Raw genomic sequence first — 50,013 nt, 5'->3', positions numbered from 1 at the left:
ATTCTCGTCACCCGCTTTAGCTTTTATTTTTTGGGGCCTATAGCTCAGCTGGTTAGAGCGCACGCCTGATAAGCGTGAGGTCGATGGTTCGAGTCCATTTAGGCCCATCAAAATGTAGTCATACATTTGGGGAAGTACTCAAGTGGCTGAAGAGGCGCCCCTGCTAAGGGTGTAGGTCGGGAAACCGGCGCGAGGGTTCAAATCCCTCCTTCTCCGTTTTTTATTGGTCCGTTGGTCAAGTGGTTAAGACACCGCCCTTTCACGGCGGTAACACGGGTTCGAATCCCGTACGGATCATTTTTTACTTTTGGAGGATTACCCAAGTCCGGCTGAAGGGAACGGTCTTGAAAACCGTCAGGCGGGTAAAACCGTGCAAGGGTTCGAATCCCTTATCCTCCTTAACTGTCTCTTTTGTTGCGAGCAAAAGAATCACAGTCCTTTAATTACTGTAAAGTAATTACTTATCGCGGGATGGAGCAGTCTGGTAGCTCGTCGGGCTCATAACCCGAAGGTCGTAGGTTCAAATCCTGCTCCCGCAATTGCTTTGTTTAATGGCAAAGCAGCAATACAAAGCTTCTGGTTTGGTAGTTCAGTTGGTTAGAATGCCTGCCTGTCACGCAGGAGGTCGCGGGTTCGAGTCCCGTCCAGACCGTTGTTTTTGGCTCGGTAGCTCAGTTGGTAGAGCAATGGATTGAAGCTCCATGTGTCGGCAGTTCGATTCTGTCCCGCGCCATAGGAATGCGGGTGTAGTTTAGTGGTAAAACTACAGCCTTCCAAGCTGTTGTCGCGAGTTCGATTCTCGTCACCCGCTTTGCATTTTTTATTTGGGGCCTATAGCTCAGCTGGTTAGAGCGCACGCCTGATAAGCGTGAGGTCGATGGTTCGAGTCCATTTAGGCCCATTACATTTTTAAACTGGTCCGTTGGTCAAGCGGTTAAGACACCGCCCTTTCACGGCGGTAACACGGGTTCGAATCCCGTACGGATCATGCAAACACTCTTGAGAGTGTTTTTTTATTGCCCAAAAATGATCTTTTTATCATTTTTTCAAGCATGAGCAGTCAAAATTTGTTATAATCAGTCCGTTGCAAGTTCCCGAAAGGATTCGCAGCTGCGAAGATGCCTTGTAACCGAAACATATATTAGGGGGAATACAAAAATGACAGAGAAACACTTATTTACATCAGAGTCCGTTTCAGAAGGACACCCAGACAAAGTAGCCGACCAAATCAGTGATGCCATCTTAGATGCGTTGCTTGCCGAAGATCCAATGGCACGGGTCGCTTGCGAAACGTCAGTTACTACCGGATTGGTTTTAGTCTTTGGAGAAATTTCTACTTCTGCTTATGTAGATATTCAAAAAGTCGTCCGAGAAACCATCAAAGAAATCGGCTATACACGAGCAAAATTCGGCTTTGACGGCGATACGGTTGCTGTTTTGGTAGCGATCGATGAGCAATCACCAGATATCGCTCAAGGCGTTGACGATGCTTTAGAAAGTCGTGGAGAAACGGATAAAGAAGATATCGGTGCCGGCGACCAAGGCTTGATGTTTGGTTTTGCCGTTGATGAAACACCTGAATTGATGCCTTTACCGATCGCGTTGAGCCATCGGCTGGTACGTCGCTTAGCAGAGTTGCGTAAAAACAACGAACTAAGCTATTTGCGTCCAGATGCAAAATCACAAGTAACCGTTGAATATGATGATAACGATCAACCACAAAGAGTGGACACCGTCGTTATTAGTACCCAGCATGATGATGCGGCTGATAATGAAACGATCCACCGTGATGTCATCGAAAAAGTGATCAAAGAAGTGATCCCTGCCGATCTTTTAGACGAGCAGACAAAATATTATATCAATCCTACTGGTCGTTTTGTGATCGGCGGTCCTCAAGGGGATGCCGGTTTGACTGGCAGAAAAATCATCGTTGATACTTATGGCGGCTATGCACGTCATGGCGGCGGTGCGTTTTCTGGAAAAGATGCAACCAAAGTTGACCGTTCAGCCAGCTATGCGGCTCGCTACATTGCCAAAAACATCGTAGCAGCAAAGCTAGCCAAAAAAGTGGAAGTACAATTAGCCTATGCGATCGGTGTGGCACAGCCCGTTTCGATCAGCATCAACACTTTTGGTACAGGAACCGTCAGCAACGAGCGCTTGATCCAAGCGGTACGGGAAAACTTTGATTTGCGACCAGCAGGAATTATTGAAATGTTAGATTTGCGCCGTCCGATTTATCGTCAGACTGCCGCTTACGGACATTTCGGTCGTACAGATATCGATTTGCCATGGGAACGCACCGACAAGGTGTCGGCACTTTTGGCAAGTGTGAAGGATTAAAAGAGGCGACCTCTATTGATGACTATCAATAGAGGTTCTTTTTTTTGGAGTAAAAGGAGGAGTTATATGCGAACCAATGTAAAATTAGTCACCATTGCGGTCTTTGTCGCAACGTTTATGACCGCAATCGAAGGAACGATCATTACGACAGCGATGCCTACCATCGTCAGTTCATTGAAAGGGATCGAGATCATGAACTGGGTCTTCTCGATCTATCTTTTGACCAGTGCGATGTTGACCCCGATCTACGGCAAGTTTGCCGATAATATCGGCCGCAAACCAGTCTTTTTATTTGGGACGTTGCTGTTTATTATCGGGTCGGCGTTTTGTGGGATGGCCAACACGATGTTGACGTTGATCATTGCCAGAGCGTTGCAAGGATTAGGCGCAGGTGCCATGATGCCCGTTGCCCTAACGATCATTGCGGACCTGTATCCCGTTGAAAAGCGGGCGAAAGTCTTAGGGCTCAATAGTACGGCTTGGGGGATCGCCAGTGTCGTTGGTCCCTTAGCCGGTGGCTTGATCGTAGATACGATCGGGTGGCATTGGATCTTTTTTATCAACGTACCCATTGGATTAGGGCTGATTGCCTTGATTTGGTTTTATTTTCATGAAGAAAAAAAGGCCTTTGCTGCAGTCAACATTGATTATGCAGGCAGTCTCTTGTTGATGTTGACGCTAGTAGGGCTCCTGCTAGGCTTCCAGTTGCTGGGAGATTATGGTGTGAGTTTGCCTGTCCTCAGTCTGTTCGTTTTTTCTGTCCTTATGTTCATCGGCTTCGTTCGGGTGGAGAAAAAAGCAGCAGATCCGATTATTGATCTGAAGCTGTTTCATTCAAAATTATTTGTGGTGGTCAATATCGTAGCAGCTTTGGCTAGCGGCTTCTTGATGGGGATCGATGTTTATATCCCAATGTGGATGCAAGGGGTCTTAGGCATGAGTGCGGGGATTGGCGGGCTTGTGTTGGCACCGTTATCGATTTTATGGATGATTGGTTCCTTCTTAGCCAGCCGTTGGTTGACACAGCACAGTGTCAGCTGGGTCTTGACGGTTAGCTTGTTGATCACGGCTACCGGTGCTTTGTGGCTGTTTTTGACACCGGCACAGACCTCATTCTGGTTGTTCTTGGTCATTTCTTCTATTACTGGCGTCGGGTTAGGGGCAACGATGGTGGTTTGTACGGTTACTGCCCAAACCAGCGTTGGCCCCACACAAGTCGGCGTGGCGACTTCTTTCAATACTCTGTTGCGAACGATCGGGCAAACCATCATGGTAGCGGTCTTCGGTATCGTTTTAAACACCAGTAATAGCGTAGGCTTAGCACAGGCACAAGTCAATGATAGCAGTGTCATGAATAAGCTAGTAGATCCAGCCGCTGCGCGCCAGCTGCCAACCGCATTATTAGGGCAATTACGGGAGATTCTTTATAGCGGTCTACACTGGGTTTTTGGGATCGGTGTTTTACTTATTGTGCTAGCGATTGGTTTGACCCGCACGATTTCGCGAGAATCTGGTACAATATAAAAAAAGGATCGCAGGTGATTGTATGGCTTTTTTACAAGCAAATATCTATTCAAATGTTCTTGAAATGGAGGTAATGATCGATGTGATCTTGTCTCAAAGTACCAAGAAAAAAATCGGCACGCAAAGCCAATCGACAGGCACAGATCTCCCGGTGCTTTATTTATTGCATGGGATGAACGGAAATCATAGTGTCTGGCAGCGACGGACGTCGATCGAGCGGTATGCCGCAGAGTATCAACTAGCGGTCATCATGCCGTCTACTGATCTGGGGTGGTATACCGATACGACCTATGAGATGAAGTATTGGACTTTTATCGCCGAAGAATTACCACAGATTTGCCATGAGCTGTTTCCTCAGCTGACGCAAAAACGAGAAAAAACTTTTGCGGCTGGGCTTTCGATGGGGGGCTATGGGGCAGTAAAACTCGGGCTGAGAAAGCCTGACCAGTTTGCGGCGGTAGCGTCTTTGTCTGGGGCATTAGCGCTGGCTGAAAGCATGGATTCCTTGCTGCAGCTGCGAAGCCAAGCTTATTGGGAAGGAATTTTTGGACCATTAGAGCAATTCAAAGGGTCAGAAAATGATTTGATCCATCTGATTGAGACCATCGATCCAAGCACAGCGCCGCGCTTTTTTATTAGTTGCGGAACCGAGGATCAGCTGTATCCGGCAAGTGAATATGCGGTGGATAAGCTGCAAAAACGCAAACTAGCCGTAACGTTTGAATCGGGAACTGGGGATCATGATTGGAATTTCTGGGATCAATGGATCCAACGAGTCCTGCAATGGCTTTTTAGTGAATAAAAAAACCATCAGTCGATCGACACCTTAACGTGCCGAGGACTGATGGTTTTTTCGTTCGATACAAAATAAGATCGGCGGTTGGTTGCGCTGATTGATAAATTGATAGGAAAGGACATTGAATGCCTCTTGCGGCAGCTGCTGACAAAAGGAGTGGACTTCTTTCAGCTCTGCTTCGCCGCCAGCGTGTCCATAATAGCAGACGAGGATGATTCTACCTTTCGGGGCTAAACGTGTCAGTAAAGCTTCTAAAGCCGTTTTCGTTGTATCAGGCAGCGTGATGATCGCTTTGTCCCCTTTCGGCAAGTAGCCTAAATTGAAAATGGCGGCGTGAACCGGACCACTCACAACCTCTGCCAACGTCTCATGGCCTTGATGGATCAGCTGGACTTGCGCCAACAGCTCTTTTTCAGCCAAACGCTTTTTGGTAGCTTGCAGGGCTTGTTCTTGAATATCAAACGCAAACACCTGACCAGTCGGGCCAACTAAGGAAGCCAATAATTCCGTGTCGAAGCCGTTGCCCATCGTGGCATCAACGGCGGTTTGTCCCGGCTGCAGAACTTCTTTTAAAAGGGTGTGGCTATAGCGCATGGCGGTCGGCAGCATTGACAGGCTCCTTTCGCACGTTGAATTTTCCTTGATAGGAGTTGCGGCGCAGCATTTCTTGATCGATCTCATTCAAGACTTCCCATTTTTTCAAACTCCACATGGGACCTACCAGAGAATCCCATGGTGCATCGCCTGTCAGGCGATGAATGATGATCTCTGGGGGGATCATTTCTAACTGATCGCAGATCAATGACACATAGGTATCGCGCCGCATCAATTGCAAACGTCCTTCATGATAATCCCGCAGCATCCGAGTATTGCGCATCAAATGCAGCAGGTGCAGTTTGATGCCTTGGATATCAGAATCTTGAATGGTGCGGCGGACATTTTCTTGCATCATCTCGATCGTCTCGCCTGGCAGGCCATTGATCAAATGGGTACAGACACGAATATTGTGTTTGCGCAGGCTGGCGACGCCGTCTAAGTAAGTTTGATAATCATGGGCGCGGTTGATGGCATTGCTCGTGGTTTCAAACGTCGTTTGCAGTCCTAATTCGACCCATAAATAAAAGCGTTGATTGAGCTCTGCTAGATAGTCAACGACATCTTCTGGTAAGCAGTCTGGTCGGGTCCCAATGGAGATCCCGACAACACCAGGTAGTGTCAGCACTTGCTCGAAGCGTTCGCGGATCACTGCCACCGGTGCGTGGGTGTTCGTAAAGTTTTGAAAATAGACAATGTATTTGTCCACTTGCGGCCACTTTTTGTGCATCATGGCGATCTCTTTTTCAAACTGCTCTGGCAGTGGGGCTTCAGGAGCTACGATCATATCGCCAGAACCGGACACACTGCAAAATGTACAGCCGCCTTTGGCAACGGTGCCGTCACGATTGGGGCAGTCGAAGCCCGCATCGATGGGGACTTTAAAGATTTTTTCGCCAAATTCTTGCCGCAAAGCAAAGTTCCACGAATGGTATCGTTTGTTTTTATCTTCTGCATAAGGAAATGGATTCATCATTTTTACCTTCTTTTATAATTGTTTACGCGTGAAGCGCCAGACAAAGCGTTTTTGCAAGTAGTACGGATAGGTCAACAGCAGCCAAGACAGGCCAACACAAAAACCGCCTAACACATCACTGGGGAAATGCACACCAACATAAATACGGCTGATGCCGATGCAGCCAATCAAAAGGCCCAGCAAAAGGCGGATGCCCCATTGCCAAAAAGGCTGCTTAAAGAAAACTGGGACCAAGAAGAGCAAGGTTCCATAAAAAATCATACTGCCCGTCGAGTGTCCACTGGGGAAACTGAAACTTGATTCCGTGACTAAGTGTTCAAGAGTTGGGCGCTCCCGTAAAAAGACCAGTTTGATCAATGGATTAAAGAGCCCAGCAATCCCGATGGTACCAATACTGAGCCATAGGGCTTCAGCATAATACTTGTTGATCACTAAGACAGCTAAAACAGCGAGAAAGAGCAAGATGATCGTGGTAGGATTCGCAAATTTTGTGACCCATAGAAAAAACGGTGTCCAAAACGGGTAGCCGCTGCGGATGATGCGAGTCAAGGTTTCGTCAAAGGAGACCAACCAAGTAGGGTAAAATTTCACGACATAGCCGAGAAAAACGAACAGCAGTAAAAAGCAACTGCCCGCAAATTGAAAATAAAGTTTTTTATGCATGGATAAGCCTCGTTTCTAGAGAATTTCTGTCAATTATTGTCATTAAGTCAAAGAGACATCTAGAAGGTATTATAGCATTTATCACAAGTCGGAAAAAGCGCGGAACGAGCAGGGGGTTACTCGTCTGAGCAAGCGATACGTTTATCGGGAGCAGGCCAATTGCTTCATTGCAATAAATGTTCGTTTGATTACAAAGAGTTTACAGTTTCTGAAATCGGCTCAAATACCTTTTATAAATTCTTAAGAAATTGTATACTAAACCTACGTTCACTATAAGGAAAAAACGGAGGAATAACGGACATGAACACGAGTCAATCAAGAAAAGTACATCGTCAAGCAGACCAATCGGGCGATAAGTATCGAGTGATCAAAAAAAGTGCAGTTGTTTTAGGAACAACACTGACTGCTTGCTCTGTTGTAGCTCCATTGGTGTCATCGGTTCAAGCAGAAGCCGTAGAGACCTCGATCGCCCAAGTTTCTACTAGCAATTTTGCCGCGCCGAATACTTCCGCGTTTATTGCTGAAATCGCTACGTACGCCCAACCTGTGGCAAACGCCAACGATCTATATGCTTCTGTGATGATCGCGCAAGCCATTTTAGAAAGTGGTTGGGGCCGAAGCAGCTTATCAAAAGCACCGAATTACAATCTTTTCGGAATCAAAGGCAGCTATAACGGTCAAACCGTTTATATGAGTACCTTAGAATATTTGAACAACCAATGGTTGACTATGAATGAACCCTTTAAGCGTTACCCATCTTACACGCAATCATTTGAAGATAACGCACGTACTTTACGCTCAACTTCTTTACAAAGCGGTGTCGCGTATTATTCTGGCGCTTGGAAAAGCAATACGACTTCATATCTTGATGCAACCGCATGGCTAGCAGGCCGTTATGCGACTGCACCAAACTATGCCTCTTCACTGAATGCCGTGATCCAGCAATTTGGGTTGACGAAATATGACACGCCAGCTTCTGGCAATGCCGGTGGTGGCGCCACAGCCAGTGCTTCAACGAGTACGACGACCACGACATCAGCTGTCAGCACGAGCGGCAGTCAAACCTATACAGTCGCTTCGGGGGACTCAGTCTGGTCGATCGCCAACAAACATGGCATCTCCATGGATCAGCTGCGCAGTTTGAACAATATCAAAAACGATTTTGTTTATCCAGGACAAACCTTGAAAGTCAACGGCAGCGCCCAAAGTACTTCGGCAACTTCAACGGTATCGATCGTCAATCGCAATGCTTCAGCAACTACATCAGGTAATACCTACACCGTAGTTTCTGGCGATTCCGTTTGGTCGATCGCCAATAAGCATGGCATTTCGATGGATCAATTTCGCAGTTTGAACAACATCAAAAATGATTTTGTCTATCCAGGGCAAAAAGTTGTCGTTAGCGGTGGTTCGTCTACGAATACCAGCAGTACTACGACCGTCAGCACGGCATCAACGGCTAGCCAAAGCAGTGGCGGCGCCTACACGGTGGCAGCTGGCGATTCAGTCTGGTCGATCGCTAACAAGCATGGCATCTCGATGGATCAGTTCCGCAGCTTGAACAATATTAAAAACGACTATGTTTATCCAGGTCAAAAGGTGGTTGTCAGCGGTAGTTCTACCCGTACAAGTACAACGACGAGCACGACCGTCAGCAGCCAAACCAGCAGCAGTGCTGCAGGCAACACCTATACGGTGGCTTCTGGTGATTCAGTCTGGTCAGTTGCCAATAAACACGGGATTTCGATGGACCAATTCCGCAGCTGGAACAACATCAAAAATGATTTTATCTATCCAGGCCAAAAGGTGGTCGTCAAGCAAGGCGGCACGGCAGCTACTACCAGCACTTCAGCGACAAATGGTACGTACAAGGTCGCATCGGGGGATTCTGTTTGGGGGATCGCAGATAAGTTCGGCATCACGACGGATCAATTTATCCAATGGAACAATATTCAAAATAACTTTATTTACCCAGGACAAACAGTTAGGGTAAAATAGATTGCTATTCCTAATGATTTTTGTTAGGATAAGTGCAAAGAAACTTTCACGTTTGAGAAGGAATAGTAGAAGTACGGTGGGACTTTTAGAGAGTGCATGGTTGGTGGAAATGCACAGCACACCTTTCGAACTCGTCTTCGAGTGATATCTGACTGAACCTGATTTGGCTAGGCAGATACGGCGATGGCCGTTAAAACATCGAGGTCTGCTTTTTTGAGGAGCAGATAAACTTAGGTGGTACCACGTTGATAACGTCCTATAAAAATCATAGCGATTTTTATAGGACTTTTTTTAAGTTTTGCTGGTTGATTTGACGAGCAAAACACCAATTTTTTAGGAGGAGTCCATCGTGAATTACAATCACAAAGAAATCGAAAAAAAATGGCAAAAATATTGGGCAAAGAAAAATGAATTCAACACCCATGATGAGCCGGACAAACCAAAATTTTATGCGCTAGATATGTTCCCATATCCATCTGGACAAGGATTACATGTCGGACATCCAGAAGGCTATACAGCTACGGATATCTTGAGCCGCTTCAAACGCAGCCAAGGGTACAATGTACTGCACCCAATGGGCTGGGATGCCTTTGGTCTGCCTGCCGAACAATATGCACTAGACACTGGAAATGATCCAGCGGAATTCACGAAGAAAAATATTGAGACCTTCCGCCGTCAAATCAATGCGCTAGGATTCAGCTATGACTGGAATCGTGAAATCAATACGACAGATCCCGAGTACTACAAGTGGACACAATGGATCTTTACCAAGCTTTATGAAAAAGGGTTAGCTTATGAAGCCGAAGTTCCAGTAAACTGGGTACCAGAGCTTGGGACCGTGATCGCCAATGAAGAAGTCATTGACGGCAAAAGCGAACGGGGCGGCTACGATGTGATCCGCAAACCGATGCGCCAATGGATGCTGAAAATCACGGCGTATGCTGATCGTTTGTTGGACGATTTAGAAGAAGTTGATTGGCCAGAAAGCATCAAAGAAATGCAGCGCAATTGGATCGGACGTTCGGTCGGAGCCAACGTAACGTTTAAAGTGGCAGGGATGGAAAAAGACTTTACCGTCTTTACGACTCGCCCAGATACCTTGTTTGGTGCGACCTACGCCGTATTGGCGCCAGAACATGAGCTAGTGGCCCAAATCACTACACCAGAACAAAAAGCAGCCATTGATGCCTATGTAGAAGAAGCGTCGAAAAAATCTGATTTGAACCGAACAGATTTGGCCAAAGAAAAAACTGGTGTCTTCACAGGTGCCTATGCCATCAATCCCGTGAATGGTAAAGAGATCCCGATTTGGATCGCCGATTATGTTTTGGCTTCTTATGGAACAGGTGCGATCATGGCGGTTCCTGCCCATGACGAACGTGACCACGAATTTGCCAAAACATTTGGCTTAGAGATCATTCCTGTATTGGCAGGGGGCAACGTGGAAGAATCTGCCTATACCGAAGATGGACTGCATATCAATTCAGACTTTTTGGATGGGCTAGACAAAGAGACAGCCATCGAAAAAATGGTCGCATGGTTGGAAGAAAACCACGTTGGGAAAAAAGAAGTCAGCTATCGTCTTCGCGATTGGTTGTTCTCTCGCCAACGGTATTGGGGAGAGCCAATCCCAATCATCCATTGGGAAGATGGTACGACTACGACGCTTCCTGAAGATCAGCTGCCGTTGCGTTTGCCAAAAACCGACAATATCAAACCAAGCGGTACTGGTGAATCGCCATTAGCCAATGTCACAGATTGGGTCAATGTCACCGACCCTGAAACTGGAAAAAAAGGACGTCGTGAAACCAATACGATGCCGCAATGGGCTGGAAGTTCATGGTATTTCTTGCGCTTTATCGATCCTCATAATAAGTCTGTTTTGGCAGACTACGACAAATTGAAACGCTGGATGCCAGTCGATATTTATATCGGTGGCGCAGAGCACGCTGTCTTGCACTTGCTTTATGCTCGCTTCTGGCATAAATTCTTGTATGATATCGGTGTCGTGCCAACGAAAGAACCATTTGAAAAATTGTTCAACCAAGGGATGATCCTTGGGGAAAACAATGAAAAAATGTCAAAATCCCGCGGCAACGTCGTCAATCCAGATGATGTCATCAATCAATACGGTGCGGATACTTTGCGTCTATATGAAATGTTTATGGGACCATTGGATGCATCGATCGCTTGGAATGAGAATGGTCTTGAAGGCAGTCGTAAATTCTTGGATCGTGTGTGGCGCTTGATCGTCGATGAAAATGGCAAAATACGTGACCGCATCACGACATTCAACGATGGCAAATTATCGAAAGTTTACCATCAAACCGTTAAGAAAGTGACGGAAGATTTTGAGCAGCTGCATTTCAATACGGCGATTTCCCAATTGATGGTCTTTGTCAATGAAGCGTACAAAGCCGATGCCTTGCCTTACGAATATGTCGAAGGATTTGTGCAGCTATTGGCTCCGATCGCACCGCATATCGGGGAAGAGCTATGGTCGATCCTCGGGAATGACCATGGGATCTCTTATGTGCCATGGCCAACCTATGACGAAAGTGCCCTAGTGGAAGACGAGATCGAAGTCGTCTTTCAAGTCAACGGCAAAGTTCGCGCCAAAGCAATGGTGCCAGCGGATGCCGAAAAAGCAGTGCTTGAACAATTGGCGCAAGAAAACGAACTTGTCCAAGAACAGCTCCAAGGAAAAACGATCCGTAAAGTGATCGTCGTACCGAACAAATTGGTCAATATCGTTGCAAACTAAACGCTAAAAAATAGCTGCCTAGCAGATCGAGGGTCTGTTAGGCAGCTTTTTGGTGACGACAAAGAAAAAAAGTGTTACTGAGTAGTTCTCAGCAACACTTTTTTGTTATTTTTTGCGAATGATCCCATAGAACAAAGCGGCTGTTGCGACCAATGGAATCAAGATCACTAGTAGAAAGCCGTTTGGATACGTAGCGCGAGTGAAAATTTCTGATGAAGCATCACTTCCGCCAAATAGATGATTGGAAATCATGAACTGAGCCATCATAGCAACGATTGCGACAAAACCAATTGCAGCACCAGTACCGACGAAAATTTTTTTCTTTGCGTTGTTCATTACATTTGCCCCTTTTATAGTCTCTATGTATCATTATACAAAATTTGGATGCGTGTTCAATCTGATTTTGTCAAATAATTGATTCGTAATACACTTGAAATGTTTCTGACATATTTAAGCACCAGAAGAGTAAAAATTCCCCCGTAGACCGATCATATTATTCGCTGATCCTCACGGACTCTCGTATAATAAAGTAAGAGAAAAGAAAGAGGGGACTTACATGGAGTATCAATCATTTGAAGGCCAGTCGGCTTTTTTTGAAGATTATGCACGGATTGCCAAACCTGGCTATGAGGAAGAGGCAGTCACTGCCGATGTCTTGGAACAGTTGAATCAACAATTAACAGAAGAAGAGCTGTTTTACCGTTTAGCAGCCAAAGATGCCAAAGAAGGGCAAGTCTTTTTGTTTCCTTTCAGCAAACGAATGTTTACCGAAGACCTTGACGCGGCCATTTCAACAGAATTCCGTTATGATGGCGCACCCTATGTCTATGAGACTTACGAAGACGAACAACCTTAGTCACGCAGAAAAAAAGCTTTCAGATGATCTGTTAAATCATCTGAAAGTTTTTTTGTTGAGGCAACTTGTTGCTATTGGTGTTTGGCTTGCTGCTGCGCTAAGGTCAAGTCACCGATGTAAGGGACTTTTTTTCCAGCGACTTTCAAGTATTGTTCGGCGCCTTTGCCCGCAATAATCACGATATCCTTACTGTCTGCTTCAGCAATCGCTGATTTGACGGCTTGAGCCCGATCCATCTCATGAATGATGGCAACTTCAGGATTGGTGATCGCAGCTGCGATTTCTTTTGCGATCGCAGCTGCTTCTTCAAAATCAGGATCATCGCTGGTCAGGTAGACTTTGTCCGCATATTCTCCTAGCGCTCGTCCCATATCTGCTCGGCGAGATTGGGCTTTGCCGCCAGCACTGCCAGTGACAAAAAGCAGGCGGCCTTCTGGGCGCAATTGGCGGGCAAGTTCACTTAATGATTGGAAGCTAAGGTAATTGTGGGCATAGTCAACGATCATGACTGCGCCATTTTCTTTTTCTAAAACGATCATTCGTCCAGGGATGATCACTGTCGGCAGGACTTTCTGAGCGTCCTCACGAGAGGCACCCGCTAAGCAGGCAGCTAAAATCGCCGCTGCAGCATTCTCATGGTTGAAAGAACCTAAGATCCCCAGTTGATATTCCCCAGAGACTTGCAAGACATCAGAAGCAGCTGACAGCGCAAAGCCTTTTAGATCCGTCCCTTCTTGGACGACATAATCGGCGTCTGAACGTCCGTAGGTGATATAAGGAACTTGATGGACTTCACAAGTTTCTCGCAGCAAGTGGTAGTGATCGCTTTGGCGATTTAAAATCATCTGTTTGCTGTTGCGGATCAGTTCCCGTTTGCAGTAAAGGTAATCGTCATAAGTTGGATGTTCCACTGGTCCAATGTGATCAGGCGAAATATTTAAGAACGCGCCAATATCAAAGGTAATACCGGCGACCCGTTTGGTTTTATAGGCTTGGGAAGAAACCTCCATCACAAGATGGGTCATGCCGTTTGCGACAGCCTCGGCCATCATCTTATAAAGATCCAGTGTTTCGGGGGTCGTCAACACTGCTTCATTAAAGGTTTTTCCGTCGACTGAGTTTTCCTCAGATGAAAAGAATGCTACTTTTTGACCCGTCGATTCTGCTAAAATCGCCCGAGCAAAATAGGCGCAGCTGGTTTTGCCTTTTGTTCCAGTGATGCCGATGGTCACCAGCTGTTCTTGAGGATGGCCATAAAACGCTTGAGCGATCACTGCCATCGTTTCTCGAATGTCGGTGACGATGATTCCATAAGTTGCAAAGTTGTCATAGGGCGTTTCTGAAATGTAGCACTGAATCCCTTGGTCAATGGCGGCAGCCAGGTAGCTTTCTTTAAAAGAAGCCCCTTTACAGAAAAAAAGCGCCGCCGCATCGGCTGTTCGCGAGTCGTAGCTTAATGAGGTAAAGGCAAGATCAGTCATTTCTTGCGGCACGGTATAAACCCAATCAGTGGGGGTGATGATTTCTTTCAATAGGTTTTCCTGCAATAAGAGCTTGCGGATCTGTGGCACGGTAATGAGTTCCTTTTGCATCGTTGTTCTCCTTCATTCCTCTAAAGATTTCTCTTATTATAGCATAACTCCTAAAAACCGCCGTTTGGGAGGGAAAAGTTTTCTTTTTTTTCTCCTTATTTTGAAGAAACTTTAAGATGTTGCAAAAATAGATTGCGACCAACCCTTTTTCGAATTAAAATGGAAGGGATATGTTTGTAGAAAGTTGGAGATAATGGCGATGGATAAACACATGCGTTCAGTGTCAAAAGAATTAACTACACAAGAAAAAATGGCTCAAGGATCTGCTTGGATGACGATGGGAAATATCGGCTCACGCTTGCTTGGCGCTATTTACATTTTACCCTGGTATTATTGGATGGGCGCAAATGCGGATAAAGCAAATGCGTTGTTTGGAATGGGCTATAATGTTTACGCCTTATTTTTAATGATCTCCACTGCGGGGATCCCTTCAGCAATTGCCAAACAGATTTCTTTTTACAATTCTCGCCAAGAATACCGCACGAGCCAGAAGCTCTTTTTAAGAGCGTTTCAATTGATGGCAGGTTTTGGCGTGGTGACCGCTGGAATCATGTATTTGGCAGCCCCATGGTTGGCAACGGCTTCAGGCGGAGGCGCAGAATTGATTCCTGCGATGCGCTCATTGAGTATTGCTTTATTGGTTTTTCCTTGTATGAGTGTCATGCGAGGGTATTTCCAAGGAAACCAAGACATGAAACCTTTTGCGATCTCGCAAGTCGTTGAACAAATCGCTCGTGTCTGTTATATGCTTTTAGCGACCTTCATCATTATGCGGGTCATCGAAGGCGAATACACGGCAGCCGTGACGCAATCGACCTTTGCCGCCTTTATCGGTGTCTTAGCCAGCATTTTGGTATTAGGCTATTACTTCCAAAAGCAGCGGGTGCGGATGGATGTTTTAGTCGATATGAGCAAAGAAGAAACGGTGCTGCAAACCAAAGAATTGGTTTTAGCGACCATCAAAGAAGCGATCCCTTTTATTATCGTAGGCTCAGGGATCACGATTTTAAAATTGGTGGATCAGTACACCTTTGTTCGAATGATGAGCAGTTTTACCGAATTTTCAAATGATCAGCTCTTAGAACTAATGGCGATTTTCGGCAGCAACCCTGATAAGCTGACGATGGTGGTTATCGGATTAGCTACTTCCATGGCTTCAACGGGACTGCCTTTGATCAGTGAAGCAGTCGCCAAAAAAGACAAAAAGAACTTAGCCAAATTGATCAGCAACAACTTGCAATTGTATTCCTTTGTAATGTTTCCAGCGACTTTTGGGATGATCGTACTGTCTTATCCTCTATACACCTTGTTTTATCGTCCAGATGCGTTAGGGGCGAGCGTCTTAGTCGCTGCTTGTCTGTCGGGTCTGGTCTTGGGCTTGTTTATGCTTAGTTCGAGTATGCTGCAAGGGATGTACCACAACAAAGAAGCCGTTGTTTTCTTCTTTGTAGGGTTACTGGTGAAAGTGATCTTGCAGTATCCAGCGATTCGTTTGTTCCAAGTCTACGGTCCATTGGTTTCTACCACGATTGCCTTAGGGATCGTCTGCTGGTTAAATATTCGCAAAATGATTCGCAAAGGCCATTTCAATGTAAACTTAACGTTGCGACGGACATTATTGATTGGCGCGATGACGATCATTATGGTGGTCGCAGCGTTGATCGCTCGCCAACTCTTTGGGCTTGTCTTGAGCTCTGAAAGAAAAGTCCAAGCCTTTATCTTGAGCTTGCTAGTAGCAGGAGTCGGCGGCAGTGTATACATCTACATTGCGCTGAAATTGCGTTTAGCTGAAAAATTACTCGGCTCATCAATGGTTCGTTTACGCCAGAAATTACACATCAAATAAAACTAGAAGCAGCCGCTGAGCCTCCTTTGTGAGACCTTGGCGGCTGTTTTATATGAAAGGAAGAGACCGATGCGTTTAGACAAATTTTTAGCGGATATGGGCTATGGCTCCCGCAAAGAAGTGAAACAGTTGATCAAAAAAGGGCTCGTGACCGTCAATGGACAAGTCATCAAAAGTGACAAAGCACAAGTACAAGAAACACAAGATACCGTTTGTTTTGAGGGGGACCCCATCGCCTATCAAAGCCAGTTTTATTATTTGCTGAATAAACCCGCCGGCGTGATTTCGGCAACCGTCGATTCCTATGAAGAGACGGTCTTAGATTTGTTTTCTGAAGAAGCGTTTCGCGAAGATTTGTTTCCAGTAGGACGGTTGGATAAAGACACCGAAGGCTTTTTGCTGATTACGAACGATGGCGGATTGGCGCATCAATTATTGTCGCCTAAAAAGCATGTGGAAAAAGAATATTATGCCCAAGTTGAGGGAATCATGACAGCGGAGGATCAAAAAATCTTTGCCAAAGGCATCAAATTAGACGGCGAGTGGACTTTGCCGGCTGAGCTGCAGATCCTCAACGTCGATGAAGACGAAATGCGCAGCGAGATCAAACTGATCCTCCATGAAGGCAAGTTTCATCAAGTCAAACGGATGGTCCATGCAGTAGGAAAAGAAGTCGTTTATTTGAAACGGATTCGCATGGGAGGCCTGTCCTTGCCAGATGATTTGGCATTAGGCGAGTATCGGGAATTAACGTCTGAGGAATTGGCGAAGCTGCAAGAGCGAGGATAAGGCGGTTGGCGAGCTAAAGAAATTCTTATAAAAGTTGTTATTCGGCTGCAATATTTGTAAAAAAAGCCCGTTTTATAGGTAATTTACATGAAAATTTGCAACAATAGACTTTAAACTGTTGGAAAAACCCTCTTTTTTTTCATGAATAAGCATGTTAAAGTAGCCAAGCTACTAAAAAAAAGAAGGAGTTGCCTCATTGAAGAAAAAGATTTTTTTATTGCTCGCCCTTACGTTGCCGCTTTTCCAGCCAGCTGTCAGTTATGCTGCTGAAACGAAGAGCACCGAGGAACTGACGGTTTTGACTGCAGAACTTGCAACGTATGAAGAGGAAGTCACCACTAGCCAACAGAAAGTCACAGCGCTGGAAAGTCAATTAGCGGATTATCAGGAAGAATTAAGCCAATTAGCACAAGAAAGCCAGGAAGTTCAAACGCAGATCGCTGCTCTGAATGACCAAAAAGCCCAGCATCAAGAAAGCCAAGCGCCAAGCAGCCCGGTAGTCGACGGACCACAAGCCACGATCCAACAACTACGCAAGTTTAGTGAACAACAAGCGGCTTTACGGGAAGTGAACCAACAATTGGTGGAAAAAGAAGCCCAACAGCAACGAATCACTTCGTACCAAACCTTGACGCAAGCCCAATTAGTACATAGTAAAGAACAACTAGCAACAGCAAAAGAAGAATTGCAGAGCCAACAAGAGCAGCTGCAGCAAACGCAAGCGCAAGTACAAGACTTGCAAGAAAAAGTGGACAAAGAAGCAAAAGCCGCTGAAGAAGCAAAACAAAAAGCCAAAGAAGCAGCAGAGAAAGCAGCAGCCAGTGAATTTTCACTGCCAATCACGGGCGCCGTGTCGATCTCCAGCGGTTTTGGTACTCGAACTGACCCAACTGGTTTTTCTGGGACGCAGCATGACGGGATCGACTTTACAGGTCAAGCGGGGGAGAAGATCGTCGCCGCTCGTGATGGTCAGGTAGAAGATGCTGGTTATGGTCCAAGCACGGGGAATTACGTGATTTTGGCTCATGATGACGGCTTTTACTCGTATTATTTTCACTTAACAGCTGTCAGTGTCTCGAAGGGGGCAAACGTTGCTGTTGGCGAGCAAGTCGGTACGATGGGGACGACTGGAAACTCGACTGGCGTCCATTTGCACTTTGGATTGAGTAAGACGTTGTGGTCAGATTTCGTTGATCCAGCAGCTTACTTACCGCTATAAGCCGAAGGAAGCACCGAGTAGAAACATTGAAAAAAACATCTGAAACCAAAAAGCATGACTGACAAGAGGGGGTCCTCAAGTCGTCATGCTTTTTTTGTTTACCACAAGCCCGGTTGAGCGATGATCACTAACTGTTCTTTGGTAAAGGGATGCTCCAGATGCAATTCATAGCCATGCAGCAGCAAACGCGGCGCTGGTTTGTTTTGGTAAAGCGGGTCACCGACGACTGGATGACCGATACTGGCAAGGTGGACGCGAATTTGGTGGGTCCTCCCCGTATCTAACACACAATACACATCGGTCGTCTTTTGTTGGGTGTGGGCGATGGTTACATGGGTGACGGCTGACTGACCGTTGCGGGGGTCAATGATCCGCTTGCGACGATCGTGACGGTCACGACCGATTTTTTTGGCGATCGTTTGATCTTGCGTAAGTTTGCCCCAAACTGTGGCTTGATAGCGGCGGAAAATCTGTTTGTTTTCCAACATTCGACCCAAGATCGGCAACACCAAAGGATTTTTTGCGAATAAAACGACACCGCTGGTTTCTTTGTCTAGACGATGGACCACATAAGGCTGCTGCTGTTTCGGCGCAAGGTAAGCAGCTGCATCATTCAATAGGGTATCTGCTTCTAATGGCTGATTGGGGTGCGTCTTGACCCCCGCAGGCTTGTTCAGCACCAATAAGTGCTCATCTTCAAAAAGTACGTCGACTTTGTCTGCTTGGCCTAACTGGATCGGCTGATAGCTGTAATCACTGTCTTCAATGATCAAAGTGATTTGATCGCCGCCACGAACTTCTTGATGAAACATCGCGGGCTGCTGATTGACGATTACATTTTTCCGTGTGCGCAGAAAATGGCGCACTTTTCGTGGGACGAGCCACTCCCGTTCCAACAAATCGCGAAGCGGCATGGGCGGGTGATTTTCGGGTAAAGTCATGGTGTATTCCATAAAAACGTCCTTTCTTTGCTGTTCGCTACCGACTATTATAGCATCTTTAAGCTTTTCTTATAAAAAAAACAATAAAAAACAGAGCATTCAATGCTAGAATAATAAAGCATTCTTTTCGAATGAAATTACGTCTAGAGCCGTATAACAAAGAAAGTCATTTATGCTACACTTAACCAAAGGAGCGTGAAGTAATGGATTGGAAACACATCCTTCACAAAATAAAGACCGGTTGGCTGACCTTTTGGCGCTGGTTAAAACCGTATTTGCAGCAATTTCATCAATGGCGCAAGCGGGTTTGGAAAAAATACCACGTAAATAAAATTTTTATTTTACTTAGTTTAGTTGCTATCTTAATCATGAGCGGGTATTTGTTTTATATCGCCAAAAATACGAAAGTCAGTGAATTAGAGTCAGGTCTGAAAGAATCGACGGTGATTTTTGATGCCAATGGCGATGAAGCAGGGCAGTTGTACTCGCAAAAAGGCACGTACGTTTCTCTTGATGCCATTTCCAGTGATGTGGTCAACGCCTTGATCTCAACCGAAGACCGCAACTTCTATAATCACCACGGGTTTGATATCAAGGGGATCGCTCGAGCAGCCCTGCGCATGCTGGTCAACCGCAGTGCCGAAGGCGGTGGGGGAAGTACCATCACCCAGCAGCTTGCCAAAAATGCCTATCTGTCCTTGGATCAAACCTTTAGTCGAAAAGCCAAGGAGCTTTTCTTAGCGATCGAGATCGAGAAGAAATATTCTAAAGATGAGATTTTGGAAATGTATTTGAACAGTTCCTATTTTGGTAACGGGGTTTGGGGCATTCAAGATGCCTCGCTAAAATATTTCGGTGTCAATGCTTCTGAACTAAGCGTGGGAGAAGCTGCGACGTTGGTGGGGATGCTCAAAGGTCCTTCGATCTATAACCCGATCGACAATCTGGAAAACGCCACGAACCGTCGCGATACCGTCTTGAGTTTGATGGTGGATAACGGCAAGTTGGACCAGTCCGTTGCTGACCAAGAATCACAAGTTGCCTTAGCTAATTTACTGTATGATGGATTTGGCAATTCAGAATCTGGCTATAAGTATCCTTATTATTTCGATGCGGTCATCGATGAAGCCGAATCCTATGGGTTGGACGCCGATGATGTCATGAATCGCGGCTACAAGATCTATACAGCACTGGATCAAAACTACCAAGCGCAAATGGAAGCTGCCTATAAAAACGATGCCTTGTTCCCTGAAAATGCCGCTGATGGCACGATGGTGCAATCAGGCTCTGTCGCACTTGATCCGAATACCGGTGGGGTGCAAGCGGTGGTGGGTCGTCGTGGCGAGCACGTCTTTAGAGGCTTTAATTTTGCCACGCAAATGAAACGTTCACCAGGCTCCACGATCAAACCGATCAGCGTCTTCGCCCCTGCCCTAGAAGCTGGGTTTGAACCCGATAGTATCCTGAAAGACGAGCCCCTCGATTTTTATGATGCTCAAAACTTTGATGGGACCTATGCTGGCGAAGCAGTCATGTATCAAGCCCTCGCCCAAAGCCTGAATCTGCCAGCAGTTTGGCTGTTGCATGAGATCGGCTTAGATCGTGGGTACAGCAAAGCACAAGAGTTTGGACTTTCCTTGACCGAATCCGACAAATATTATGGCTTAGCATTAGGTGGTTTGGAAAAAGGGGAATCACCCATGACGATGGCAGCAGCGTATGGCGTTTTCGCAAATGGCGGGTATTACTACAAACCGCATTTGATCACCAAAATCGTTGATTCAACTGGTGCCGTGATCGTTGACAATACGTCTGTGCAAGGCAAACGGGTGATTTCTAAAGAGACCGCTGATAAAATGACGAGCATGATGCTGGGCACCTTTTCTAACGGGACGGGTGTTAGTGCCAGTCCGTACGGCTTTACGATCGCCGGTAAGACGGGTACGACAGAGACCAACTTTGATGCTTCTAAGGTCAATGACCAATGGATCGTCGGCTATACCCCTGATATGGTTCTTTCAACCTGGCTAGGATTTGAACATGTGAGTGAAGATCATTACTTAACGGGAACTAGCGGACAAGTCGTTGGGAAAATATTCAAAGCAGAGGCCGAAAGCTTACTGCCTTATAGTCAAGGCACCCAATTCCAAGTTGCAGACGCTTATTGGACAGGTGGAAAATTGATGGCAGCCGATGAAGTACCAGATCCTGAGAGCAGTACGTCACAAAATGGCAATGATTGGCAGAAAACCATCGATGACTTTGCCGAAAGCGCCAAAGAAGGTATGAAGGAATTCGGCAGCAAGATCAAAGAAGGAACGAAAGAACTGTTTGGCGGCTTGTGGAATTCCATCAGCGGAAATTAAAGGAATTAGGCAACTGCTAGTCTAGAACCTGAGAAGAATGGTATACTAGAAAAAAAGAGGAGGCGTCAAAATGGCAAATATTTATGATACAGCAAACCAATTAGAACGTGAATTACGCGAGTCAGAACAGTTTCAAGATTTGAAAGGTTCTTTCGACCGCTTGAAAGCAAATGAAGAAGCGTATGCGTTATTCAAAGAGTTTCAAGAGTTGCAACAAAGCCTGCAACAAAAAATGATGGCTGGCGAAGAAATGACAGAAGAAGAAGCGCAAAAAGCCCAAGAATTATCGCAAAAAATTCAACAAGACGGCATTGTTTCTGACTTGATGCAAAAAGAGCAAGCCTTCAGCTTAGTAGCCAATGACTTGAACCGCATCATCATGGGTCCTGTAAGAGATCTATACGAAGCGTAATCGCCAACAAACAAAGACCAAAGAAGCAAGTGAATCTTCAGAGCAATCGGCTGCAACTGCAAGAGCCTTTTCCAAAGAAGTTTCAAAATCGCTTCTTTGGTTTTTTTTATGAAAAAGGCGAACAAATTTTCGTATTTTGCTGACGGAATGCCTGAGAAATGTTATGATAGAAGCATTAAGGAGGGAGAAAGAAATGCGATTTTTACATAGTGCAGACCTGCATATCGACCGGTCATTTGAAGGGGTTCATTTGTTATCTGAAAAAGTGAAGACCCAACTCCCTGCCATCAATCAAAAAATCATCCGTAATTTGGTGGATGTTGCCTTAGAAAAAGCGGTCGATTTTGTTTTGCTGGCTGGGGATACATTCCATCAAGCACGGCCGAGTCTAAAAGTGCAGCATGACTTTTTTGCCCAACTGCAACGACTAGGGGAAGCACAGATCCCTGTCTATATGATTTTCGGCAACCATGATTATTATGATCCGCAACGGTATTGGTTTGCTTTTCCAGAAAACGTCATTCTCTTTTCATCAGAAGAAGTTCAAACGGTTCAAGGAACAACGAAAAACGGTGAAACCTATGCAATCAGTGGATTTAGCTACCAACATCCTTGGATCACTGAAAATAAAGTAACAGAATTTCCTGCAAGAGCAGCGGTGGATTACCATATCGGGCTTTACCACGGGGACCAAGCTGGTGAACGGTATGCCCCCTTTTCAATCAGTGAAATGAAGCAAAAAGGCTATGATTATTGGGGCTTGGGGCACATCCATGTACCTAAGACGCTCTCAGAGCAGCCACCGATTCTCTATCCAGGTACACCTCAAGGAAAGACCAAGAAAGAACAGGCGACTGGGGTGATTTTGGCAGACTTATCACCGCAGGGACCAACGATCGAGCGCTTGGAGATCGCAGAGATCGCTTGGCAAAAGCAAGTGGTCTCCTTAGCGGATGTGACTGCCTCGAATGCCGTATTGCCAGCGATCATCGAGCGCTTAAAAAGTCCTCGTTCGCGCTTGCTGCATCTGGTGTTGACCGATGTGCAGCAGCTGCCGCCAGATTGGTTTCCAGCTGCGGAAAAAAATGAATGGCTGACCTACCTCAATGAACGGTTGGCACAAACAGAGCCGCTGCAAGTGATCTATGCCCTTGAAGTCGAGCAAGCCAATGAAGACAAGATCGCATTGGCGGTATCAGAAGATTATATGCTGCAGTTTTTAGCGATGTATGAGTCGCCAGAGATGTTTGCGGATCGATTGTCGGATCTATTGCAGCATCCACTGATCCAGCGGGGGATCACCCATGAATCATTTCAAGAAGAAGTCTTGCAGCAAGCCAAGCAATTGTTGAAAGACGACTTTCAATGGGAGGAGCAGTCATGAGAATTTTAAAAGCAGAGATTACCGGTTTTGGGAAATACCATGAACAAAGCTTTGCCTTTCATCCGCAAAATCAGCTGCTCTTTGGGCACAACGAGATCGGAAAATCGACGTTGTATCAATTTATTGCCGCCATCTTGTTTGGCTTTCCGAAAAAGACAGCCAAGAAAAAAGACTATACCCCCAAAAACGGTGCTGCTTACGGTGGCAAGTTATGGTTGGCGTTGGAACCCTTCGGCGAAGTGATCGTGGAACGCTATCGGCAAGTGGACCGTGGTCGTGCCAAAGTCCATGTCGCTGGCCAGACGGTCGATGAGCAATGGCTGGCACAACACCTGCAGCCCCTCAATCGAGCATTGTTCTTCGATGTCTTTACTTTTCAGCAAGAGCAATTGACCCAGATCGATAAGCTAGAAGAAAATGAGCTGCACCAAGCGTTGATTTCTCTAGGGATCAGCGGCAGTCAAAAAATGCTGCAGCAAGTGGCGCAATATGAAACCACCAATCAGCAGCAATACAAGCCACGAGGGCAAAAGCTGCCTTTGAACCAAGCGTTAAAACAATTAGAAAAACTGCAAAAAACGATTGCGGAAAAAGAAAGCGAAGAAAGCCGCATCCAACAGCAGTATCAACAGATCGCCCAGCTGCAAGAACAGATCCAAGACTTGCGGCACCAGTATCAAGCATTGAATGACGCTTATCAGGAAAATCAGCAACAGCTGAGTCACTGGGGCCTTTATGAAGAGTGGCAGCAAATGGCACCAGCAGATACGCTAGCCGATCCTCAGCAAGTCCAAGCCATCAAACAGTTTTATCAGCAGTATCAGCAGCTGACGGAAGAAATTCGCAAAAAAGAAGCCGAATTAGATCAGTTGGAGCAAGGAAAAGAATCAGACAAGTATTTCTTTTACCTTGATCACGAGCATCAGATCAATCACTTGCTGCAGCAGCAAGTGACGATGGCGCGTTTGGCAGATCGTGAAGCAGCAGCCAATCAACAAGAAACTGTCGCCATCACAGAGTTGAATCGCTTGATTGAAAAGCGCCAGTGGAGCAGAGAATCGCCGCCGCTAGTAACGGCTTCGATCCATGAACAAACCACACGTTTACTGCAAGAACGTGTGCAGTTAGAAGAGCTCGAAAAGCGCATGAGGCATTTAGAAGAAAAAGCGCAACCTTTGCAAGTCACCGCGGCCCGCTTAGAACAGCAGCATCCTCAATTGATTGGACGCAAGCCCGTTTCTCGCCCACTATGGCCGCTGGGGATCGTCGGTGGGCTAGGCGCAGTGATCGGTATCTTTTTGCCAAGTCCCTGGCGCTGGCTTGCATTAGGTGCGGGGATCGCAGCGATCATCGGCAGTATTTTGCCGCTGATGAAAGCAGCACCAAACAAGCAGCAAGGCATCAAGCAAGAATGGCAGACGGTCCTCATGCAGTTGGATCTACTGGGCGAAGAGTTGGCACAGCTGGAAAATGAACAGCAGCAAAAGCAACAGCAGATCAGCCGTGCCCACCAAGCGTTGACACCCTTTTTTGGTGATTTGCCGGTAGAAAACTGGCAGTCGTATCTATTCGCCTATGATGAAGATGTTGCTAGCTATCAAGCCTACTCGCAGCAGCGCAAGCAAGCCTATCAAGAACGGCAAGCGGTCACGGAAGAATTGGCCCCCTTTGAGGAGCAATTCCGCCCGTATGCGGAGTGGCTGCCGCTGCAAAACAAAACCTTGTTAGAAAAAGCGGCGATGTTGCAGAAGTTTCATGAAGAGATGCAAACGATCAAGCTTTCGCGGTTGCAACAACCTAGCACGTTACTGGCCCAACAATTGACCCGTACCCGCAACGAACGCGACCAGCTGTTTGCCCAAGCCAGTGCGCTCTTGCAGCAGCAAGGGTTAGATCACCCTGCAGAAATCAGCCTCTGGTTGAAGCAATGGGAAGCAGCGCAGCGCACGCAGCAGCGAGCAGAAGAATTGGCGGGGATGTTAACACCGATCTATCCCAAACCAGTCACACAAGCAGAATTGCTGCAGCAAAAAGACCAGATCAAGCAGCAGCAAACACAGCTTCAGGCACAAATGCAGCAGTTGACGGAGCACAAACAGCGCTTGGAACTAGAAGCAGCAGCCAGTCAAAAAAACGGCACCTTGAATCAGCTTTATCAAGAAGAAAGTGAGCTGAAGGCGGTCATTGAAGAACTCGCTGTGGCATGGGGCAGTCGTCAGTTGGCGGCTTCAATTTTGACGGATGTCACGACTGAATTGTCAGAACAACAATTGCCGCAGCTATTGTCAGCCGCTTCGACTTATTTTGAACAGCTTTCAAACGGACGTTATCAAAAGATTCTTCTGGAAAATGGTCTGTTAGTAGCGGCAAATGCCAGCGAGACCTTTTCGATCATTGACTTGTCCACAGGAACGAAGGATCAGTTGATCATGGCGTTACGTTTCGGTTATCTAGCGCTGCAAAAAAATCACCCGTTGTGCCCGATCATTATTGATGATGGTTGGTTGCATTATGACAGTGTTCGTAAGGAACGCTTCGCAGCACTATTAAAAGAGTTTGGACAAAGTTATCAAGTAATTTGTTTGTCTTCTGACCAAGAAATGGTAAGCTATTATCAGAAGTACCAGCAGCCTATCCAGGATCTGAGTAAAGGAAGTGAAAGATTTGGCTGATCGGCCAAATAAGCCCATGAAAAAAATTCGTGAATTAACTGTTGATGAAACGTTTCAACTTTTCTTACTGATCAAAAATGCCGATGTACGGATCGCGAAAAACGGCAAAAAGTTTATTGCCTTCACGTTTCAGGATACATCTGGCACGATCGATGGAAAGTTTTGGGATGCATCAGATGAAGAAATCGCCCGTTTTGAACCCGGGAAAGTGGTACTACTAGATGGGAAACGAGAAGTTTACCAAGGCAATCCGCAAGTCAAAATCATGCATTTGCGTTTAGCGAAGCCGGAAGAACCCCACGAACCAAGCCAATACATGGAAAAAGCGCCCTTGCGAAAAGAAGAGATGGAAGAAGAAATCAGTCAAACCTTGTTTGAGATCACAAATCCTCACTGGAATCGCATCGTCCGTTTCTTGTTGAACAAGTATAAAAAGGAATTCTTTGATTTTCCAGCTGCGAAGCGCAATCACCATGCCTTCGCCAGTGGATTGGCGTATCATACGACAACTATGCTGCGCTTAGGAAAAGCGATCGTCAAAGAATACCCTGAATTAAATGCGTCACTGCTGTATGCGGGCATTATTTTACATGATTTAGGAAAAGTGATCGAGTTGACAGGTCCCATGACGACAGAGTATACCTTAGCGGGGAATCTAGTAGGGCATTTGGTCTTAGTGGATGAAGAAATCACGCAAGCCTGTATTGCTTTGAAATTTGATGACAAACAAGAAGACATCGTTGTTTTGCGGCATATGGTCTTAGCCCACCATGGCTTGTTAGAATATGGGTCACCTGTTCGGCCCCGCATAATGGAAGCGGAGATCCTCCATCAGATCGATAATTTGGATGCTTCCATGCAAATGATGCTGACCTCGATCCGCCTGACAGAACCTGGTCAATACACAGACCGAATTTTTGGCATGGACAATCGGAGTTTTTATGTACCGAAAGAAGTGTAGCAGTGATGTTGCAGCTTGATCGATCAAAGTGAATGATAGAAAGAACAAAAACCACGCTAGGCTTGCTTAGCGTGGTTTTTTTAGCTGCTGGAAAAAGCAGTTGAATCGTAGATAGAAATCTAAGCGGCACAAAAAAAGAAGCACCGCTATGACGGCACTTCTTTTTTCGTTTATTCAGCAGAAGAATCTGTAGCACTTTCACTTGTTGCAGTAGAATCATCGGTTGCCTCAGTAGCAGAAGAATCTGCTGCAGAGCTGTCTGTTGCATCCGTTGCAGAAGAGTCAGCAGTTGAATCTTCTGTTTCGGCAGCTGTGATGTAATCAGAAAGCAAATCTGCTAAGTCAGAGTCTTTCATTTTCACGTTGGCTGCTTGCAATTCTTGACCGATCGTTGCTGCCATAAAGGTTGAATCATTCAACAACGTGTTTTGAGCAATTTCAGTCAATTCATCTTTGTATTTATCCATATCGTTGCCTTTGTCTTGGTTTTTCACCATTTTCACGATATAGTATTCCGTCGTATAAGTCGACGTGTTGGTTGCAGAGATCACTTCAGAGATTTCACCATCTTTTAAATCAAAAGCGGCTGTTTTCACTTCGTTTGGCACAGCAGTTGACGTAGAATCGAATTTGATCGTTCCGCCATCTTCTTTTGTTGCTGCATCCGTTGATTTTTCTTTAGCGATTTCGCCAAAGTCAGCATCATCTTTTTTCGCTTCTTCTAAGACATCTTTGGCATCATCTTCACTTGCTACTTTGATGATTTGTGCTTCTACTTCTGGGTGGAAAGAATCCCAAGCAGTTTTCATTTCTTCATCAGTAATATCCATGTTGGCTTTTAAGCCTTCACGTAACGCAAGCTGTTCTTTCAATTCTGCACGGTAAGATTTCACCGTATAACCAGAAGCAGTCAAGGTTGATTCAAAAGAATCACTACCGCCGTATTGTTCAGCCACGTTGTTGAATTGTTCGTCGATCATTTCTTCAGTCACGTCATCGCCGTATTTTTCATTAAAGACTTTTAAGACGATCATTTGACGCAACGCTTGTTGGTTTTCTGAACTTGTTTTTGCTTTATCATAAAAATCTTGAACAGTGATTTTACCGCCCTTCATTGTTGCGATTTCCTCACTTGAGTTTCCACAAGCCGCTAATGCAAAAAGACTCATTGCACTGACTGCTACTAAAAGTAATTTTTTCTTCATTCGTTTAAGCACTCCTAATTCTAAAAAGATTCATAATAATCACTGCACCTACTATACCACTTCTAGAAATGGTTGGGAAGAAAACAGTGGATGTTTCAAACAAAATTCATAAAAACTACAAATTTTCGATTTGTTTGTCATCCGCTGCGCTTTGGGCTTGAATCGTCGTAATGTGTTGATTCAATTGCTCCATTTGGGTCTTGATCCGAGCAAGGCGCGGTTGGGCTTGGAATTTGAAGGCTTCCAAATCTTTCGTGAAAGACTCCGTAACAACAGGGATCGTTTCGTCGATCGTTTTGCGGGTCACCATTACGGCATCTTTTAGCTGTTTGACGCTGTCATTGAATTCTAAGGTCGCTTCTGTCGTGTCATCTAAATAGCGAATCAATTCTTCACGGGTTTCATTGCCGCTCTTCGGTGCAAAAAGCAAACCGCCTAAGCCGCCGGCGATGGACCCGAATAATAGTCCTTTAAGAAAATTGCCGATCATTTAGTCCACCTGCTTTCCAATTTTTTCGGCGATTGCCGCTAGTTCTTCCCCCGTGTAATTGTCTGCGTGATTGCCAAAATGGATCTTGAAATCATCGTCTTTGCTGTAACGAGGAATCAAATGGACATGGGAATGGAAGACCGATTGGTACGCCAATTCTTTATTGTTGTTGATGATATTTAAGCCTTCGATCTCAGGGAATGCTTTTTCGATCGCCCGAGCAATCTTAGGGATGCGGGCAAAAACCGCTGCTGCCAACGTTTCATCGTACTCAAAAATATCCGTCACATGGGTTTTGGGAATCACCAATGTATGACCAGGGGTGACTTGGGAAATATCTAAAAAGGCATAAACTTGCTCATCCTCGTAGACTTTGTAGCTAGGGATCTCACGATTGTTGATTTTACAAAAAATACAATTTTCCATTGTAAAAAAACCTCCTTGATCTATTACCTCTACTTTACCATATTTTGCTTTTTTTCGTCTGGTTTCCTCTTTGAAAAAGTCGGAACAAGGCAACTGTTCCTTCAACAAAGGCGCTTTTTTAAAGAAATGCGAAAAGCGAGCGAGAAACGCTTGCATTTAGATTCCAACAACCCTAGACTTAATATCAGAAATCAATTGGAAAGAAGGAACCTATGAAACCGATCATCAAAGAAACCTTACAGAAAAAAACAACGACTTCAGCGAAGCTCCGCTACTTGGCTTATGCCTATAAAGAATGGTTGATTGCGATCACGCTTTTTGTGGTGTTCGCAGGTTCGATCACCTATTCGCTAACGCGCCCAAAAGAAGAAGTAGTCAATGCCGCCATCGTCACTGAAACAGCGATGGACCCTACGGTGCAAAGTGAATTGGAGACAGCCATTGAGACCTGGGCGATCGACCAAGGGTATCAAAAAGAAGAGTTGAGGATCAGTCTGGTTTCCTATGCTGAACCTGCTGCTGTTCAAGCCTTTACCACCCGTCTTGCCGCCGGTGCGATCCAAATGGTCATTTTTCCAGCGAGTGATGCACAACTGTGGCAAGAACGCTTTGGCAGCCAAGAATTGCCGCAAGAAACCATTACAGTGGGAGAAAACGAATTTATCTTACAAGTCACGAATAAAGAAAAATAAGCAACGATTTTGCTAGCGGATTGAAAAAAAGAGCCTACGTTGACAGAAAGCCGTAATTAGGCGAATCGGAGGAAAAGAATGACTTTACAAGTAGCGAATGTGACAGGCGGTTATAACCAGCTGCCAGTCTTAAAAAATATTGATTTTACGATCGGCGATGGTGAGCTCGTTGGTCTGATTGGCTTGAATGGGGCGGGGAAGAGTACGACGATCAAAGAAATCATCGGGTTACTGCAACCTCACAGCGGGACGATCACGATCGACGGCTTGACCTTAAAGGAAAACCCAGAGCAATACCGCAAACAAATCGGGTATATTCCCGAAACCCCATCTTTATATGAAGAATTGACCTTAAGAGAGCACATTGAAGTGACAGCGATGGCCTATGACCTTCCGCAAGAAGAAGCCATGAAGCGAGCGGAGCGTTTGTTAAAAACCTTTCGCTTAGAAAACAAACTCGATTGGTTCCCAGCAAACTTCTCAAAAGGAATGAAACAAAAAGTCATGGTGCTGTGTGCCTTTTTGATTGAGCCAAGCGTCTACATCATTGATGAACCTTTTCTAGGATTAGATCCTTTAGCGATCAATGCGTTATTGGAACTGATGAATGAGATGAAACAAACCGGGGCATCAATTTTGATGTCCACCCATATTTTAGCAACCGCAGAGAAGTATTGTGACAAATTCATCCTACTGCATAACGGTGAGATCCGCGCACAAGGGACATTGGCGCAGCTAAGAAGCCAATTTCAAGCACCAGAAGCCTCCCTTGATGATCTGTACCTCGCACTGACAAAGGAGAGTCAAGCATGAAGCAGTTTTTCTCGCAACGCTTACAGCGGCATCAAAAACAGATGACACGCTATTTGCGCTATGTCTTCAATGATCATTTTGCTTTGATCAGCACCTTCTTAGTGGGAGGTCTGGGGCTGTATTATTCAGAATTGCTAAAAACATTGCCGCGGCCGTTTCCATTAGGCGGCATCATCGTGGTCGCTGTTTGGCTCTTCGTTTTACCGCTGGGACGCTTAGCGACACTGACGAAATCGGCAGATTTGATTTTTCTGTTAGCCAAAGAAGGGCAAATGAGAAGTTACCTCAGTCAAGCCCTGCGTTATTCCCTCTGGCTGCCCTTTGGGGTCTTATTTTTAGCCGTAGGAGCAACGATGCCTTTAGTCGTGGTCACCGCAAACAGTACATTTGCTTCCTTTCCCTTCTTTTTAGGAATGATGTGGCTGTTAAAACTGGGGGATCTTTCACTGCAGCGGATTCGGTTGTATCAAGAAACACAGCAGCAAGTCAAACAGCAGCGAGGAATCTGGTTCGCCAGTGCGTTAGCTGCCACACTTGCCAGTATTTATGTAGCACCTTGGCTAGGGTTGGTGATCAGCATCCTCCAAGCAATCTGGTTCCTCTTTGGCGTGAAATCTAATCGTCAGCTCTTGGATTGGGACTATATGATCCAAGCCGAGCAATCGCGCTTATTACGGATCTATCGGTTTATCAACTTGTTTACAGATGTTCCCCAAATCACGACGGAAGCCAAACGACGCAAATACCTCGACTGGTTGCTGGCAAAGATCAAACCAGCCCAAAGCAATACGTATCTTTATCTTTACTTGCGCCGAGTGATTCGTGGTGGGCAATACGGCGGTCTTTATGTCCGTTTATCCTTGATTGGTGGCTTCGTCTTATTCTTTGTCGATGAGCTTTGGATCAGTCTGCTGATCGGCTGCTTGTTTCTTTATCTGATCGGTTTCCAACTGATCCCTTTGATCAATGAATTTCAATACATGGTTTTGACCCATTTGTATCCCGTGCCAGAAAAACAAAAAGCCGCAGCAATCAAAAAAATTATCGGGTCACTTTTGCTTGTGACGACTGTTTTTTTCGGCGTGATCTGTTGCTTGCGCTTGTCCGTTGTTTGGCAAGGGGGCATCGCTTTTGTGGGCTTCTTCCTCTTTGCGGGTCTTTTTTTAGGCATCTACTTGCCAGGGCGATTAAAGAAAATGCACGCCTGATCCTCAGGAAACCTCTCTTACAAAAAGCGAACGCATATGCGCTTGACGGCGACCCTTTAGGAAGCTAGAATAAGAGGTACTGCGAAATAAGGAGAGAAGCTAGGATGGATATTCGCTTGGATCAAGATTGGCGTATGCGGCCGATCAAAGGCGACACCGGGAAAGCCTATATCGGGCTCAAGGACAACGACAAAGTCTTTATCAAACGAAATACGACCCCGATGCTTGCGGCACTCTCTAAAGAGGGCATTGCACCCAAACTCGTCTGGACGAAACGGACGGGAAATGGGGATACGCTCTCCGCACAAGAATGGCTGGATGGACGGGTCTTAGATCCCGATGAGATCGGCCAAAGAAATGACGTCATTGATGTGTTGTATCACTTGCATCATTCAAAAACGCTGGCACAGATGTTAAGCAAAATCGGCGGACAAGTCAGATCGCCTGAACAAATGCTGATGGATTATCAAGATCAGCTGCCTTCTGCGGTGGCTCAAAACCGTTTTATTCATTTGGTCACCGAGTATTTAAAAGCCAATATTCCAGCTTTTGACGAGCAAAAAGCCGCGGTCGTCCATGGCGATGTCAACTATCGAAATTGGCTGGTTTGTCAAAACTATTTGTATTTAGTCGATTGGGATTCCGTGATGTTTGCAGATCCAGCAATCGATATCGGGACTATTTTAGGTCACTATGTGCCGCTATCCAGCTGGTCCCATTGGCTGGTGCGCTACGGTATCCATAGCAGCAGCGAAGTGATCGAAAAAAATTATTGGTATGCATTGTTGAGTATGCTGCAAGAGGTCAAAAAATATTATCTGCGGGGCGATTACAAAGCCATGAATGCAGAGATTTTACAATTAAAACGAATTTATAGTGAATGAAGAGAAGATGGAGCGAGGCAATTTGGTTCCATCTTGTTTTTTCGGAAAGGAAGAAACATGAGAGTAAGAAAACGTGCAGGTGCAAAAGAGCTGATTGAAGCTCATCCACAATACGTCGTTGCAGAGCCTACCGAATGGAAAGGGCGTTGGCATGAACGCTTTGGCAATGATCATCCGCTACACATCGAGATCGGCATGGGAAAAGGTCAATTTATTACGGAAATGGCGAAAGCTCATCCCGAAATCAATTATATTGGGGTAGAGATGCAGATCAGTGTCGTTTCGATCGCATTGGATAAAATGATCGAGCAGGAGATCCCAAACTTGCAGCTGCTGCATGTGGATGGTTCGGCTTTGACCAACTATTTTGAAGACAATGAAGTAGACCAGATCTATTTGAATTTTTCTGATCCATGGCCTAAGAAGAAGCATGAGAAGCGCCGTTTGACTTCTAAAGCCTTTTTAGCGGTGGACGAGCAAATTTTACGACCTAATGGCGAAATCCATTTCAAAACGGACAACCAAGGATTGTTTGAGTATTCCTTAGCGAGCTTTTCTCAATATGGCATGATCATCAAACAAGTTTGGTTGGACCTGCATAACAGTACCTTTGAGAACAATATCATGACGGAATATGAAGAAAAATTCTCAAGCCGCGGGCAGCGAATCTATCGGGTGGAAGCCCAATTTGTGGCAAAAGACCCGCAGGAATAAAGAAGTGACGAAAGACGAAGCAAATTTGCTTCGTCTTTTTTTTCTATTCTCAAAAGGCTTGCGTATTTCTTTTTAGGAGGGATAAGTCGTGGATATTCAAGCATTCTCAGATGAGTTGATTCACTATGGCAGACAAGAACGCATGCAGGATCTGGCCATTTTGCCGAGCGGTACACAGATGGAGGTGATTTTCAGTAAAAGCTATCTCAGAAAGACCTATCAAGTACTGACCAACGAAGAAGCCCAGCAGCTGATCACTCGCTTCAAATTTTTAGGAGGAATGGAGGTGGGAGAACGACGCAAAGCTCAGTTAGGAGCAGTCAGTTATCCGTTAGGCGATCAGCTGCAGCGGCTGCGCATCTCCGCAGTCGGTGATTACCAAGGGCGTGAAAGTCTCGTGATGCGGTTTCTTTATCCTTTGACTCAGGAGCACCTGCGCTATTTTTTTGCAGAAGACGTCCAGCAGATCCAACAGGCAACCAAACAAAGAGGGCTGTATTTGTTTTCTGGTCCCACTGGCTCAGGGAAATCGACCCTCATGTATCAATTAGCTCGGGCAACCAAGGGGCAAATCATTACCATCGAAGATCCTGTGGAGATCGAGGAGCCGCGCTTTTTACAGCTGCAAACCAATTTGAAGATCGAACAAGACTATGATGAATTGATTCGCTTGTCCTTGCGGCATCGTCCAGACCTGCTTTTGATCGGCGAGATTCGTAACAAAGAAACGGCGCAAGCCGCTGTACGAGCCGCTCTGACAGGTCACCGAGTATTTGCCACGATCCATGCCCGAGGTGTAGCAGAAACCAAGACGCGGCTGCTGGAATTGCTCGGGACAGACGATCGTCTGGCACATGCGCTGCAAGGGATCATTTATCAGCGATTGTTGCCAAATGAAGCGAATGAACCTCATGGATTGCTGGCATATCACTTTTATGAGGGGCAAGTGGAAAAACAGTGGCAGCACGTATTAAAACAAGTGAAAGAAAGTGGGTGGATCAGCGATGAAGTTTATGAAAAAGAAGCTCCAGCTACCACGCCGTGCAACTGAAGCCCTCTTAGTCACCTTCACGGTGTTATTGGAGAGTGGCTTTTCCCTACAAGAAAGCCTCCAAGTGCTGCTGCGCAGCCGCCAGTTTTCTGAACCTGTGATCGAACAGCTAATTGTCCATCTCGCCCAAGGGCAAAGCTTTGCAGCAGCGGTAGCGCCGTTGTCGTTATCGGCTACTGAAAAAAGTCAGCTTCATTTAGCAGAAAGTCATGGGGATCTCACGGCGACCTTGCGGCGGATGGTCGACTACCATAAATTGGTCAACAAGCAAAAACAGCTGCTGTACAAAGTAGCTGCCTATCCGCTTTTGTTACTGGTCTTTTTAATAGCTGCGCTTTTTGGGATGCACCGCTTTTTATTGCCCCAATTGCTAGCCTCTGGCATGATCGACGAAGGTCATTGGGGCATTCGCGCCATCACTTGGGCACCAGCAGTACTTATCCTCTTCTTGTTGTTAAGTGTGCTGCTTTTTGTGATCAGCCGCTGGGTGTTTGCCCGCCGCACTGCCTTGCAAAAAGCTGTGTTTTTCAGCCACCTGCCATTGTTCGGAGCATTTTACACGAGTTATCACACGAGTTTTTTCGCATTGGAATGGGGCAAGTTGTTTCAGCAAGGGTTAGATATCCAACAGATCATTGAGTGTATGGAGCACACCAATAAAGCTACCTTGATCCAAGAATTAGCACGAGAACTGCGAGTGACCTTGACACTTGGGGGCGAACTCCCAGAAAAACTTCGTCATTTCTCGTTTCTCACACCCGAATTTTCTTTGATCGTCTTTCAAGGAGAAGTACGAGGAAAGTTAGGAGAAGAGCTTTTTTTATACAGTCAATTATTGATGGAACGCTTGTTTCAACGAATCGAAAAAGCCATTCACTGGGTCCAGCCTCTGATTTTTTTGTTGGTTGCTTTAATGATCGTTGGGATCTATGCCGCTATGTTTTTACCAATCTATGGAAATATCCAAGGAGTGATCGAATGATAGAAAAGAAAGTAGCATCTCCTCGCAAGCAGGGGATTTGGCGTGTCAAAAAAGGCTTTACATTGGTTGAAATGCTAGTCGTTTTATTAGTGATCAGTATTTTGGTTTTGTTGTTTGTCCCAAATCTTGCCAATCAAAGAGGAATCATTGATGAGAAAGGAAATGCGGCGATCGTGAAAGTAGTGGAAACCCAGATCGAACTCTTTCGTCTAAATGAAGATCGGGTGCCTTCGAAAGAAGAATTGATTGCAGAAGGGTATGTATCTGAGGAACAATATGCGATTTATGAGCAGGGAAAGTGAGAACAATGGCACTAGGGGATTTTCTGGGTTTACCTTGATGGAAAGTCTCTTGGTACTCTTGGTCAGTAGTCTCTTTCTCTTTTTCCCCGTCGTGGCTATCGAGTACTATCAACGCTCTGCGGAAGTTTTCGGCTTTTGTGCTCGCTTAGAAAAAGGACTCTATACCTTGCAGCAATCGGCCATCATCGATAACACACAAACCCGAGCAATCTATCAAGCAGAGCCAACACCAACTGTTTCATTTTACGGCGCTGCAACTGAGCCAGTCACCAAGATCGACGTTCCTCCTCAACTAGCGATGCAGGCGTTTCCCGATATTCTTTTTAGTAGTCAATCCGGCAACAACAGCAGTCTGCGAAGGATCATTTTCTATTGGCAGGAGAAAAAGCAAACCATCAGCTATAAGTTTTTATTTGGGAGTGGCCGTTATGAAAAAATCGTTGAATAGTGGGTTCATCTTAGCAGAAAGCCTGATTGGCTTTGGGGTCTTGGCAACTTGTGTGTTACTGTTTTTAGCAATGCAGACCGCTTCACTGACGCAAAGTGCGGCATTGCAAGAAAAAGCCCAAATGCTGCGGGTGCTGTATGAAGAAGTCCAGAACCACTCCTTTGATGCGTCAACCATTACCTACACGACGCAGCGTCAGGCAGTCTATCAAGTTCGCTTTTGGCAAGCAGCGCAGCATCAACAAGCACGCATCCAAAGTTGCGAGCAGCTCTGGGAGATCGTGTATGAAGAGTAAAGGCTTTACTTTGTTGGAGTGTCTGTTGTCTTTATGGGTATTGGCGATCTGCTTATTGCTGATCAGCGGGATCGTTAAGCACCTCGCACCCGTCAATCAGCAGATCATGGCTCGCAAAGATCAAGAATGGCATGTGTTTTTGTTTCAGCTGGAACGGGAATTAAGTACCTGTACCTATCTATCGGTCAGTGAGACCACACTGTATTTGCGAAGCAGTCAAAACAATTCGGTCACCATCGATCGCATCAATCGCGTGCTGCGAAAGCGGGACAACAATGGGTATCAACCACTATTGACAGAAGTAACGGATGTGTCTTTTGAGAAAATTGGCGCAGCGATCCGCTTTACCGTTTCCTTTGAGAATGGAGAGCAGAAAATTGGACAATGGAAAATTCACACACAAGAGGCGGCATAAAGGCGGTATTTTACTCACAGCATTGTTGTTTGTGCAGCTGTTGAGCTTGATGTTATTGCTAGTGTTAGAAAACAGCCGCACAACAGCCCTTTTTTATACAAAAACCATTGAAACCTATGAAGCCCGCATCATGAGCGAACTGTTTCATGCGGAATTCTTGCAAAACGAATTGGCAGATCAAGGGTCACGACTTTATAATGTAGGAAAGTTGACCTATGAACGGCAAGGACAACTCTTACAGATCGAGTGCCATGTCAAAAGCCGCCGCTTTACATTTACCTTTTTGTTACCTGAAGAAGAGCCTGAAATAGACACAGATGACCAAGAAGAATAGTACAGGAAAAGGATGGTTGTTTCGACCATCCTTTTTCATACAGAAATAGAAAAAGAATGTTTACAGCTTCACAAATTATTCTAAACGAAAGCGATTGATTATTTTGGATGAATCGGCTAAAATTAAACAGGTATATATGTTGTTATAGTTTTGAAAAGAGGTGCAAGATGTCCGCAGAAAAAATGGAAACGTCTTTTCATTTGACCGTTGAAGCGATCCAACTGCTTCAAAACGCATTGGAAACGTCTTTTTTTGATGCTTACGTAGAGACGATCGAAAATTTTGTTGATCAATACCAAGTTCGCGTGATCGATGGGGTACCAGATGAAGCAACTGCTGCTCGTTTAGAAACCATCTATCAAGAAATTCGAGCAATGGAACTATCGGCAGAAGAAAAACGCAAGCTTGCGCAGTTGGTTTTGTTGAAAGGCAGCCAAACGGAACGCCTGCAGGCCAATCACCAACTGACACCAGATAGTCTTGGGTTTTTATTCGTCTATTTGATCGAGCAGTTGAGTAGTGCCGACCAACCAGTGAAACTTCTTGATTTATCGGTAGGCATGGGGAATCTCTTATTGACAGTCTTGCTGAATCTGCAATTAGCGAAGCGTCCAGTAGAAGGAACCGGTGTGGATATTGACGAAACCTTGTTGGCGATCGCAGCTGCGACTGGCGAATGGACCAAAGCGCCCTTGCATTTGTTCCATCAAGATGGCTTGCAAGAGCTTTTGATCGAACCGATGGATCTGGCGATCAGCGATCTACCGGTGGGCTATTACCCACAAGATGACAAAGCCCGCAGCTTCATTACGGCGGCTCCAGAAGGGCACAGTTACGCCCATCATTTGTTGATGGAACAAGCGATGAACTATGTCAAAGCTGGCGGTTACGGTTTGTTCTTAGTACCAAGCAACTTCTTGGAAACGGAACAGAGTGAATTTTTGAAAAAATGGCTGAAAGAAAAGGTTTATTTGCAAGGAATGATTCAGCTTCCTGAAGAACTCTTTAAAAATGAACATTCACGTAAAAGTATTTTGCTTTTACAAAACCATGGAGGGACAAGCAAACAAGCAGACGAAGTCTTGCTGGTCAAGCTAGCCTCACTGAAAGAACCAAAGAACATCACAAAACTTTTTGAACAATTTGCGGCTTGGAAAGCAGCAAATCTGTAATATAATTCGGATAAGGAGATCATCATGTCAAAAACAATCGCAATCAATGCTGGAAGTTCAAGTTTAAAATGGCAATTATATCAAATGCCAGAGGAAACAGTTGTCGCTAAAGGAATCGTTGAACGAATCGGTTTGAAAGATTCTATCTTTACCATCAAATATGGGGAAGATCAAAAATTCGAACAAATCATCGACATCAACGATCACGAAGTAGCTGTAAAAATGTTATTGGATCAACTGATCGAATTAAACATTTTAGGTGCCTATGATGAAATCACTGGCGTCGGTCACCGCGTCGTTCACGGCGGAGAAGATTTCCCTGATTCAGTTGTGATCACAGACGAAGTGATGGAACGCATCCAAGCATTGGCTGAATTTGCGCCATTACACAACCCAGCAAACTTGATGGGGATCACTGCTTTCAAAAAAATCTTGCCAGAAATCATCAGTGTCGCTGTTTTTGATACTTCTTTCCATGCAACGATGCCAAAACACAATTACCTATACAGCTTGCCATTAGAGTACTATAACGAATTTAAAGTACGTAAATACGGCTTCCACGGTACAAGCCACCGTTATGTTTCTGAGCGTGCAGCAGAAATGTTAGGCAAACCAATCGAAGAATTAAAAATCATCACTTGCCATCTAGGGAACGGTGCGTCGATCACTGCGGTTGACGGCGGAAAATCAGTAGATACATCAATGGGCTTCACGCCATTAGCTGGTGTAACGATGGGCACACGTTCAGGTGACATCGATCCTGCTGTTTTGCCTTACTTAATGGAAAAATTAGATTTGAATATCGATGAAATGGTGGATGTTTTAAACAAAAAATCTGGTTTATTAGGTTTAACTGGTATTTCCAGCGACATGCGCGATCTAGAAGCAAACTATGACAAAGAAGAAGTCAAAGTTGCTTATGACGTCTTTACTGACCGCATCCGTAAATACATCGGTGGCTATGTCACAACCATGAACGGTGTTGATGCGATCGTCTTTACTGCCGGTATCGGTGAAAATGATGCCCACGTCCGCAGCGAAGTTATCAAAGGCATGACTTGGTTTGGTTGCGAATTAGATGCCGATCAAAATGCAAAACGCGGCGAAGAATTAGTGATCTCAACTGAAGAGTCAAAAGTCAAAGTACTTTTGATCCCAACAGATGAAGAATTAATGATCGCTCGCGATGTGGAACGTTTACGCGGCTAAGCGAAAACCTTCCTTAGAATAGAAGCTGAAACACATGCAAGGGAAATGCTTGCATGTGTTTTTTTGTAGGAAAGTCCGCAAAATGGGGCTAGAGAGAAAAATTGGTGAAGACCATTTTCTAATTTTTTAAACAGATAATTTAATAATTATACATATAAAAATTGGCTCATACTGCACCTAGGTGGAGGGCTTCTCATTTTGCTTTCATTTGAATTTAAATTTCCCTCCTTTTTTACAAGGTGTTCTCAGGGAAATACCCTTGTAAAAGTTGCCAAATGGGAATAAACTGGCATTTGTGAATTTTCAGAAAAATTCCGCTATTTTATTTTCATTAATTTTTATAAGGGGCCATTACATATGGAAAAAGAAAAAACATTCTTAGGTCAGCCGCGAGGGCTGTCGACTTTATTCTTCACGGAAATGTGGGAACGATTCAGTTATTATGGTATGCGGGCGATTTTGGTGTACTTCATGTACGATGCAGTTGCCAACGGCGGCTTAGGGTTGCCAAAAGGAACGGCTGTGGCGATCATGTCGATTTACGGTTCCTTAGTGTATATGTCAAGTATTGTTGGCGGCTGGATCTCGGACCGTCTGTTAGGATCAAATAAATCCGTCTTTTATGGTGGGATCTTGATCATGTTAGGACACATCGTTTTGGCAACACCTTTAGGGATTCCAGCGTTGTTTGTGTCCATGATGCTGATCGTCATCGGAACCGGACTCTTGAAATCCAACGTGTCGGGTATGGTGGGGCATTTATACAGCAAAGACGATATCCGTCGGGATGCTGGTTTCTCGATTTTCTACATGGGGATCAATATTGGCGGCTTGTTAGCACCGATCATCGTCGGGATCTTAGGACAAGAGGTCAACTACCACTTAGGCTTTTCGATTGCTGCTATCGGGATGTTCATCGGTTTGGTGCAGTATTATGTGCAAGGAAAAACCACGTTGAAAAGTGTAGCGATCGCGCCAACGAATCCCTTATCGGCAGCCGAAAAGAAAACCTTCTTCCGAGCAGTCGTTCTGGTTCTTCTCGCATTGGCAGTGTTGTTTGGCGCAGCAGCTGCAACTGGCCATCTGACGGTGGATTTCTTCATCAACTTTATCAGTGTTCTAGGTATTTTCTTACCGATCTACTACTTTACCAAAATGCTCCGTTCGAAAGATGTCACACCAGATGAAAAGAAAAAAGTGTTGGCCTACATTCCGCTGTTTTTGTCAGCGATCGTCTTTTGGTCATTGGAAGAACAAGGCTCATCGATCTTGGCATTGTTTGCCGCTGACCGTACGCAATCAACGTTATTCGGCATCAATATTCCAGCAAGTTTGTATCAAACCTTAAATCCACTTTTTGTCGTCTTATTGACACCTGTCTTTGTCTGGTTGTGGACCAAACTAGGCTCTCGTCAGCCACGGACAGAAGTGAAGTTTGCCATCGGTTTAGTCTTAGCCGGTTTGTCCTTTCTATTGCTAATGCTGCCAAGCCTCTTGTTTGGAGTAGAAGAACGGGTCAGCCCATTATGGTTGGTATTGAGCTTCTTCATTATGATTGCAGGGGAAATGTGTCTTTCACCGGTGGGCCTGTCGGTGACGACCAAACTAGCGCCGAAAGCCTTCGAAGCACAAACCTTGGCGATTTGGTTGTTAGCAGACGCTTCTTCACAAGCCATCAATGCGCAAATCGCTCGGTTCTACACACCGCAAACAGAAGGGATGTACTATGGCATCGTCGGCGGAGTAGCCGTTGTTGTCGGTATCATCTTGTATTTAGCTAGAAAACCGATCCGCAACTTGATCGGCAACATTCATTGATCAAAAAATAAAAACTTGATTTTCCGCCTATGCATGGATTGAACAACCCATGCATACGGTAGGAAAATCAAGTTTTTTTGTTGCGAATCAATCTCTTAATCAATCAAGGGGCTCAATGGCTGGCGCGTGATCTGCTGCTGTGCAATGACCAGGGCTTCTTGGAAGTGCTGCTGTAAAAAGTAGCGGTCATGGCTGACCGCCAACAGGGTCCCTTGATAATCTTGCAGCATTTCTTCAATTTCTTCTCGGGCATAGCTGTCGAGATGATTGGTTGGTTCATCCAAAATCAGGACGTTGATTTTTTCTAAAAAGAGTTTCAGTAACGCCAAACGGATTTTTTCACCACCAGATAAATCTTTGATTCGTTTGGCCACATCACTTTGATAAAACCCACTTTTGGCCAATTGCCGACGAGCAGCCTCTTCGTTTCCTGTCAACGTCTGTACGTAGGCCAACAAGCGACTCTCAGGATCGGCAAACTGCAGCTGTTGGGGCAAATAGCCGATTTGTAAGCTGCTGCCGCGCTTGATAGTGCCGCCGCTAGGAAGCTCCTCACCGAGAAGTAATTTGAGTAAGGTTGATTTTCCAGTACCATTGTCGCCAATGATGGCTAGATGCTCCCCACGGTAGATTGCAAAACTACTGTCTTTGAATAGGAGCTGATCGGCATATTGCTGGTGCAAGTCGCGAACGATGAACACCTCTTTGCCTGATTTTCCGCCATTTGCCAAGCCTTGCAGCCGATTTTTCGGGGGCGCTGGCGGTTTGACCAGCGTAAGTTTCGCTAGGCGGCGTTCCAATTCTTTGGCTTTTTTGAAGAAGGATTCATTGTCTCCTTCATGGCCCCACTGACGAAACCGACGAATCATGACTTTTAGCCGCTGGACTTCTTTTTGCTGCAGTTCGTAATTTTTGGTCAGCTCCGCCAAGCGAGCTTCTTTCAAGACACGAAATCGGCTGTAATTTCCAGGATACTCAACCAAGGCGCCTTCTTCCAGTTCCCAGGTCTTGGTGGTGACTTGATCGAGAAAGTGCCGATCGTGCGAAACGACTAGAACCGCTTTTTTCGTATTCTGTAAGTAATTTTCCAACCAGCGAATACTGGAAAGATCCAAGTGATTGGTTGGTTCATCCAGTAACAGCAGGTCAGCATCGGCAACTAACACTTTGGCTAAAGCGACTTTGACCCGTTCACCGCCGCTAAGCTCTGTTAAGCGTGCGTTCTGTCGATGGGGAATTCCTAAGCCTTGTAAGATCGCAGAAATTCGGTCTTCCAATCCATAGCCGCCCAGCTCTTCAAAGCGCTGCTGCAGCTCGCCATAACGGATCAGACACTTCTCTAAATCAGTATCGGGTTCTGCCATCAAGGCTTCGTAATGGCTCATTTGCTGCTTGAGTTCTTGAATGGTAGCAGCAGAATGGAGCAGGTAGTGGGTAACGGTTGCTTCAGAAACTGTCAGCTCTTGCTCGACCGTCCCGATCCTCAAGCCTTTTTGGCGGCTGATAACGCCGCTATCGACGCCTTCACTGCCAGTCAAGATTTGTAAAAAGGTTGATTTGCCCGTTCCGTTGATGCCGACTAGGGCAATTTTTTCCCCAGCTTCGATTTGGCAGGATAACTCCTCAAATAACGGATTCCCGCCGATGGTTTTTTTAATAGCAATTGCTTGTATAATCATGATCTCTCTCCTTGAGACCACTCAAAAAGGCCATGGATACCCATGGCCATTGTTATTTAAACTCAGATTTTCTTGAGAAAAATACCTTGAGATGGCCATTGATTTTACGTAAATGTAACTGTTTTGGACAGACTCGTCCCGTCAACAGCAACTGTAAAACCAATTGCATGGCTAAATGCGATATGGTATCGTTGGTAATTTTCATTACTTGTTATTTTAGTCATGCGCATCATGGTAGTTTCCCCTCCTTTGTGTCTTTGTCTTTTCAGTGTACCTGAAAGTATCAGAAAGTTCAACCAGTACTGGCGGTTTCTTAGCGTTCCTCGATGCGTAATTCTGTCAGAGAGCTTTCTTTCATCTGACCGATGACTAATGGAACGGTCTCATGAACCACATCGCTGTATTCTAAGCCGAACCAGCGTTCAGGTGAAATGGTATGGCGTTTGATAAAAAGCTTCGTCTGCATGACTTGCTTCTGCCATTTGCTTAATGCAGTTGCATTCGACAGCTCTTCTTCGATCATCACGAATTGGAAATCGCCCACATTGCGTCCAGGCGTTAAGGAGTAGCGTTGCGGCTGCAGCGGCAAGCGACCATCTTTCATTAATTCTTGAATGATTTGACGAATGTAGAGATTGACTTCTTGCGGCACCCGAAAGCCGAGATAAAGCTTTAGTTTAACGATAAAATCGGTATCTGCCATCGAAACTTCATATTTTTTCGTATAGGGTTCATCGGTGACTTCCACATTGACGAACCAATACACTTTGGCACGTTTTGGCCGTTTGTCTAAAATGGAATAGATGAACTGCTGACCGATCTGATCGTCTTGCAGCTTAGGAACCATGAAGACGACGTTCGTCTGAGATAACGGCAAAGAATCATCTTCCCGCAACTGTTTCAATTGAGGGATGTAGGTAGAAAGTGCAACTTCTTCGGCAGCATTTTCTTGAATACGATTGCCCCATTCCCAAATCAGCATCACGCCGATGATCACGCTGGCTAATAAGATGGCAACGTAACCGCCATGGAAAAATTTGGTCGCACTGGAGATAAAGAAAATCCCCTCGATCGCTGCAAAAAAGAGCGTGATGAACGGTGCCAAGAAACGGGTCTTCTTGTTTTGATGCAAGTAGAAATACAGCAAAATAGTGGTCATCAACATCGTTACCGTAATGGCCAATCCATAAGCAGCTTCCATCCGAGTAGAGGTCTGGAAGAACAAGACCACGCCAGAACAGGCGATCCACAGCAAGGTGTTCAAGGCAGGAATGTACATTTGCCCGATAGAAGCCCCCGGATAGATGATTTGCATCCGCGGCAATAGTTTCAACTTGATGGCTTCAGAAACCAAGGTAAAGGAGCCAGACAGCAGGGCTTGCGAAGCAATGATGGCAGCGAGGGTGGCAAAGCTGACGCCGAAGACTGTCCACCCTTGCGGCAACGCTTGGAAGAATGGATTCAAGTTTTCGATTTCTTGATAAGTCGGGTTTTGATAGACTTGCAGCAACCACGCAGCTTGACCAAAGTAATTCAGCATCAAGCAGATTTTGATATAGGGCCAGCTGGCATAAATGTTTTTCTTGCCCACGTGACCTAAGTCTGAGTAGAGGGCTTCCGCACCAGTCGTTGCCAAAAAGATATTGCCGAGAATAAAGAGACCGGCACTGTTATCGGGACTAAAGAGCAGATTGATTGCATAACGGGGATCAAGGGCGCGAATCACCGAAAGGTCACCAGCAAAGTTCATCACACCGACGATGCCTAAGAAGGTGAACCAGCCTAGCATGATCGGTCCGAAGGCTTTGCCGACAAACTCAGTCCCAAAGCGCTGCAGGGCAAAGAGGACCAATAAGATTGCTAAGGTGATGCCGACGATGATCGATTGATCATTGCCGAAGCGATCAAAAAAGACTGGAATCCCCCGTAATCCTTCGATGGCAGTGGTCACCGTCACGGCTGGCGTCAACACGCCATCTGCTAGCAGGGCTGCGCCCCCGATGATTGCTGGAATAATCAAATAGCGGCTGTTTTTACGAACTAGGGTATAAAGGGAGAAAATCCCGCCTTCTCCATGATTATCCGCGTTTAATGCGATCAAGACGTACTTGATCGTCGTTAACAGCGTTAGCGTCCAAAAGACGAGCGAGACGCTGCCTAAGATAAAATCGGGTGTTAAGGTGCGTAGTCCGCCATTGTCCTCCACCAAGGCTTTCATTACGTAAAGCGGGCTCGTACCGATATCACCGTAGACCACCCCCATGGCGACTAAAAGTCCGCCGGCGGTCACTTTTTTCATTTTACTTGAACTCATTGACTGTTTTCCCTCCATTTTAAACTGCAAAAAGACCTAAGCGGCCCCTTGCCACTTAGGTCTTGCAAGAAACATCTTAAACCAGCGGATTCCCGCTTGCTGTTGATCTAAGATCATGGAACGATCCATGTGCTACTCCCCTAAAGTGCTCTTATTATCTTTGTTTTTACAGCTCCTGTCAATTGATTTGTTAAAAATGGCAATAAACATTTTTCATTTCCTGCTTTTCAGCGTAAGATAACAATAGGTATGGAATAAGGAGGCAGGAAAATGATTGAGATCAAGAATCTGACGAAACAGTATGGACCAAAAAAAGCGTTGTCTGATCTTTCTCTGACGATCCGTCAAGGGGAGATCTTTGGCTTTCTGGGACACAACGGAGCAGGGAAGTCGACCACGATCAAAAGCTTAGTGAGTATTTTGCAACCGACGAGTGGGGAAATCTATTTTGATGGCCAATCCCTCGTGGAACATCGCGAAGCGATAAAAAAACAAATTGCTTATGTGCCGGACACCCCCGATTTGTTTTTACAGCTAACGGCAGGGGAGTATTGGGACTTGATTGCCGCCGCGTATGAGGTGCCAGCAGCGGAAAAGGCCGAGCGTTTGCAAAAATTAGGGCGCTTGTTTGATATGCTGTCTCATGAAGAAGAGACCATCGCCAGCTTTTCCCATGGAATGCGGCAAAAAACGCTGCTGATTGGGGCATTGATCCCCGATCCTGACATTTGGATCTTGGATGAACCGTTACAAGGCTTAGATCCCCAAGCGGCGTATGATTTAAAAGAAATGATGAAACAGCATGCTGCCAAGGGCAAGACCGTGATTTTTTCCACCCACGTCTTAGACACCGCCCAGCAGTTGTGTGATCAATTGGCGATTTTGAAAAAAGGCGAGCTGCTGTACAATGGCTCAGTGGCAGATTTGCTGGCACAGCATCCGTCGCTTTCTTTGGAAACGATCTATCTGCAAATGACTGGGAGAAGTCAAGAAGAAGCGATTCTTGCAGAAGCGGAGGAAGCGTAGATGCGAAAACAACAATTTCTGACGCTGACCTCCGTTAATTTGCGGTATGCCAATCCCCAATTGACAGACAAAGCCCGCAAAAAAGGCAAGGCTGGTTCGACCTTGACCAGTTATTTGTTGTTTCAATATGCGCTTTCTGGGGTAGTGTTTCTGCTAGTCTATGGGTTGACGATGATCACATTGGATTTTAGTCAGATGCCAGGCTTTTTTACCGCTTATGTCGCTTTGTTCGGGATCTTAGGCTTTTCCCAAGGGATTTCGTCCATTTACAATGTTTTTTTCGAGAGTCAAGATCTGCCAGCATATTTGCCGCTGCCCTTTCGACAGAGTGAAATTTTTCTGGCAAAGATCGTGGTGGTATTTCTCACCGTTGCGCCGTTTATTTTCCCTCTGTTGGTCTTATTTCTCCTGACAGGGATTCGGGCAAATGTCTTTTTCTTGCTGACGATCTTATGGGCGTTCTTGCTGTTCGGCTTGTTTTTAGTCTTGATCTTCAGCATTTGCAGCTTGATCGTCTTCAGCCTGACGCGCACCAAGTTTTTCTTGAAGCATAAAAAATTGGTCACTAGTTTATTGCTAGGCGTGACGATGCTGGTTGTTGTGATCGGGGTCTTAATGATGAATCAGGTGAATACTTATGAGACAGACGTGGTAGATCGGGGAGCGATCAGCTTTTTATTGCCCTTTTATTATGTGATGGTGGCACCGTTTCAAACGACTGGTTTGCTTAGCTTGCTAGGGATCATCGCCACAGCAGGCGTGTTGCTTTTTGCCCTCTATCGATTGATCTTGCCGAAGTTTTATGAGCAAGTGGCAGCCGCGGCGCCCAACCAAGGGAGTGTTCGTCGGAAGCATAAACCCAATCAAGGCTTGGGCCAGCTGTTGTTTAATTACAATTCGCAGTTGATCCGAGATCCGAATTTGATCATGCAAGTCTTTTCTTCTTCGTTGCTGATGCCCATTATTTTCTTAGTGTCCTTTGTGTTTACAGGAGCGATTCAGTTAAGTGAATTGGATGAGCGGTTTATCGGTGTCGTTTTTGTGGCGGGGATCGCCTTGGCAGCATTGATGGTCAACCCGACTTCTTTTATCAGTAATTTGATCTCACTGGATCAGGAGAATTTCTTGTTTGTCCGCTCCTTGCCGCTATCGATGAAGCGCTACTTGCGGGAAAAATTCCGCTTTGGGGTCGTTTTGCAGCTGAGCTTAACGGCAGTCATCGTGCTGGCAGCAGTCCTTCTGTTCAAAATGCCGCTGATTTTGGCTGTCTCTTTTCTAATCGGGGCACTTTGGAGCAGTTTTCTTTTGTGCTTGAAATATTTTGCTCGTGATTATCGGCTGCTGCTTTTGGATTGGACCAACATCAGTCAATTGTTTACGAGAGGGGCGGGGAGTCTTGGGTTAGCCATTGGAACGATCGCAACGCTGTTTCTTTCCATCATTGTTATCATCCTTTACGGCTTTGCTGCGACTTCGGTTGATTTTTGGTTATTGAATGGTCCGGTTTTCTTTGTGATCCTCTTGACCAGCGTCCTTTGGATAGCCCATTATCACCATAGATTTTGGTGTCGTTTTTCCTAAGGGAAGCGACGCTTTGCTTTTTTTATTTAAGGATGGGTAAATTAACTATTTATTCAGAAAATTCAGAAAAACTATTTACAATCAAGCGGAAACATGGTTAGATAGGAGTACCTATTACTTTGCTTTCATTTTTTGCTGTACAAGTTTGGATAACCGACTTGTCAAAGAGCTGTGACCAAAGTCAAAAAGACCAATGAGACCTGAGCGCTCGTTGCCTCTTTTGCTTTTGTCACGGTTTTTTTTGTACAAAAAAAACCTGCCAAGCAGCGGCAGGTCGTCTCACTATTAAGCTTTCGTGTGGTCTTTTGCTGGGACTTTGTTTTCTAGGTCTGTCCGTACAACTAACACATCACAGCCGGCATGGCGAATGACATACTCAGAAACGGAACCGATAAAGATTCGTTCCACGGCATTTAAACCAGTGGCACCGATCATAATCAAATCGATGTCGTGATCTTCTGGCAATTGTTTGGCAATGATCGGTTTTGGCGAGCCGTATTCGATCACCGTTTTGACCGCAGTTACTTGATGCTTGCGGGCATAATCCTCATAGTCTTTCAAGGTTTGTTTGGCCATTTCGGTTGCTTGTTCAGCAAGCATGCCGTCAAAAGAAGAAACGGTTTGAAAGGCACGAGTGTCGATCACATGTGCTAAAACCAATTCAGAATCATTCCGCTGTGCCACGTTCACGGCTTTTTTGAAGGCTAATTCTGACTCGCTAGACCCATCGACGGCTACCATGATTCGTTGATATTGTTGTAACATAAGAAACACTCCCATCTGTTATCTTCTACTTTTATTGTAATGCTTTTTTCTGGAAAAAGAAAACCTAATCTTTCTTTTTTTTCATTTTTTGTGCCAGCAAGATGCTGAAAGATGCGGAAGAGAGCAGCAATAAAGCCAAATAAAACAAGGCAATCAGCTCCTTATCGACAAAGCCCACAACCAATGCCACCACGCCTAAAAGGAAATGAATGAGGCTATAGGTTTTTAAGAAGACCTTATTCGCCTCGGTGGTAGGGATCAAAGTGAAAAAAATCGCTTGTTTGGCATAAAGCAAATAACTGGTGCCGAATAACACGAGTGCCACGATCGTAAATAATAGAAGAATCATAAACATACGCCATCCTGTCCTAAGTTGATAAGTTTAGTATAGCGAACCCTAGAAAGAATAGCAAAAGCCACCCTTACTCTGATGTCAGGCAAGGACGTTTCACTGTTGCTATCGGTTAGAAAACGCAAAAAAGCCATCTGTTAAAAACAGATGGCACATTCTAAAAAGAATGGGTAATATCCGTTGATGCCGTTCTTTTTCCCATAGTATTGATCCCGCAAATTCTAGCAGGTGGGTTCCACGGTCTAAGCTTCGAACTACCAAAGGAAAAGGCATGTTACCAGCATTGACACAAGACGGATCCCAAGATATCAATAAAAATGTTCGGTCAACACACAAAAGGGACAACTCGTACATCACAGAATTCCCACCCTTATAGTAGCATAGGAATGACGAAGGTGCAATAAAGTTGTTTGAAAACGATACCAAAAAGTCACTATTTTTTTTAAGTACCTAGTTTTTTTTCTTTCGCTGCTGCAATTGTTGGTACCGTTGACCTAAGGCTTGCTCATATTTACCAGTGGCTTTTGGTTGGTAATAATGAGTATTTTTCAGCTTATCAGGTAAGTATTGCTGATCGACCCAGGCATCATCAAAATTATGTGGGTATTGATAGCCGACACCCCGATTCAAGCTTTGGGCACCCTTGTAATGACTGTCTCGTAAATGATCCGGGACATCGCCAGCTTTACCGCTGCGAATATCTGCGATCGCTGCATCCAATGCCATGTAGGCAGAGTTGGATTTTGGTGACAGACATAGATCGACCACTGTATCGGCTAACGGAATCCGAGCTTCTGGCAAGCCCAAACGTTCAGCGGCTAACACAGCATTGACGGTTCGAGCAGCGGCTGCTGGGTTAGCTAAACCAATGTCTTCATAGCCGATGACCATCAAGCGCCGACAAATGATCGCCAGATCGCCTGCCTCTACTAAACGACCTAAGTAATGCAGCGCACCATCCACATCGCTGCCGCGAATCGATTTTTGAAAAGCAGAGATCACATCATAGTGCGCATCCCCATCTTTATCGTGGGTCAATGCTTTACGCTGGACGCACTCTTCGATGATCGCTAAGGTCAAATGAATAATGCCGTCTGGTCCTTTTGGGGTGGAACGAGCAGCGAGCTCTAAGCCGTTTAGCG

Annotated in this window: 45 protein-coding genes, 11 tRNA genes, 1 other RNA gene, 1 riboswitch and 1 other annotated feature (2 of these 59 running past the window's edge); of the genes, 42 read left to right on the top strand and 15 right to left on the bottom strand. The window is 45.4% G+C overall.

The annotated features are described in order from the left end of the window. From IGI72_RS16550 to IGI72_RS16485, 14 genes are all read left to right on the top strand, one after another. Positions 1-16 (top strand) — tRNA-Gly (locus tag IGI72_RS16550); it begins 55 nt to the left of the window's first position. Positions 17-33: 17 nt separating this feature from the next. Continuing rightward, positions 34-107 (top strand) — tRNA-Ile (locus IGI72_RS16545). 21 nt (positions 108-128) lie between these two features. Further along, positions 129-216, top strand: a tRNA-Ser gene (locus IGI72_RS16540). A 9-nt stretch (positions 217-225) separates the two neighbouring features. After that, positions 226-297, top strand: a tRNA-Glu gene (locus IGI72_RS16535). Between the two features lie 12 nt (positions 298-309). Then, positions 310-399, top strand: a tRNA-Ser gene (locus IGI72_RS16530). A 66-nt stretch (positions 400-465) separates the two neighbouring features. Beyond that, a tRNA-Met gene (locus IGI72_RS16525) sits at positions 466-539 on the top strand. Between the two features lie 39 nt (positions 540-578). Beyond that, positions 579-652: transfer RNA gene (locus tag IGI72_RS16520), tRNA-Asp, on the top strand. An 8-nt stretch (positions 653-660) separates the two neighbouring features. After that, a tRNA-Phe gene (locus IGI72_RS16515) sits at positions 661-733 on the top strand. A 7-nt stretch (positions 734-740) separates the two neighbouring features. Next, positions 741-811: transfer RNA gene (locus IGI72_RS16510), tRNA-Gly, on the top strand. A gap of 16 nt (positions 812-827) precedes the next feature. After that, a tRNA-Ile gene (locus tag IGI72_RS16505) sits at positions 828-901 on the top strand. Positions 902-916: 15 nt separating this feature from the next. Next, positions 917-988: transfer RNA gene (locus IGI72_RS16500), tRNA-Glu, on the top strand. 91 nt (positions 989-1,079) lie between these two features. Next, a riboswitch (SMK box riboswitch) is annotated at positions 1,080-1,161 on the top strand. Beyond that, a complete protein-coding gene (gene metK / locus IGI72_RS16495) occupies positions 1,159-2,343 on the top strand; it encodes a methionine adenosyltransferase (protein ID WP_115232893.1) in 1,185 nt (394 codons plus the stop codon). It overlaps the preceding riboswitch by 3 nt. A 66-nt stretch (positions 2,344-2,409) precedes the next feature. Beyond that, complete coding sequence (locus IGI72_RS16490; protein ID WP_438754829.1) at positions 2,410-3,867, top strand: MDR family MFS transporter; 1,458 nt, start codon at positions 2,410-2,412, stop codon at positions 3,865-3,867. Between the two features lie 22 nt (positions 3,868-3,889). Next, the gene (locus tag IGI72_RS16485; protein WP_438754827.1) at positions 3,890-4,669 is read left to right on the top strand and encodes an alpha/beta hydrolase; all 780 of its coding nucleotides are present in this window, start codon (positions 3,890-3,892) and stop codon (positions 4,667-4,669) included. Between the two features lie 24 nt (positions 4,670-4,693). On the opposite strand, the gene IGI72_RS16480 is transcribed toward IGI72_RS16485, so the two are convergent. Genes IGI72_RS16480 through IGI72_RS16470 form a run of 3 tightly spaced genes read right to left on the bottom strand, consistent with a single transcriptional unit; the run spans position 4,694 to position 6,896 of the window. Continuing rightward, entirely contained in the window at positions 4,694-5,272 is a 579-nt protein-coding gene (locus tag IGI72_RS16480) for a tRNA (mnm(5)s(2)U34)-methyltransferase (protein ID WP_015510496.1), read from the bottom strand. Continuing rightward, the gene (locus IGI72_RS16475; RefSeq protein WP_010749006.1) at positions 5,247-6,230 is read right to left on the bottom strand and encodes a TIGR01212 family radical SAM protein; all 984 of its coding nucleotides are present in this window, start codon (positions 6,228-6,230) and stop codon (positions 5,247-5,249) included. Before IGI72_RS16475 ends, IGI72_RS16480 begins: the two co-directional genes overlap by 26 nt. 15 nt (positions 6,231-6,245) lie before the next feature. Further along, complete coding sequence (locus IGI72_RS16470) at positions 6,246-6,896, bottom strand: phosphatase PAP2 family protein (RefSeq protein WP_015510495.1); 651 nt, start codon at positions 6,894-6,896, stop codon at positions 6,246-6,248. 300 nt (positions 6,897-7,196) lie between these two features. Here IGI72_RS16470 and IGI72_RS16465 point away from each other — a divergent pair, with 300 nt between their 5' ends. Further along, entirely contained in the window at positions 7,197-8,894 is a 1,698-nt protein-coding gene (locus tag IGI72_RS16465) for a LysM peptidoglycan-binding domain-containing protein (protein WP_438754824.1), read from the top strand. A 42-nt stretch (positions 8,895-8,936) separates the two neighbouring features. Further along, positions 8,937-9,156, top strand: a binding site (T-box leader). A gap of 87 nt (positions 9,157-9,243) precedes the next feature. Beyond that, complete coding sequence (leuS, locus tag IGI72_RS16460) at positions 9,244-11,658, top strand: leucine--tRNA ligase (RefSeq protein WP_438754822.1); 2,415 nt, start codon at positions 9,244-9,246, stop codon at positions 11,656-11,658. Between the two features lie 105 nt (positions 11,659-11,763). On the opposite strand, the gene IGI72_RS16455 is transcribed toward leuS, so the two are convergent. Continuing rightward, the gene (locus tag IGI72_RS16455) at positions 11,764-11,994 is read right to left on the bottom strand and encodes a hypothetical protein (protein WP_005227680.1); all 231 of its coding nucleotides are present in this window, start codon (positions 11,992-11,994) and stop codon (positions 11,764-11,766) included. Positions 11,995-12,214: 220 nt separating this feature from the next. Between IGI72_RS16455 and IGI72_RS16450 the strand changes: the two genes are divergently transcribed. Continuing rightward, positions 12,215-12,514: a DUF5960 family protein gene (locus IGI72_RS16450; RefSeq protein ID WP_438754820.1), complete on the top strand. Its 300-nt coding sequence runs from the start codon at positions 12,215-12,217 to the stop codon at positions 12,512-12,514. Positions 12,515-12,585: 71 nt separating this feature from the next. Here IGI72_RS16450 and murE read toward each other — a convergent pair whose 3' ends face one another. Beyond that, entirely contained in the window at positions 12,586-14,106 is a 1,521-nt protein-coding gene (gene murE / locus IGI72_RS16445) for a UDP-N-acetylmuramyl-tripeptide synthetase (RefSeq protein WP_438754818.1), read from the bottom strand. A gap of 199 nt (positions 14,107-14,305) precedes the next feature. On the opposite strand from murE, the gene IGI72_RS16440 reads away from it, so the two are divergent. The 3 genes from IGI72_RS16440 (at position 14,306) to IGI72_RS16430 (ending at position 17,960) form a co-directional block, all read left to right on the top strand. Further along, complete coding sequence (locus IGI72_RS16440) at positions 14,306-15,952, top strand: putative polysaccharide biosynthesis protein (RefSeq protein ID WP_142965686.1); 1,647 nt, start codon at positions 14,306-14,308, stop codon at positions 15,950-15,952. Between the two features lie 69 nt (positions 15,953-16,021). After that, positions 16,022-16,741: a pseudouridine synthase gene (locus IGI72_RS16435; protein WP_438754815.1), complete on the top strand. Its 720-nt coding sequence runs from the start codon at positions 16,022-16,024 to the stop codon at positions 16,739-16,741. A 196-nt stretch (positions 16,742-16,937) separates the two neighbouring features. Next, on the top strand, positions 16,938-17,960 hold the full coding sequence (locus IGI72_RS16430; protein WP_438754813.1) for a peptidoglycan DD-metalloendopeptidase family protein: 1,023 nt from the start codon (positions 16,938-16,940) through the stop codon (positions 17,958-17,960). Positions 17,961-18,058: 98 nt separating this feature from the next. Here IGI72_RS16430 and IGI72_RS16425 read toward each other — a convergent pair whose 3' ends face one another. Then, positions 18,059-18,913 carry an RluA family pseudouridine synthase gene (locus tag IGI72_RS16425; protein WP_016609951.1) on the bottom strand — a complete coding sequence of 285 codons (855 nt, stop codon included), beginning with the start codon at positions 18,911-18,913 and terminating at the stop codon, positions 18,059-18,061. A 191-nt stretch (positions 18,914-19,104) separates the two neighbouring features. On the opposite strand from IGI72_RS16425, the gene IGI72_RS16420 reads away from it, so the two are divergent. The 5 genes from IGI72_RS16420 (at position 19,105) to IGI72_RS16400 (ending at position 26,696) form a co-directional block, all read left to right on the top strand. Continuing rightward, positions 19,105-21,267: a PBP1A family penicillin-binding protein gene (locus tag IGI72_RS16420; RefSeq protein ID WP_005227705.1), complete on the top strand. Its 2,163-nt coding sequence runs from the start codon at positions 19,105-19,107 to the stop codon at positions 21,265-21,267. Positions 21,268-21,337: 70 nt separating this feature from the next. Then, positions 21,338-21,679, top strand: coding sequence for a YlbF family regulator (locus IGI72_RS16415; RefSeq protein WP_005227708.1), 342 nt, complete (start codon positions 21,338-21,340; stop codon positions 21,677-21,679). Between the two features lie 193 nt (positions 21,680-21,872). Beyond that, on the top strand, positions 21,873-23,063 hold the full coding sequence (locus tag IGI72_RS16410) for a metallophosphoesterase family protein (RefSeq protein ID WP_233619068.1): 1,191 nt from the start codon (positions 21,873-21,875) through the stop codon (positions 23,061-23,063). Beyond that, positions 23,060-25,735, top strand: coding sequence for an AAA family ATPase (locus IGI72_RS16405; protein WP_438754811.1), 2,676 nt, complete (start codon positions 23,060-23,062; stop codon positions 25,733-25,735). Before IGI72_RS16410 ends, IGI72_RS16405 begins: the two co-directional genes overlap by 4 nt. 16 nt (positions 25,736-25,751) lie before the next feature. Beyond that, a complete protein-coding gene (locus IGI72_RS16400; RefSeq protein WP_026008117.1) occupies positions 25,752-26,696 on the top strand; it encodes a 3'-5' exoribonuclease YhaM family protein in 945 nt (314 codons plus the stop codon). Between the two features lie 170 nt (positions 26,697-26,866). Here the strand turns inward: IGI72_RS16400 and IGI72_RS16395 are convergent, their stop codons facing one another. The 3 genes from IGI72_RS16395 to IGI72_RS16385 all read right to left on the bottom strand — a co-directional run bounded on the left by IGI72_RS16395 (position 26,867) and on the right by IGI72_RS16385 (position 28,817). After that, positions 26,867-27,901: a peptidylprolyl isomerase gene (locus tag IGI72_RS16395; protein ID WP_005227715.1), complete on the bottom strand. Its 1,035-nt coding sequence runs from the start codon at positions 27,899-27,901 to the stop codon at positions 26,867-26,869. Positions 27,902-28,016: 115 nt separating this feature from the next. Continuing rightward, on the bottom strand, positions 28,017-28,391 hold the full coding sequence (locus tag IGI72_RS16390; RefSeq protein WP_060792575.1) for a YtxH domain-containing protein: 375 nt from the start codon (positions 28,389-28,391) through the stop codon (positions 28,017-28,019). Further along, positions 28,392-28,817 (bottom strand): HIT family protein, encoded by a 426-nt coding sequence (locus tag IGI72_RS16385; RefSeq protein ID WP_005227719.1) that lies wholly within the window; start codon positions 28,815-28,817, stop codon positions 28,392-28,394. A 212-nt stretch (positions 28,818-29,029) separates the two neighbouring features. On the opposite strand from IGI72_RS16385, the gene IGI72_RS16380 reads away from it, so the two are divergent. The 15 genes from IGI72_RS16380 (at position 29,030) to IGI72_RS16310 (ending at position 41,154) form a co-directional block, all read left to right on the top strand. Next, on the top strand, positions 29,030-29,509 hold the full coding sequence (locus IGI72_RS16380; RefSeq protein ID WP_010749019.1) for a hypothetical protein: 480 nt from the start codon (positions 29,030-29,032) through the stop codon (positions 29,507-29,509). 78 nt (positions 29,510-29,587) lie between these two features. Continuing rightward, entirely contained in the window at positions 29,588-30,322 is a 735-nt protein-coding gene (locus tag IGI72_RS16375) for an ABC transporter ATP-binding protein (protein ID WP_005227728.1), read from the top strand. Beyond that, positions 30,319-31,530, top strand: a complete 1,212-nt coding sequence (locus IGI72_RS16370) for an ABC transporter permease (RefSeq protein WP_438754808.1) — start codon at positions 30,319-30,321, stop codon at positions 31,528-31,530. The genes IGI72_RS16375 and IGI72_RS16370 overlap by 4 nt, the downstream gene beginning before the upstream one ends. Positions 31,531-31,634: 104 nt before the next feature. Continuing rightward, complete coding sequence (locus IGI72_RS16365) at positions 31,635-32,414, top strand: phosphotransferase family protein (RefSeq protein WP_142965678.1); 780 nt, start codon at positions 31,635-31,637, stop codon at positions 32,412-32,414. A 57-nt stretch (positions 32,415-32,471) separates the two neighbouring features. Further along, positions 32,472-33,128, top strand: coding sequence for a tRNA (guanosine(46)-N7)-methyltransferase TrmB (trmB, locus tag IGI72_RS16360; RefSeq protein ID WP_015510485.1), 657 nt, complete (start codon positions 32,472-32,474; stop codon positions 33,126-33,128). A gap of 88 nt (positions 33,129-33,216) precedes the next feature. Further along, the gene (gene comGA, locus IGI72_RS16355; RefSeq protein WP_438754806.1) at positions 33,217-34,179 is read left to right on the top strand and encodes a competence type IV pilus ATPase ComGA; all 963 of its coding nucleotides are present in this window, start codon (positions 33,217-33,219) and stop codon (positions 34,177-34,179) included. Further along, positions 34,133-35,161 (top strand): competence type IV pilus assembly protein ComGB, encoded by a 1,029-nt coding sequence (gene comGB, locus IGI72_RS16350; RefSeq protein ID WP_438754804.1) that lies wholly within the window; start codon positions 34,133-34,135, stop codon positions 35,159-35,161. Before comGA ends, comGB begins: the two co-directional genes overlap by 47 nt. Continuing rightward, positions 35,158-35,463: a competence type IV pilus major pilin ComGC gene (comGC, locus tag IGI72_RS16345; RefSeq protein WP_010749024.1), complete on the top strand. Its 306-nt coding sequence runs from the start codon at positions 35,158-35,160 to the stop codon at positions 35,461-35,463. The genes comGB and comGC overlap by 4 nt, the downstream gene beginning before the upstream one ends. After that, positions 35,438-35,911: a competence type IV pilus minor pilin ComGD gene (gene comGD / locus IGI72_RS16340; RefSeq protein ID WP_034857584.1), complete on the top strand. Its 474-nt coding sequence runs from the start codon at positions 35,438-35,440 to the stop codon at positions 35,909-35,911. Before comGC ends, comGD begins: the two co-directional genes overlap by 26 nt. Further along, the gene (locus IGI72_RS16335) at positions 35,892-36,206 is read left to right on the top strand and encodes a hypothetical protein (RefSeq protein ID WP_015510481.1); all 315 of its coding nucleotides are present in this window, start codon (positions 35,892-35,894) and stop codon (positions 36,204-36,206) included. The genes comGD and IGI72_RS16335 overlap by 20 nt, the downstream gene beginning before the upstream one ends. Beyond that, positions 36,196-36,621: a competence type IV pilus minor pilin ComGF gene (gene comGF, locus IGI72_RS16330; RefSeq protein ID WP_005227741.1), complete on the top strand. Its 426-nt coding sequence runs from the start codon at positions 36,196-36,198 to the stop codon at positions 36,619-36,621. The genes IGI72_RS16335 and comGF overlap by 11 nt, the downstream gene beginning before the upstream one ends. After that, positions 36,584-36,955: a competence type IV pilus minor pilin ComGG gene (gene comGG / locus IGI72_RS16325; RefSeq protein ID WP_015510479.1), complete on the top strand. Its 372-nt coding sequence runs from the start codon at positions 36,584-36,586 to the stop codon at positions 36,953-36,955. The genes comGF and comGG overlap by 38 nt, the downstream gene beginning before the upstream one ends. Before the next feature lie 167 nt (positions 36,956-37,122). Continuing rightward, positions 37,123-38,127: a class I SAM-dependent methyltransferase gene (locus IGI72_RS16320; RefSeq protein ID WP_008382040.1), complete on the top strand. Its 1,005-nt coding sequence runs from the start codon at positions 37,123-37,125 to the stop codon at positions 38,125-38,127. 24 nt (positions 38,128-38,151) lie between these two features. Beyond that, positions 38,152-39,336: an acetate/propionate family kinase gene (locus IGI72_RS16315; RefSeq protein ID WP_005233419.1), complete on the top strand. Its 1,185-nt coding sequence runs from the start codon at positions 38,152-38,154 to the stop codon at positions 39,334-39,336. Between the two features lie 357 nt (positions 39,337-39,693). Beyond that, positions 39,694-41,154 carry a peptide MFS transporter gene (locus IGI72_RS16310; protein ID WP_005227746.1) on the top strand — a complete coding sequence of 487 codons (1,461 nt, stop codon included), beginning with the start codon at positions 39,694-39,696 and terminating at the stop codon, positions 41,152-41,154. A gap of 95 nt (positions 41,155-41,249) precedes the next feature. Here the strand turns inward: IGI72_RS16310 and abc-f are convergent, their stop codons facing one another. Then, complete coding sequence (gene abc-f, locus IGI72_RS16305; RefSeq protein WP_115232873.1) at positions 41,250-42,833, bottom strand: ribosomal protection-like ABC-F family protein; 1,584 nt, start codon at positions 42,831-42,833, stop codon at positions 41,250-41,252. Between the two features lie 313 nt (positions 42,834-43,146). Next, positions 43,147-45,147, bottom strand: a complete 2,001-nt coding sequence (locus IGI72_RS16300; RefSeq protein ID WP_005227748.1) for a KUP/HAK/KT family potassium transporter — start codon at positions 45,145-45,147, stop codon at positions 43,147-43,149. 270 nt (positions 45,148-45,417) lie between these two features. On the opposite strand from IGI72_RS16300, the gene IGI72_RS16295 reads away from it, so the two are divergent. Then, positions 45,418-46,173: an ABC transporter ATP-binding protein gene (locus tag IGI72_RS16295; RefSeq protein WP_005227750.1), complete on the top strand. Its 756-nt coding sequence runs from the start codon at positions 45,418-45,420 to the stop codon at positions 46,171-46,173. Further along, positions 46,174-47,754 carry an ABC transporter gene (locus IGI72_RS16290; RefSeq protein WP_438754801.1) on the top strand — a complete coding sequence of 527 codons (1,581 nt, stop codon included), beginning with the start codon at positions 46,174-46,176 and terminating at the stop codon, positions 47,752-47,754. 285 nt (positions 47,755-48,039) lie between these two features. Here the strand turns inward: IGI72_RS16290 and IGI72_RS16285 are convergent, their stop codons facing one another. The 4 genes from IGI72_RS16285 to IGI72_RS16270 form a co-directional block, all read right to left on the bottom strand. After that, on the bottom strand, positions 48,040-48,519 hold the full coding sequence (locus tag IGI72_RS16285) for a universal stress protein (protein ID WP_010749033.1): 480 nt from the start codon (positions 48,517-48,519) through the stop codon (positions 48,040-48,042). Positions 48,520-48,583: 64 nt separating this feature from the next. After that, on the bottom strand, positions 48,584-48,874 hold the full coding sequence (locus IGI72_RS16280) for a hypothetical protein (RefSeq protein WP_010749034.1): 291 nt from the start codon (positions 48,872-48,874) through the stop codon (positions 48,584-48,586). A 167-nt stretch (positions 48,875-49,041) separates the two neighbouring features. Then, a non-coding RNA gene (gene ssrS, locus IGI72_RS16275) (6S RNA) lies at positions 49,042-49,236 on the bottom strand. Positions 49,237-49,321: 85 nt separating this feature from the next. Further along, positions 49,322-50,013 carry the 3' portion of a replication-associated recombination protein A gene (locus IGI72_RS16270; RefSeq protein ID WP_015510472.1) on the bottom strand. It continues 586 nt past the right edge of the window, so only the last 692 of its 1,278 coding nucleotides appear in the window; the start codon falls outside the window, past its right edge — the gene reads right to left on this strand; the stop codon is at positions 49,322-49,324.

It is taken from the genome of Enterococcus sp. DIV1059_2, assembly GCF_051713685.1.
Taxonomy (GTDB): Bacteria; Bacillota; Bacilli; order Lactobacillales; family Enterococcaceae; genus Enterococcus_D; species Enterococcus_D casseliflavus.
The sequence above is the reverse complement of the archived record's forward strand: the minus strand, read 5'-3'. Positions and strand labels throughout refer to the sequence as shown.

Bases quoted from the DNA above. Each gene is read 5' to 3' on its own strand.
- metK (WP_115232893.1), top strand. From the start codon at position 1,159: ATGACAGAGAAACACTTATTTACATCAGAGTCCGTTTCAGAAGGACAC.
- IGI72_RS16490 (WP_438754829.1), top strand. From the start codon at position 2,410: ATGCGAACCAATGTAAAATTAGTCACCATTGCGGTCTTTGTCGCAACG.
- IGI72_RS16485 (WP_438754827.1), top strand. From the start codon at position 3,890: ATGGCTTTTTTACAAGCAAATATCTATTCAAATGTTCTTGAAATGGAG.
- IGI72_RS16480 (WP_015510496.1), bottom strand. From the start codon at position 5,272: ATGCTGCCGACCGCCATGCGCTATAGCCACACCCTTTTAAAAGAAGTT.
- IGI72_RS16475 (WP_010749006.1), bottom strand. From the start codon at position 6,230: ATGAATCCATTTCCTTATGCAGAAGATAAAAACAAACGATACCATTCG.
- IGI72_RS16470 (WP_015510495.1), bottom strand. From the start codon at position 6,896: ATGCATAAAAAACTTTATTTTCAATTTGCGGGCAGTTGCTTTTTACTG.
- IGI72_RS16465 (WP_438754824.1), top strand. From the start codon at position 7,197: ATGAACACGAGTCAATCAAGAAAAGTACATCGTCAAGCAGACCAATCG.
- IGI72_RS16455 (WP_005227680.1), bottom strand. From the start codon at position 11,994: ATGAACAACGCAAAGAAAAAAATTTTCGTCGGTACTGGTGCTGCAATT.
- IGI72_RS16450 (WP_438754820.1), top strand. From the start codon at position 12,215: ATGGAGTATCAATCATTTGAAGGCCAGTCGGCTTTTTTTGAAGATTAT.
- murE (WP_438754818.1), bottom strand. From the start codon at position 14,106: ATGCAAAAGGAACTCATTACCGTGCCACAGATCCGCAAGCTCTTATTG.
- IGI72_RS16440 (WP_142965686.1), top strand. From the start codon at position 14,306: ATGGATAAACACATGCGTTCAGTGTCAAAAGAATTAACTACACAAGAA.
- IGI72_RS16435 (WP_438754815.1), top strand. From the start codon at position 16,022: ATGCGTTTAGACAAATTTTTAGCGGATATGGGCTATGGCTCCCGCAAA.
- IGI72_RS16425 (WP_016609951.1), bottom strand. From the start codon at position 18,913: ATGGAATACACCATGACTTTACCCGAAAATCACCCGCCCATGCCGCTT.
- IGI72_RS16420 (WP_005227705.1), top strand. From the start codon at position 19,105: ATGGATTGGAAACACATCCTTCACAAAATAAAGACCGGTTGGCTGACC.
- IGI72_RS16415 (WP_005227708.1), top strand. From the start codon at position 21,338: ATGGCAAATATTTATGATACAGCAAACCAATTAGAACGTGAATTACGC.
- IGI72_RS16410 (WP_233619068.1), top strand. From the start codon at position 21,873: ATGCGATTTTTACATAGTGCAGACCTGCATATCGACCGGTCATTTGAA.
- IGI72_RS16405 (WP_438754811.1), top strand. From the start codon at position 23,060: ATGAGAATTTTAAAAGCAGAGATTACCGGTTTTGGGAAATACCATGAA.
- IGI72_RS16400 (WP_026008117.1), top strand. From the start codon at position 25,752: ATGAAAAAAATTCGTGAATTAACTGTTGATGAAACGTTTCAACTTTTC.
- IGI72_RS16395 (WP_005227715.1), bottom strand. From the start codon at position 27,901: ATGAAGAAAAAATTACTTTTAGTAGCAGTCAGTGCAATGAGTCTTTTT.
- IGI72_RS16390 (WP_060792575.1), bottom strand. From the start codon at position 28,391: ATGATCGGCAATTTTCTTAAAGGACTATTATTCGGGTCCATCGCCGGC.
- IGI72_RS16385 (WP_005227719.1), bottom strand. From the start codon at position 28,817: ATGGAAAATTGTATTTTTTGTAAAATCAACAATCGTGAGATCCCTAGC.
- IGI72_RS16380 (WP_010749019.1), top strand. From the start codon at position 29,030: ATGAAACCGATCATCAAAGAAACCTTACAGAAAAAAACAACGACTTCA.
- IGI72_RS16375 (WP_005227728.1), top strand. From the start codon at position 29,588: ATGACTTTACAAGTAGCGAATGTGACAGGCGGTTATAACCAGCTGCCA.
- IGI72_RS16370 (WP_438754808.1), top strand. From the start codon at position 30,319: ATGAAGCAGTTTTTCTCGCAACGCTTACAGCGGCATCAAAAACAGATG.
- IGI72_RS16365 (WP_142965678.1), top strand. From the start codon at position 31,635: ATGGATATTCGCTTGGATCAAGATTGGCGTATGCGGCCGATCAAAGGC.
- trmB (WP_015510485.1), top strand. From the start codon at position 32,472: ATGAGAGTAAGAAAACGTGCAGGTGCAAAAGAGCTGATTGAAGCTCAT.
- comGB (WP_438754804.1), top strand. From the start codon at position 34,133: ATGAAGTTTATGAAAAAGAAGCTCCAGCTACCACGCCGTGCAACTGAA.
- comGC (WP_010749024.1), top strand. From the start codon at position 35,158: ATGATAGAAAAGAAAGTAGCATCTCCTCGCAAGCAGGGGATTTGGCGT.
- comGD (WP_034857584.1), top strand. From the start codon at position 35,438: ATGCGATTTATGAGCAGGGAAAGTGAGAACAATGGCACTAGGGGATTT.
- IGI72_RS16335 (WP_015510481.1), top strand. From the start codon at position 35,892: ATGAAAAAATCGTTGAATAGTGGGTTCATCTTAGCAGAAAGCCTGATT.
- comGF (WP_005227741.1), top strand. From the start codon at position 36,196: ATGAAGAGTAAAGGCTTTACTTTGTTGGAGTGTCTGTTGTCTTTATGG.
- IGI72_RS16320 (WP_008382040.1), top strand. From the start codon at position 37,123: ATGTCCGCAGAAAAAATGGAAACGTCTTTTCATTTGACCGTTGAAGCG.
- IGI72_RS16315 (WP_005233419.1), top strand. From the start codon at position 38,152: ATGTCAAAAACAATCGCAATCAATGCTGGAAGTTCAAGTTTAAAATGG.
- IGI72_RS16310 (WP_005227746.1), top strand. From the start codon at position 39,694: ATGGAAAAAGAAAAAACATTCTTAGGTCAGCCGCGAGGGCTGTCGACT.
- abc-f (WP_115232873.1), bottom strand. From the start codon at position 42,833: ATGATTATACAAGCAATTGCTATTAAAAAAACCATCGGCGGGAATCCG.
- IGI72_RS16300 (WP_005227748.1), bottom strand. From the start codon at position 45,147: ATGAGTTCAAGTAAAATGAAAAAAGTGACCGCCGGCGGACTTTTAGTC.
- IGI72_RS16295 (WP_005227750.1), top strand. From the start codon at position 45,418: ATGATTGAGATCAAGAATCTGACGAAACAGTATGGACCAAAAAAAGCG.
- IGI72_RS16290 (WP_438754801.1), top strand. From the start codon at position 46,174: ATGCGAAAACAACAATTTCTGACGCTGACCTCCGTTAATTTGCGGTAT.
- IGI72_RS16285 (WP_010749033.1), bottom strand. From the start codon at position 48,519: ATGTTACAACAATATCAACGAATCATGGTAGCCGTCGATGGGTCTAGC.
- IGI72_RS16280 (WP_010749034.1), bottom strand. From the start codon at position 48,874: ATGTTTATGATTCTTCTATTATTTACGATCGTGGCACTCGTGTTATTC.